Origin of the sequence: Bacillus cereus group sp. MYBK14-1 (assembly GCF_051916885.1) — a bacterium.
Lineage (GTDB): Bacteria > Bacillota > Bacilli > Bacillales > Bacillaceae_G > Bacillus_A > Bacillus_A cereus.
In genome coordinates, this window is record NZ_JBQAHM010000007.1 from 1 (window position 1) to 57,258 (window position 57,258).

The window sequence follows — 57,258 nt, forward strand, 5'->3', positions numbered from 1 at the left end:
TTTAAAAAATCGTTGATATATTGAGAGTTGTGATAGATATATTTAAAAAATCGTTGATATATGTAGAGTTACGATAGATATATTTGAAAAATCGTTGATATATGTAGAGTTGTGACAGATATATTCAAAAAATCATTCATATTATAAGGATGTCACCTTTTTTCTTAAAATCTATATTGTATTTTATAAACAAACTAGTTAAAATTTAGAAAAATAGAAGGGGATAGACGTATGAAACAACAAATAAAAATCGCAGAACTTCTAAAACGAATTGAAACTTCAAAACAGCAAGATATTGAGCTAGGTACTTATGAAATATATGTGTTTAGTGAAAGTGAATTAGAAAAAGGACAAATCGGTTACCGATACGATAAACATAAAAATTCATTAATAAGTGAAGAAAACGGAAAGTGGCAAGAAGGATGGATTACAATTGGATATGAAACGGATATGGGCGATCCAGTTTTCGTAAATATAGATGATGACGCTTATCCGGTTTATACTGCAGAACGTGGTACAGAAAAATGGCAGCCAGTTTATATTGGAAATATGGATGAGATTATAGGGCAATTATAAGAAAAACTTTGAATCCGGTGCAAAGTGATGGGAGAGAAGTATGAAGTATATAAAAATAATGAGCATGATTGCATTCATTGGAATATATATGGCCGGTTGTTCACAAGAGCAGCCGAAAAAAGAAACTACATCTTCTATACAAGAGAAAAACAAAGATACCAAAGAAGACGCACCGGTAGAAAAACAGCAAGAACAAGAAATAAACGAAGAATTGCAAGCAATTCAAACGAATGAGCAAGTAGAACATAAGCAAGAGGAAGTATCATCTGAGGAAAAGAAAGAAGAAACTACGCCAGTACAGCCAACTGAGCAACCAGTGCAAAATAATGAACAAAAAGTAGGGAGTAATGAAAAACAAGAGAAGTTTCTCGTCGTTATTGATCCAGGGCATCAACAAAAAGCGAATTTAAATTTAGAGCCAATTGGACCAGGGGCAACAACGCAAAAATATAAAGTGACAGACGGTACAACAGGTGTTGTGACGAAAAAGAGAGAGGCTGTACTTGTATTAGAAATGGCTTTTTTATTAAAAGAAAAGCTTGAAGCAAAAGGGATACAAGTATTAATGACGAGAACATCACAAGACGTTGATATAAGTAATAAAGAACGGGCGACATTCGCAAATAATCATAAGGCGAATTTATTTTTACGTCTTCATGCAGATGGTTCTGAAAATCCAAACGAAAGTGGATTTGCTGTATTGACGCCTGCAGAAGGAAGTCCGTATACGAAAGAGATTTATGCGGAAAGTCTTCAAATCTCTCAAATGATTATAAATAAAATGAGGGAGAACCAGCAAGTAAAAGTAAATGGAATTAAATTTCGGGATGATCTTTCTGGATTTAATTGGGCAAAGGTTCCTGGTGTGTTATTAGAACTTGGGTTTATGTCAAACCATGAAGAAGATAAAAAATTATCTGACCCGCAGTATGTAAATTCTTTATTGCAAAGTGTAACGGATAGTATAGATGCATATCGGAAGAGTAAAGCTTAAGCGCAGTCTTACATGAAAGGCTGCGTTTTTCCATATGAAACACTCGTAAATTAGAATATTGTGGATAAATATGACATGCTTAATTTTACCTGCACTTTTTGCCGAATGCTGATACAATAAAGGATGTTACTATTTAGTAGAAAGAGTGGTAAGCATGTTAGATTGGATGAAAAAGCTGTTTAACAAAGAGGAAGAACAAACAGCGATGAATAAAGAAGTACCAAAGCAAATTGAAAGTCAGCCGAAAATTCCTCGTGTAAACCACTACACTGAAGCAAGAGAAGCACAAATGGCAAGTAGGAATGCAGGTAAATGCCGTTTTCCTTTAGTACCGGATAATGGGTTCGATGAAGAGGATGAAAGCGAAGTAAATCGCTTCGAAGAACAACCTGTTCAAGGAGTAACATATGAAGAACCTACTGCCCAAAGAGGAATAAAGGTGGAAAGAAGCAGACGACCGTATGTGGAAAAGGTAGTTTCTACATATGAAGAGCCGGAAGTGCAATATGAACCGGTGCGGGAGTCTGTCGTTAAAAAGGTATCTGCACCTTCGCAAGAGAGTAACCGTAGACCATTTCGTCCAACAGAAATGATTTCGCCAATTTATGGATATAATCGTCCTTCAGTAGAGAAAAAGGAAGAAAAGCAGGAGGAAGTAAAGGAAAGAGAAGACCTTGAAATATCTGTAGAGGGTAAATCAGTCGTTGATGCATGGTTAGAGAAAAAAGGATATAAATTATCTGATTTCTCAGAAGGACAAGCACCAACTTCTTCTAGTCATAGAGCTGCTAACCAGCAAGGAGAGCAACAATATGAAGAGAATAAAAAGGAAGAAAAGTCAGTAGTTGATCAATGGCTAGAGAAAAACGGTTATGAAATCGAACGCCAAGTGCCTTTAGTAGAAGAAAAAGAAGTGATTCAAGAAATGAGTACACCGCAGGAAGTTTCAGCGGATGAATTACTTCATAAAACAGTAGCTGAGCAGATGGAAAGTGCTAAGCTAGAAAAAGATGTAGTGGTGTTAAACGAAAACAATCTACAAGAAGAATTAGTAGCTTCTAAAGTAGAGCACGAGGATACAATATTATCAGAAGAAATTAAACGTAACACAGAAATAAAACAACCTACTATTGAAGTAGAAAAGCAAGCTCCAGAAGAATCAGTGATTGTCAAAGCAGAAGAAAAACTTGAAGAAACAATCATTGTGGAAATACCAGAAGAAGTGTCAAAAGTAGAAGTAATTGCAGAAACGGAAGAGCTTGAAGAAGTAGTTATGGAAACAGAGGCACCTGAAGAAGTGGAAGTAATTGCGGAAGTAGAAGAGTCAGAAGAAGCTGAAGTAATTGCGAAAGCAGAAGAGTTAGAAGAAGTGGAAGTAATTGCGGAAGCAGAAGAAGTAGAAGTGATTGCAGAAACAGAAGAGTCAGAAGAAGTGGAAGTAATTGCGGAAGCGAAAGAGTCAGAAGAAGTGGAAGTAATTGCAGAAACGGAAGAGTCAGAAGAAGTGGAAGTAATTGCGGAAGCAGAAGAGTCAGAAGAAGCTGAAGTAATTACAGAAACAGAAGAGTCAGAAGAAGTGGAAGTAATTGCGGAAGCAGAAGAGTCAGAAGAAGTGGAAGTAATTGCGGAAGCAGAAGAGTCAGAAGAAGCTGAAGTAATTGCGGAAGCAGAAGAGTTAGAAGAAGTGGAAGTAATTGCGGAAGCAGAAGAAACAGAAGTGATTGCAGAAACAAAAGCGTCTGTAGTAGAGACATTTGTAGCACTTGAGGAAATTCAGCAAGAAGATGAAGCAATTGAACAAAAGAGTGAATTCATACATGTTGCTGAGGCTGATGAACAAACGAAGAAAGATGTTCAAAGCTTTGCGAATGTTTTAATTGCAGAAACAGAGGAAAATAGACGAGTTGTAGAAGAAGCACAGGTCGCAGAAGAGCAACGAGTTGTAGAAGAAGCGCCAGTCGTAGAAGAGCAACGAGTTGTAGAAGAAACACCAATCGCAGAAGAGCAACCAGTTGTACAAAAAGAAGAACCAAAACGTGAGAAAAAGCGCCATGTACCATTTAATGTTGTTATGTTGAAACAAGATAGAACACGATTAATGGAAAGACATGCAGCTAGAGCAAATGCAATGCAGCCTTCTGCTAATGTACGAGTAGAGAATAAGCCAGTACAACAAGAGGTAGCAGAACCACAAGTGGAAGAACGCCCAGTGCAGCAAGTAGTAGCAGAACCACAAGTGGAAGAACGCCCAGTGCAGCAAGTAGTAGCAGAACCACAAGTGGAAGAAAACCCAATGCAGCAGGTGGTAGTAGAACCACAAGTGGAAGAACGTCCAGTGCAGCAGGTGGTAGTAGAACCACAAGTGGAAGAGCGCCCAGTACAGCAGGTGGTAGTAGAACCACAAGTGGAAGAGCGCCCAGTGCAGCAGGTGGTAGTAGAACCACAAGTGGAAGAGCGCCCAGTGCAGCAAGTAGCAGAACCACAAGTGGAAGAACGCCCAGTGCAGCAAGTAGTAGCAGAACCACAAGTGGAAGAGCAACCAATGCAGCAAGTAGTGGTAGAGCAAGTACAAAAGCCAATTTCAAGTACGGAAGTACAAGAGAAAGCATATGTTATAAATCAAAGAGAGAACGATATGCGAAATGTATTGCATACACCACCGACATATACTGTTCCACCATTAGCGCTGTTGTCGATTCCACAGCAATCAGCGTTAGATAATACAGAATGGTTAGAGGAGCAGAAAGAATTATTAGATACAACGTTTAATAATTTTCATGTTGGCGCACATGTTATTAATGTATCACAAGGTCCAGCAGTAACTCGTTTTGAAGTACAACCAGACCCAGGTGTGAAAGTAAATAAAATTACAAATTTAAGTGATGATATTAAGTTAAGTTTAGCTGCGAAAGATATTCGTATTGAAGCACCGATTCCAGGGAAGAGTGCAATTGGAATTGAAGTTCCAAATAAAGAAAGTAAGCCAGTATTTCTTCGCGAAATTTTAAGAAGTCCTGTATTCACAAAGAGTGAATCACCGCTTACTGTTGCGCTTGGACTTGATATTTCAGGGGATCCAATTGTAACGGATATTCGAAAAATGCCGCACGGACTTATTGCGGGTGCAACGGGTTCAGGTAAAAGTGTGTGTATTAACGCCATTTTAACGAGTATTTTATATAAAGCGAAACCACATGAAGTGAAGTTAATGTTAATTGATCCGAAGATGGTTGAGCTTGCACCATATAATTCTGTTCCGCATCTTGTAGCACCTGTTATTACGGATGTAAAAGCAGCGACAGCTGCATTAAAATGGGCAGTTGAGGAAATGGAACGCCGTTATGAATTGTTTGCACACGCAGGTGCTCGTGATTTAACTCGCTACAATACGATTGTAAGTGAGCGAGAAATTCCAGGAGAGACATTACCTTATATCGTTATTGTCATTGACGAGTTAGCCGATTTAATGATGGTAGCACCTGGTGATGTTGAGGAAGCGATTTGTCGTATTGCGCAAAAAGCACGTGCTTGTGGTATTCATTTATTAGTAGCGACGCAGCGTCCATCTGTAGATGTTATTACAGGTTTAATTAAGTCAAACATTCCAACGCGTATTGCGTTTACTGTATCATCTCAAGTTGATTCGCGTACGATTATTGATATTGGGGGCGCGGAGAAATTACTTGGCCGTGGTGATATGTTATTCTTAGGGAACGGTACATCTAAACCAGTTCGTGTACAAGGTGTATATGTATCGGATGATGAGATTGAAAAAACAGTTGATCATGTGAAAAAGCAAATGAAGCCGAATTACTTATTTAAGCAAGAGGATTTATTAGCGAAAACAGAACAAGCTGAGTCGGAAGACGAATTGTTCCTTGATGCATGTCAATTTGTTGTAGAACAAGGGGGAGCGTCCACATCTTCTGTACAGCGAAAATTCCGCATCGGTTATAATCGCGCGGCACGTCTCATTGAAGAGATGGAATCGCAAGGAATTATTTCTGAAGGTAGAGGAACGAAACCGAGAGATGTCCTTATTTCTGAGGATGAATTTGCCGCTATGCAGGAAACAAATGTATAGTAAACGGTTTTGCTGTATACTAAGAGAAAATGTTGGATAGTAAAGTAGGGAGTAAAGCGACATGAAAGAAATTGAATTAAAATTAAAAGGTGAAATAAATAGACTAACAAATAAAACATTTAAATTTGACGAACGTGTTGGAGAAGGTTGGTTCTCTGCCGTTTACTTTTTAAAGACTAGAGAAATCATCGAAGAATTTCGCCCGAAAAGTGTTGTAACGATGCAATTTTTCCAAAAGGAAAATGCAGTTCTTTGCGGAACGGATGAAGTAATTGCATTGCTACAAACATTCGCTAAAAATCCTGAGGAACTTGAGATTAACTCTTTAAAAGATGGCGATAAAATTAGTCCATTTGAAACAGTGTTAACAATTCATGGTCCTTATGAAAATTTCGGATTTTTAGAAGGTGTCATTGATGGGATTTTAGCTCGTCGTACATCGGTTGCGACAAACGTATATAACGTTGTCCAAGCTGCGCGTAGCGTAGATAAAGAAAAACCAGTTATTTTCATGGGAGACCGTGATGATCATTATACACAACAAGCTGGTGACGGTTATGCAGCATACATCGGAGGTATGAGCGCACAAGCGACGCATGCGATGAATGAATGGTGGGGCAAAAGTGGTATGGGGACGATGCCTCACGCATTAATTCAAATGTTTAATGGTGATGTTGTGGAAGCGGCAAAAGCATATCATAAGAAATTCCCAGAAGATGAATTAGTTGTATTAATTGATTACAACAATGATGTCATTACAGATGCACTTCGCGTAGCGCGTGAATTTGGATCAACATTAAAAGGTGTACGTGTAGATACGTCCCGCACGATGATTGATCAATACTTTATTCGCCACCCAGAAGTACTTGGAACATTCGATCCACGTGGTGTAAACCCATCGCTTGTATTCGCACTTCGTAAAGCACTTGATGAAGAAGGATTCCAGCATGTAGACATCGTTGTAACTGGTGGATTTGATGAGAAGCGTATTCGTGAATTTGAAGCTCAAAACGTACCTGTTGACATATACGGGGTAGGAAGTAGCTTATTAAAAATGAATATTGGCTTTACTGGTGATAATGTAGAACTAAATGGGAAACCAGAAGCAAAAGCTGGTCGTAAATATCGTCCAAACCCACGTTTAGAGCGTGTTCAATTAGAAAAAAGAGAAGAGATGTAAAAGAGAGAAAAACTGATAGGTGATTGACCCTATCAGTTTTTCTGTTATCATAGTATAGCGGCTTCTTTTTTGCTATAATGGACTTATTATGGACATATAAAGAAGTACGTACGAGTTTATCCTGATAAGTGAAGGGAAAGAATAACTTCACTACATCAAAAATGTATGATGATTACCAAAATAAGAAAAGATTCATATACTGTCTTATAGATAGGCCGTTGTATTAGTTCGAAATGTTGGAGGTTCTTTAAGATGACAGTTTACCATTTTGTAGGAATTAAAGGAACAGGAATGAGTTCATTAGCGCAAATTCTTCATGATATGAAGCATACTGTTCAAGGGTCTGATTATGAAAAGCGTTTCTTTACACAAACAGCGTTGGAAAAGCGTAGTATCTCGATCCTTCCTTTTGATAAGAATAATGTAGAAGAAGGACAAGTGATTATTGCAGGAAATGCATTTCCTGATACGCATGAAGAAATCGTAGCAGCAAAAGAATTAAACATCCCAGTCCATCGTTACCATCATTTCTTAGGTGACCTGATGAGCCAATACACAAGTGTTGCTGTAACTGGTGCACACGGAAAAACATCAACAACAGGTTTGTTAGCCCATGTAATGCAAGGTGCACACCCAACATCTTACCTTATTGGAGATGGAACAGGGCATGGGGTAGAAAATAGTAAGTATTTTGTATTTGAAGCTTGTGAGTATCGTCGTCATTTCTTGTCTTATAATCCAGACTATGCAATTATGACAAATATTGATTTTGATCATCCAGATTATTTTGCAGACATCAATGATGTATTCAGTGCATTCCAAGAGATGGCATTGCAAGTGAAAAAAGGCATTATTGCATGTGGAGATGATGAAGAACTTCAAAAAATTCAAGCGAAAGTACCTGTTATTTTCTATGGATTTGGAGAAGATAATGATTTCCAAGCACGCAACATTCAAAAGAGAACAGATGGTACGATATTTGATGTATTCGTTCGTAATACGTACTATGATACGTTCAAAATTACAGGATACGGCAATCACAGCGTATTAAATGCGTTAGCAGTAATCGCGCTTTGCCATTATGAAAATGTTGATGTAGAAGCAGTAAAACATCAATTAACAACTTTTGAAGGCGTAAAACGTCGCTTTAATGAAAAGCCGATGGGAGAGCAAGTAATCATCGATGACTACGCACACCATCCGACAGAGATTAATGCAACGATTGAAGCTGCTCGTCAAAAACATCCAGAGCGTGAAATTGTCGCTGTATTCCAGCCACATACATTCTCACGTACAGAAAAGTTCTTAGATGAGTTCGCAGAAAGCCTAAGCAAAGCTGACCAAGTATACCTATGTGATATTTTCGGATCAGCACGTGAAAACAAAGGTGAATTAACAATCGAAGATCTGCAAAAGCGTATTGACGGTGCAGAATTAATTACAGATACAACAACGGATGTATTAAAGAAACATAAAAACGGCGTTCTAATTTTCATGGGCGCAGGTGACATCCAAAAATTCGAAGCGGCTTACGTAAAAGAAGTTCAAGTTGCAGAGAAATAATAGAAAAGACGCATAGCTTGGCTGTGCGTCTTTTTTATGTTGTCGTGGTTGTGCTTTAATGTTGAAACGTCGATATATATGGAGTTGTGTTCGATATATTTCAAAAATCGTTGATATATTGGTACGCGTTTTGAAATATAAATGTTAGAATAATAAGAAAACTAAAAAGGGGACTAAAAAACATGTTCACACTCCGAGTAGATGACGAAATCGAACTACAATTACTAGAAAAACATCATAAAGAGGAATTATATCAATTATTAGATCAAAACCGTAATCATTTACGGAAATGGCTCCCTTGGGTAGATGGGACAAAATCTGCTGATGCTTATGATGAGATTTGTCCGATGTGGTTAAAGAAGTTTGCAGAGGGAGACGGTTTTGAAAGTGGCATACGTTATAAAGGGAAGCTTGTTGGGATGGTAGGCATTCATCCAGTGAGCTGGGGGAAGAAAGCGGCGAGCCTTGGATATTATCTGGCAGAAGATGCTGGCGGGAAAGGCATTATGACGCGTAGCGTAAAGGCTGTACTTCACTATGCATTTGAGAATTTAAAATTAAATAAAATGGAAATTAGATGCGGTGTTGAAAATGTGAAAAGCCGCGCGATCCCAGAACGTTTAGGATTTAAGTTAGACGGTGTTTTAAGAGATGAAGAATGGCTATACGATCACTTCCACGATATCGCTGTATATAGTTTATTAGCTTCAGAGTGGAAGGAGATTCGATGAACGAGAAGATTCATATTGTTCCGTATGAAAGTAAATTTCAAGACGAAGTAGTAAATCTTATCGTTCATATTCAGCAAAAAGAGTACAATGTCCCCATTACGAAAGAAGAGCAGCCAGACCTGCTTGAAATAGAAACATTTTATCAAAGGAATCATGGAAACTTTTGGGTAGCAAATTATGATGGTAAAGTAGTTGGAACAGTAGCTTTATTAGATATTGGGAATCATCAAGTAGCGTTAAGAAAAATGTGCGTAAAAAAAGAATTTCGCGGAAAAGAGTGGGGTGCATCACATAAGTTGCTCCAAACAGCAATTTCATGGGCTGAGAATAAAAAGCTGAAAGATATTTACTTAGGAACGACAGTGAAATTTTTAGCGGCGCATCGCTTTTATGAAAAGAATGGTTTTCAAAGTGTGAGTATAGACGAGTTGCCGAAAAACTTTCCGGTGCTACAGGTAGATAAGAAATTTTATAGGTACATTGTGTAAAAGGTCATTTAGAAATGGCCTTTTTCTATGAACTAAAATGGAAATAGTGGTATAATTTGGATTAGGGGGGTGTAGGTATGAACTTTCCAATTCAAAGAAGTAAGTCAGTAGTCATTTTCGTTTGCCTTACGTTAGTTTTTATGTTTATATATCCAATTGTCATGCTTTTCACTAATAAAGCGCATTGGATGTCAGCGTTGATTGGGATGGGTTTATGCTTCATTGTAAATGTACCACTCGTTTGGGAAGTATTTATTAAAAAACATAAAGTAGAAAATGGCGTATTAAAGTACGGTATTTTAAATGATGATATTGTATTAAAAGATGTGAGAATTATACGTCAGGTCGGAAAGTCTCTTGAAATTACGACGAATGCATATAAAGTACATATGGTTGCGATGCCGCAAGATATGAATGAATTTTTGGCGCTTATCGAAAAAGAAAATCCACATGTGAAAATAGAAATGGTGGGTAAGAAATGAAATATGTAAAACCTTTGTTTTGCTTAGAAATATTACTGGTGCTTGCTATTTGCACTAGAGTATATATGAAATGGGATTTGCCCTTATATATGCCAATATTAATAAGTACTATTGCAGTGGCGCTTTTATATTATTTTCATTTTCAGCAAACAAAAAGTGAGAAAAGTAGCACTATGTAGTTAGGGGGATTAGAAATGAAAAAAGCCCTTATGTTATTTTTACTTCTGTTAACTGCATCCTTTCTTTTAATAGGGTGTAGTGCGAAGAAGGAAAAGGCTGATATGAACTTAGAAAAGGCACAAAAAGTTGAAATTGAATCACTTACTGATTCAAGTGAGAAAAAAGTAATTACCGATAAGAAAAAAATTGAAAAGCTGTTTGAAGTCATGAAAATGGATAAGTGGAAAATGCAATCGGCTCCTTTAGATACTCCGCAAGGGAAAACATTTACAATGTATCAAGAGGATACACCGAAATTATTGGATTCGAGTAAAGATAAAAAAGAGTTACATGAAATTGGTACGATGACAGTATATAAAGATGTCCCTTATGTCGAAGTTGAAATGAAAAATAAGAAAATGAGTTTTAAAGTGCCAGAAGATGTGGCGAAAGAGTTATTAAAGTATTAATAATAAAAACGCTCGGAAAAATCCCGAGCGTTTTTATTATTATTTTAAGTTCTCTGGATTTAAAGCTTCTAATTCAGCTACAACGAAGCGTCCGTCTTTACGGATGAGTACGTCGTCGAAGTAAATTTCGCCGCCGCCGTATTCAGGGCGTTGGATGCATACTAAATCCCAGTGAATGTTCGAGTTGTTACCGTTCCATGCATCGTCGTAAGCTTGTCCAGGAGTGAAGTGGAAGCTGCCATCGATTTTTTCATCGAATAGGATGTCTCCCATTGGATGTAAGATGTATGGGTTTACGCCGATTGCGAACTCACCAACGTAGCGTGCGCCTTCGTCTGTATCGAAGATTTTGTTAATGCGTTCTGAATCGTTTGCAGTTGCTTCAACGATTTGGCCGTTCTCGAACTTAAGTTGTACATTTTCAAATGTATAACCGTTGTAAGGAGATGGTGTGTTGTAAGAAACTGTACCGTTAACAGAATCACGAACTGGTGCAGAGTATACTTCACCGTCTGGAATGTTTAAATGACCGGAGCATTTAATTGCTGGAATGTCTTTAATAGAGAATGTTAAGTCAGTTCCAGGACCAGTTAAACGAACTTTATCTGTTTTATTCATTAATGTAACAAGGCTGTCCATCGCCTTATCCATTTTACCGTAGTCTAAGTTACATACTTCAAAGTAGAAGTCTTCGAAAGCTTCTGTACTCATTTTAGCAAGCTGTGCCATAGAAGCATTTGGGTAGCGAAGAACAACCCAGCGTGTTTTTGGAACGCGAATGTCTCTATGAACTTTTTTACCAACTGTTTGGCCATGAACTTTCATACGCTCACTTGGAACGTCAGCTTGTTCATTAATATTATCGCCAGAGCGAAGGCCGATATAAGCGTCCATGTCTTTCATTACGCTTGCTTCATATGCAGCGATTTGTTCGAAATGTTCTTCAGTAGCACCCATTAATAAAGAGCGATCTACTTGATGATCTTTTAAAGAGACGAATGGGAAACCACCAGCTGCATATGCTTCTTTTACAAGTGCAGTTACAAGTTCTTTTTGTAAGCCAAAGTTTTCAATTAATACTTTTTCACCTTTTTGTAAGCGGATAGAGTAGTTAATTAAATTGTATGCTAACTTTTCAATACGTGGATCTTTCATATGTAAAGCCTCCCTACTAATTATGTATCCTCTCCTATTGTAACCTACTTAGTGGAATTTGTTGAATGATTTATGTTACAGTTAACGAATAAGTATGAAAATTCTAATGATGAGATAGGGATTAGAATGAAACGGAAAATGATTGTATAATAGGGGAAAGTATGAAAAAGATAAAGGAAGTGATGAAATGCAAGTTCTTTTATATGTAAGTGCGGCTATTATCGCGGTTGCTTTCGCAGTATTAGTAGTGTATGTATGTAGAACGTTGTTATCGGTTCAGAAGACGTTAGAAAACGTTGCAAGCACGTTAGAAGGTTTAGAAAAACAAATGCAAGGAATTAGCGTAGAGACAGAGCAATTATTACATAAAACGAATGCGTTAGCTGATGATATTCAACAGAAGTCACAGTCATTAAATAAAGTGGTAGCGGGTGTAGATGGGATTGGAACGACAATCCAATCTTTAAATACGAAGCTTCGTAATGTATCAGACTCTGTAACGGACGAAATTGAAAATAACGCTGATAAAGTAGCGCAAGTTGTACAGTGGAGCAGTGCGGCGATTGAAGTATACAATCATTACCGTGCGTCGAGACAAGAGAAGAAGGATGAAAAAGAAGAGCGTAAATTAGAAAGAATTGAGAAAAAAGCTGAAAAGAAAGAGAAACGCTCTAGATTTCGTATGAGAGGTGAATCGTGATGAATATGACAAAACTTGAAACAATTGAAGAGCTTGAAGTCTTAGTAGAAAAGAACGAGCCGTATGTTCTTTTTAAACACAGTACGACATGCCCAATTAGTCACGGTGCATACACAGAATTTCAAGCGTATTGCAGCGAAGAAAGAGAAGTACCAGCGTATTACTTATACGTACAAGATGCGAGAGATGTGTCAAATCGTGTTGCAGAACAATACAGTATTAGACATGAATCACCGCAAGTGTTATACATAAAAGATGGGATGGTAGTATGGAATACATCTCATTGGAATATTAAAAAAGATGCTTTAGAAGAGAATATAAAGTAAAAAGAAGCAAGCTAAAGGTGCTTGCTTCTTTTTTTTTGTTTTTGTTGAAATATATTTAGTGGTACACTATTAATAGTTCAAACTAAATAACTAGATTGTTGAAAGTAGGTTTTAAGTAATGAAGAAAATGGCATTATCCTTCGCAGTCGTAAGTTTATTACTGGGAGCTTGTAGTAACAATAGTAATACGATTAGTAAGAAGGATGAAGTTATACAAAAAGATACAAAAGAAAAAAGTATGATTCCGAGAACTGCTGTTTCTAAAGATTATTATAGAACTGTTATTCCTTTAAAAGAACAAAAGGTTATTAATACAGCTAATATAAAAACAAATTCTAAATTAGATTTAGCAGAGTATGAAAATGGTTTAATAAATATTGCAACGCAGCAATTTGATACAGAGAGTCACGTACTGCAATTAAACCAGTATATTCCAGAGAAACTAATTGATGAACTAGTTGCGAAAGTAGAAGCGCCAGTTTTGACAAATATTATAGAACAAGATTATTTCGGAAAACAGAATTCAAATGAATTAAGTTTATCTGGTGTTATGATTGGCTTAGCTATGTCTTCAAGTGTATCGAATGAAGAGGCTATGTCTAAAGGGACTGAAGTTGCTAAACAACTTATTGAAGCTATTAACAAAAATGATAAATATAACAAATCTCCAATTACGTTTGCTATCTTTAAGCAAGAAAGTACAAGTTCTTTAAAAAATGGTACGTATATTGCTAGTGCTACTGTTCAAAAGAATGATACGAACCTTGGAAATTGGAGTACGATCGATGAAAAGTCGTATTCATATCCTTCTGATGAATTTACACAAGCACATGGAGAAGATAATACAAAAATAAATAACTTTGCTAAGGAAATAAAAGGTTTTTCTAATGGAGATTTTATTCCAGTCAATGCTAAAGTTTCTTATAAGAAAGATCAAATGGATACATTAAATATGAATATTGTTATTAAATATAACGGTAAAACAGAATTAATGGCTCTTACCCAATTGGCTGCTCAAGGCATGTTAGACAAATTGCCTAAAGATGCGAAAGTACAATTACAGATCAAGTCCGAGAGTAAAATTGAGGCCGTTATTATAAAAGAGAAAAACAGTGATAAACCGTTTGTTTCCTTCTTGTAAAAAAAGACAGTATGTAAACTGTCTTTTTTTATTTTAAATGAAAATATATAATGTTTTTTGATAGTAATTCCTTGCTGTATATCGTGTGACAATCGTATATGTATCAGCTATAATAAATTATCTTAAAAAAGTAACATATAGGAATTTGAAAGAGGTGGCTTTCTTATGGCATCACAACAATTAGGTCGTTTACGTTCTGAAATTGATCAACTTAATTTACAAATATTAGAGTTACTAAACGAAAGAGGTCGTCTCGTACAAGAAGTTGGTAATTTAAAAGAAGTACAAGGTGTGAAACGTTTTGATCCTGTACGTGAAAGAAATATGCTGGATTTAATTGCAGAGAATAATAATGGTCCATTTGAAACTTCGACTTTACAACATATTTTCAAACAAATTTTTCAAGCTGGTTTAGAATTACAAGAAGACGATCATCGTAAAGCATTACTTGTTTCTCGTAAGAAAAAAACAGAAGATACGATTGTTGAAATTAATGGTGAAAAAATTGGTGACGGAAATCAGCATTTTATTATGGGACCGTGTGCAGTGGAAAGTTATGAACAAGTACGTCAAGTTGCTGAAGCAATGAAAGGGCAAGGTCTGAAATTAATGCGTGGTGGTGCGTTTAAACCACGTACTTCACCGTATGATTTTCAAGGTCTTGGATTAGAGGGATTACAAATTTTGCGCCAGGTAGCAGATGAATATGATTTGGCTGTTATTAGTGAAATTTTAAATCCGAATGATATTGAGATGTCATTAGATTACGTTGATGTTATTCAAATTGGCGCTCGCAATATGCAAAACTTTGATTTGCTAAGGGCAGCTGGTGCTGTGAATAAACCAGTATTATTAAAACGTGGTCTATCAGCAACGATTGAAGAATTCATTAATGCGGCAGAATATATTATGGCAAAGGGAAATGGGAACATTATTTTATGTGAACGAGGTATTCGCACGTATGAAAGAGCGACGCGTAATACGCTTGATATTTCCGCTGTGCCGATTTTAAAGAAAGAAACACATTTACCTGTCGTTGTCGATGTAACGCATTCTACAGGGCGACGTGACCTTCTCTTACCAACTGCAAAAGCAGCGATGGCAATTGGTGCAGACGCAATTATGGCTGAAGTACATCCCGATCCAGCTGTAGCTTTATCTGATGCAGCGCAACAAATGAATATACCGCAGTTCAATGATTTTATGAATGAATTAAAATCATTTGGAAGTAAATTATAAAAACTTTTAATGAGCTGTTCCAAAAAGGCATTTTGGAACAGCTTTCTCCTATTGTATAGCGACTGTCATTGTCGATTTTTGTTGGTAAGTTGATATATTTAAAAAATCGCTGATATAATTAGAGTTGCGGTCGATATATTTGGAAAATCGCTGATATATTTCGAGTTACAGTCGATATATTCGAAAAATCGCCGATATAAATTTCATTTACTATCGTACTGCTTAAAATAAGATTTCTACTAAGGAAACATCTATTTTTTTACAAAAAATGCCCTTTTTTCATAAAAAATACGAAAATACGAGAAAAGAAGCGAATTTTTTCGAAACTTTTGCGGGAAAATATTGTATGAGCCTGCGTTTTTATCGTATCATTAGTAAAAGGAAGAACTCGGGACGATTGGTGGCATCTGCAAATAGAGTTGATGTCTTTTTTTCATTCAAGTAACCGATACATAAAAATAGATAACAAAAATAGAAGGAGTGTGCGATGAGATGAACGTAACAATATATGATGTAGCGCGTGAAGCGAACGTTTCAATGGCTACCGTATCACGCGTTGTGAACGGTAACCCAAATGTAAAGCCTACAACAAGAAAGAAAGTATTAGAAGCAATTGATCGTTTAGGATACCGCCCAAATGCGGTAGCACGTGGACTAGCAAGTAAGAAGACAACTACAGTAGGTGTTATTATTCCTGATATCTCAAATACGTTTTATGCAGAACTAGCTCGTGGAATTGAAGATATCGCAACAATGTACAAATATAACATCATTTTAAGTAACTCTGACCAAAACAAAGAGAAAGAGTTCCATTTATTAAATACGATGCTTGGAAAACAAGTGGACGGAATTGTTTTCATGGGTGAAGATATTACAGACATTCACATTGAAGAATTTAAAAAATCTCCAGTACCAATTGTATTAGCAGCATCATTTGATGAGCAAAATGAAACGCCATCAGTAAATATTGATTATACACAAGCAGCTTATGATGCAATGAAGCACTTTATCGAGCAAGGACATAAACGTATCGGTTTCGTCTCTGGTCCTTTCATTGATAAAGCGGGAAGCGCGAAGAAGTTACAAGGTTATAAAAAAGCTTTAGAAGAAGCAGGTATTTCATATGATGAAAATCTTGTAATCGATGGAGATTACACATATGACTCAGGTATCGAAGCATTCGAAAAGCTTTGGAGCAATGATGAAAAGCCAACAGCAATCTTCGTATCTTCTGATGAAATGGCACTAGGTGTAATCCATGCAGCACAAGACGCTGGATTAAACGTACCAACTGACGTAGAAGTACTTGGTTTCGATAATACACGCCTTGCATTAATGGTTCGTCCGCAGCTTTCAACAGTTGTTCAACCGATGTATGATATCGGTGCAGTAGCAATGCGTCTATTAACAAAGTATATGAACAAAGAAAAAGTGGAAGATCACACTGTTATCTTACCTCACCGTATCCAATTTAGAGATTCAACGAAGTAAGTATAAAAAAGCTCACAGCGATTGCTGTGAGCTTTTATTCGTATTCAGGATAGTATTTTTGTACGACTGCATTTACCATTTCGTCTTTCTTAACGTGTAAAAATCTTGCATACAATTCTTTTCCAGTTTCAAATGGGGTATCGTCTAATTCAAACACATGCAATAGTTTTCGAAACGTCCATGTTATTTGCTGGCCGTACTTATTATCGTACGTATGCTCAGATTGTATAGCGATTTGTTCGCCTAGTGCATGAGCTTCTTCCAAACTGTTTGCTTTAACAAGAATAATACTTTCTTCAAAAAGTGTATCGTGATTCTCTTCATAATACTCATCAATTTTCGTAGAATCAGGCTCACTAGAATGAACAGACTCAAACAATAATTTTACAGCGTACATATTATGCTGCATGGTTCACTTTATAAATAATACTTGCGACAAGCGAAGCAGGTATTGTAAATACGTTACTTTGATAATGGTAATGTACTTGGGATTCTTCATAAGACATGTTGTCATATAGTTCGTTTTGTGAGACACTCATTTTTTTCTGTTTTTCTTTGAGCATTTTAATGTAGTTGTACTGTATTGGGACGAGAATGATGAAATAAGCTAATACGATTAGTGAAATCCAAATCATTATGAACACTCCCTTATAAAGAATATTTCTATATAACAATTATATCAATAAAAAGAAAAAATAACCATTTTTTGTTGGAGCTAATTTTCTTCTAAAAATGCAAACAGTTCCTTTTGGTTTTTTAAATTGTGATCAATACATGTTCGAGCAACATATTTCAATCCTTGTAATAATGCATCTACGTGAAAAGTATCATAATGAATTATATTTCCCTCTACCATCGTTTCGTCTTTTTGCAAGTTAATTGATATTTTTAGTACAGTTATATTACTTTGTAAATTTACAACTTCGATGTAAAAAAACTGTTTGTCTAAGTCAATCGTAACATAATCGAATCGTTCGGATAGCTCTAATTTATATGTAGTAGTATATTCCAAATGAAAGCCTCCTTATTGTATAAGTGTATGTTATAATGCCTTCGCTATAGATGGGGCTATTCCTTGTTATATGTCACATAAGTGCAAATTTAACTATTATAGGGCAATGTCATGTATAATAGAAAGAAAAGGCTTGTGAGGGGGGAAAAGAGATGATCGTTCTTTGGATAATTACGCTTTGTATGACTGCTATTTTTGCATATATGACGTTAAAACAAAATGGTTTAAAGCGATTTGTTCCAGGAAGTATTCTTGCAGGAATTGCCCTTATCACGTATGTAATTTCTATTTTTATTGAAAGTGTATCAGTAGATATGAGCACAAGTTTAATGTTTATTGGTATTACACTATTTGCAGGTAGCATTATGGTACTTATGGTTGCTGGTATTATTTTATTTATTCATATGAATTCGGAAACGTTATAGCATATAGAAAAGGCATGTCCCGAGGGGACATGCCTTTTTATCCGTTCAATTATGCTCTATCTTTAGAAGAGTTTTGCTGTTTTAGTAAGTCGCGAATTTCGCCAAGAAGTTCTTCTTCTTTTGTTGGTTCTGGAATTTCTTCCTCTTTTTCTTCTTCTTTTTTAGATGTTAGTTTGTTGAAAACTTTAACAAACATAAAGATAGAAGCTGCGATAATTAAGAAGTCAAAAATTGTTTGGATGAAGTTACCATACATAACAGCAGATTTACCGTATCCAAAGTGTAAACTTGTAAAGTCAACGCCACCTAATACCATACCAAGTAATGGTGTGATGATATCTTTTACTAAAGAACTAACGATTTTACCGAATGCAGCACCGATTACAACCCCGACAGCTAAATCAACGACATTCCCTTTGAAAGCGAATTTTTTAAACTCGTTCCACATGTGTTAATCCCATCCTTTCCACGATTCATTATGAAATTTATAATTCCTATCAACATATTCTATAGAAATTTACGAGAGAAATAAAGAGGGAATGGGAATGAAAGTAAATTCTGAAAAATGTATCCGTTTTAATTTTTGTTTACATCATCTAGTAAAGATTGTAGCATTTGCTGCGTTTTTAATCCTTCTAATCCATCTACAACAGGCTTTGTATCGCCTTGTACACACTTAATAAAATGATGAACAGCATCTTCAAAACCACGTTGTTTTAACGTCGTATCCCATGATGGGGAACCACTTTGTGAAACTGAGTTTTCCTGTTCAATTTCAAATGTATTCATATTTTTTACGCGAATGATTTTCCCTGGCGTTACAAGTTCAATTTGTTCTAAATTTGTACCGGCATGGCGATGCATTGCAGTAGAAAGTAACAGTCCACTTGGAGTTGTATATGTATGATGTCCGTAAAGAAGTTCATTCTTTTCATTGATTTGCATCATATTGTGAACGGCGTTAAGGTCATCATTAGCTAACCAGCGAGCGGTATCTACAATGTGTAAATAATCATCTAACATAGTGAAGTCGTACGTATATGGCCCGACTTTATTTGTACGATGCTTTTCAATTCGAATCCATGAAATATCATTAGCCTGTTCTTTGGCAGCGACATACATAGGAACGAATCTGCGATTAAATCCGACCATTAATTTTCGGTTATACTTCTCGCTTAACTCGACTAGTTGCTCAGCTTGTTCCACTGTAGCTGCTAGCGGTTTATCAACATAAACGTCGATCCCTTTTTTTAGAAGTTCAGAAACGATTTCATAATGCGATGCAGTTGAACTATGAACGAAGATTGCATCGCATTCCGAAGCTAACATTTCAATAGAATGAAAGTCTTGAATTCGGTATTGCTGGCAAACTTGTTTTCTTTTCTCTGCGTTAGGTGTAAACGCCCCTACAAAATTCCAATCAGTTTCTTTTGTAAGTGTTGGAAGATAGGCCTTTTGCGCAATACTTCCAAGTCCAATCATCCCAATTTTAGGTTTGTTCATGTTTATTCCCACCCTATTAATATTAATGTAACGGCTTAAATGTAGCATAGGGTGGGGGAGGAAGGCAAAAATTAGCTTTTTACTTACGGCCTTCTAACAAAATCTTCTCTATCTCCTCAAAGTGATGAGCGCGAGCATGCTCTAGCGGGGTAACACCATCATTGTCTGGAATATTTACATCTGCACCGTGCTCAATAAGAAGGCGAATGACTTGTTGCTGTGTTTCGTTTCCGTTACTTAGTACGATGGCTTCCATTAAAGCTGTCCATCCCAGGTTATTTACATGATTTACATCAATATTTGTTCGAGTGAGGAGTTCTTTTATGACGTCAATATAGCCATGTTCTGAAGCTGGGATAAGAGCTGTTCCGCCGTAACGATTTGTAATCGTAGGATCTGCACCAGCATCAATTGTTAGTTTTAAAATGTCTAAGTAACCTTCCGCACCGGCGTATAGAAAGGGATTATTTTTCATGTCATCTTGAATATTTACGTCAGCACCGGCTTTGATAAGCTCCTTTGCGGTTTTTACATCATTTTTGTATGTAGCAATCATAAGCGGAGTGCGTCCTTGACTATCCGTCGCATTTATATTTGCGCCTTGTTTTAGTAAAGATATAACAGTATTCGTTTCATTTTTTTCAGTAGCTGCTAGTAGTGCAGTCTCCATGTTTGCCATCTCCTTTTTTACTTCTTGTTCTTGCGAGCATCCTTGTAAAAAAATTACGCAACATATCATACTGAATGTTTTTTTGAACATGGAATTTCAACCTCCTAATTTCAACTGTAAAATAGGAACATTAAATTTTTATAAACTGACGCTAAAATTACTATAAAATCGCTTGAGTAATTGAACATATATTTTTATGCTTATAAATAATAAGGTTTGATAAAGTGAAACTTTAATCAGTGGGGGTTTTGTTCATCCCCCACTGATTATTAGTTGAACCAATCGGGCTTTTATGGGCAGTTGATCCCCCACTTAACTTCTTTGCTTTCTCTGAATTTTGAGGTCGGGATCTTACTGCCCGTTAATGCGGGGTAAAGTGAGGATTTAAGATATGTCTATTAAAATAAGGTTTTTATTTTCTTATATTGCTGTTATCCTCGTTTCCATTACGCTTATATTAGTCGCGGGATTTTTAATCGTTTTTTCGATAACAGGTGACTTGGAAGCAGTGAAAAATTTCTATAAAAGTTCTTATATTCAAAAGCCGCTTACACCAGAAGAAGAGAATGCCTATCTTGAGTTGAAGTCAGCAGCTAAACAGCATCAATCTCAATTGTTAGATGAGTCGTTTGTCTCAGCAATAGAAAAAGAGGGTGTGAAAATAGTAGTAAGAAAAGGAGAAACACTTTCATATGCTTCAAACGTATTTGAAAGTGTATCTTTAAAAGAAGCCCTTCCGAAATTTGAATCAGCAAATATTAATAGTCGTGGTACAACGGAACTAGGCGATACATTTTATCGATATGTAAAGTTTGATTTTTATTTTCCTCAGGAAGAAGAGGGAAGTATATTTGTATTAAAAAAGCAAAGTTCATTTGTAGATCTTACACAAAAATTATTTCCAATCTTATTTGTATCTCTCTTACTACTAGCCATTTTACTCATTGGATTATTAAGTTACCTCGTTTCAAGAAGTGTAATAAAACCAATTTTTGTATTGAAAGGCGCAACGGAGAAAATTAAAGAAGGAAATTTAGATTTTCAAATACCAGTTACATCACACGATGAAATAGGGCAATTAAATCAAGGATTTGAGGAAATGAGGAAGAGATTAAAAGAATCGATAGAGATGCAAACACAGTATGAAGAAAATCGAAAAGAGCTTATTTCAAACATCTCTCATGATTTAAAAACACCGATTACATCAATTATCGGATATGTAGAAGGAATAAAGGACGGAGTAGCAAATACGCCAGAAAAAATGGATAAGTATTTAACAACTATCCATACGAAGGCAAAACATATGGACACACTCATTGATGAACTCTTTTTGTTTTCGAAGCTCGATTTGAATCGAGTTCCCTTTCAGTTTGAAACGGTTGAATTAAATATGTTTATGCAAGAGTTAATCGAAGAGATGCAAATGGATTTAAGTAAAGAAGGTATAGAAGTTAACTTGCAATTACATGCATCACCACTATATGTAACGGCTGATTGCGAAAAGATAAATAGAGTTATATCAAATTTAATTCATAATAGTGTGAAATACATGGATAAAGAAGAGAAGAAAATTACTGTAACAGTATCGAGTAATAATAATAAAGTTATTGTGAAAGTGATGGACAATGGATCAGGTATAGAATCTGATACGCTACCTTATATCTTTGAACGTTTTTATCGTGCAGAACAATCGCGGAATTCTAGCACAGGTGGAAGTGGACTTGGTTTAGCAATAGCGAAGCAAATTGTTGAAGAACATGGCGGGAAAATTTGGGCGGAAAGCGAGCTTGGTAAAGGCACAAGCATTTTCTTCTCATTGGAAAAAGTAGAGGAATGTGGTGAGTAAATTGAAAAGAATTTTACTAATAGAAGATGAAGTAAGTATTGCAGAATTACAGCGAGATTATTTAGAAATTAATGATTTCCAAGTTGATGTAGAGCATTCAGGAGAAATAGGTTTACAAACAGCCTTGCAAGAAGACTATGATTTAATTATTTTAGATATTATGCTTCCGAAAATGAACGGATTCGAAATTTGTAAACAAATACGTGCTGTAAAAGATATTCCGATTCTACTTGTTTCAGCAAAAAAAGAAGATATAGATAAAATTCGCGGACTCGGATTAGGAGCGGATGATTATATAACGAAACCGTTTAGTCCGAGTGAATTAGTCGCAAGAGTAAAAGCGCATATTGCCCGTTATGAAAGATTATTAGGAAATGTAAGTAAGCAACGTGATACGTTATATATTCACGGAATTTCTATCGATCAACGAGCGAGAAAAGTTTTTATAAACAATGAAGAAGTGGCATTTACAACGAAGGAATTTGATTTATTAACATTCTTTGTAACACATCCAAACCAAGTATTAAATAAAGAACAGTTATTTGAACGCATTTGGGGACTAGACTCAGCTGGTGATTTAGCTACTGTTGTTGTTCACATTAGAAAACTACGTGAAAAAATTGAAAGAGATCCTGCTCACCCGCAATATATTGAAACAGTATGGGGAGCTGGTTATCGTTTTAACGTGTAATATACCTGCCGAGTAATTGGCAGGTTTTTTGTATGTTATTCGAATGAAAAGGAAGAAATAGGTAATTTGTGTTAAAATGTAAAGAGAAACAAAACAGAGGAGAGCATAGGGAGCGAGCTATATGTTGGGGGATATATTAAAAGATAATAAATCAAATAAGACTTTAAAGATTGGAACTAATATCGTACTTATCTTATTGATTATTGGTGCAATACAAATGTTTTATGATGAAGATTCTACGAATGATCATTTCGGTTGGTTCTTTTTTGCGATCTTTTGGGTAATTAAAAGCATTTCTAGCTCTAAGGTAAGTTTAAAAGATAGAGATAAAAAGTCGGTATTACTTGATGTGGGTTTAGTTGTTATTTCTTTTGTTTTTTTAGTTGTTTTTAGTGTGAAATATTTCATTTGAAAAAAGCTCATAGTCGTATAGAGGCTATGATATTTTTGTCAGTGTTTAGTTTTTATTGATAATAATGGTAATAACGATTTATAAAATGTTTGAGTAGTAGAAGTAAACTGAGCAGCTTCTTCTAAAAAAGGATAATGGTTGCTGTTTTCGAATGGAATGAAGATAGAATTACGTATCCCATCATGTATCTCGATAGAATATTGAATTGGGCACTGTACATCATATCTTCCGCATATAATAAGTGTCTTTGTTTGGATGGAAGGTAAATTCTCTCTTAAATCAAATGAAGGATATTCATTGGCGAAAGCATTCATCCGGCTAATGGACATTGTTTTATTGATTGGTTTACAAAAATAAGAGTTGTAGTTTTCTGGTTTATACAATGATAATTTTGTTCTCTTAGTAGATAGTTCTTTCCGTTCTTCATTTGTAAGGTGAGGGCTTTTTAAGTTTTCGATGAGTTTTTGCATATAATGAAACTGTGGATGTGCTGGGTGATAAATGCAGAATGGTGTTTCGGTATAGTTACTTGCTGCAGCTCCTGCTACGACTAATGATTGTAAGGAATGTGGATATGTAATTGCATATAAAAGTCCAAGCATACCACCTGTTGAATGGCCAGCGAAATGCCATGTTGGAAGTTGTAATGCTTCTCGTATGGCTTCCAAGTCGTGGATTGTTTCAATCATGCTTAATTCTTTTTCTGAATTGGCTTTTAACGAGTTACCAGCGTCTCGTAAATTAATGAGAAATACACGATGCGTAGCAGTAAAAACATCCGCAAAGTAATCACCAGTTTCATTAAATTGTGAATAGTGATGTGTAATACAAAGCGATTCGCCATCTCCTTTTGTAAAGAGTTCAAATGTACCACGTTTCGTGTGGATCATTTGTCGTTTCCACATAATATCACTACCTTTTCTCATAAAAGTTGGGCCAGGCTGTTATGAAATGAAAATATATCGGCGCATTTCGAAATATATCAGCGATTATTAAAATATATCGACTTACCGACAGAAACCGACAATAAATAAAAGGAGGCTATTCAAAAACGAGCCTCCTTTTCGTTTAGTACAAAGATTTTGTCATATTATTCCGAATAATTTCAAGGGATTTCGCTACAGTTAATGCATTCTTTTCTTCAATTTCTGGTTTACGGGGGATAGGTTTATACATGTTGTCTGGATCTTCCCATGTGAGGGGAAGTTCTGTTTCTGCTTGTCCTTTCCAAGCTTCAATCCATTCTGGAGGGAGATAACCTGAGATGTTTTGGATGTTGTTCATTTCGAGCCAAATGAGTGCCCAAGCTCTTGGAACGACGCGCCAGTGATCATAGCCACCGCCACCGACAGCGATCCAGCGACCGTCGCAATATTCATTAGCAATTTCACGAGCGAGCTTCGGTATTTCGCGGTAAATATTCATTGTCGCACAAAGATGCGTAAGTGGGTCATAATAATGTGCGTCAGCACCATTTTGCGTTAAAATAATATCCGGTTTAAAGTACGCTGCAACTTCTTTTACAACAGTTCGATATGATTCTAAGAACGATTCATCTTCTGTAAAAGCATCGAGTGGAACGTTAAAAGAATAACTATAGCCATTACCTTGTCCGCGTTCATTTACAGCGCCAGTTCCAGGAAATAAATAGCGACCAGTTTCATGCAGTGAAATGGTGCATACGTTAGGGTCATCATAAAACGACCACTGTACGCCATCACCGTGATGAGCATCTGTATCAATATATAAGACGCGTAAACCGTATTTCTTTTGAATATATTTCATTGCGATAGAACTGTCGTTATAAATACAAAAGCCAGATGCTTTGCCGCGAAAGCCGTGATGTAAGCCGCCACCTAAATTGAGAGCGTGCTTTACTTTCCCAGAAAGAACAGCATCGACAGCTGTTAATGTACCACCAACGAGCAATGCGCTTGCTTCGTGCATATTTGGGAACATCGGTGTATCTTCTGTTCCGAGTCCATATGTCATTGCAATTGATTTTTCTAACTTTCCTTCTCCAGCACGTTTTACCGCATTTATGTACTCCTCTGTATGAACGTAGGCGATTTCTTCATCTGTAGCCGTCCGTGGTGAGATGATTTGAGAGGGAGAGATGAAACCGCCCTTTTGTAATAAATCATACGTAAGTGTGACGCGCAGTTGGTTAAAAGGATGATCAGGGCTAAATGAATAGCCCCGGAAGTCATCCGAATAAATAAACGCGCTACTCATGCCTGCATCCCCATGATGTTTGGCCATAATACGCGGTAGCCTTCTGCTTCAAGTGCATCAATCACTTTTAGAGGATTCATCGTTTGAATGCGGAAAACGAGTACTTTATCATTCTCATCTTTTGCTGGATAGACGAGAACGCTCACGATATTTATTTGTAAATCACTAAAAATAGCAACGACTTTTCCAAGAATACCAGGTTCGTTTTTTACTTGAATTTCAATTTGCGAACTTGGTTGATGTGCTCCTGTTAATTTTACTAACGTGTGTAATACTGTAGATTCAGAAATGATTCCAACTAACTTCCCGGCCTTTGTAACAGGAAGACAGCCAATTTTATTTTCAAAAAATAAAGTAGCAATTTCCTCAACAAAATCGAGAGGATGGCAAGTCATAACAGGATGTTTCATAATAAGTTCGAGCGGTTGCTGTAGCATATCGAGTGAAACTTGTTCATCTAGAATAGACGGACTTGCATCTCTTACATCCCGATCAGAAATAATGCCTACGACGTGATTATTTTGATCGACAATTGGAATGTGCCGAATGCCTTTCGTGCGTATCGTTCGGATTGCTGTTTCGATTGTATCGTTTGGATGTAATGTAACTACATTTTGATTCATAATTTCTTCTACAATCATTCCAGTTGCCCCCTTTATTAATACATAAAACGATTGTGAAAACGTAGACGATCAAAAGCTTGAATAGAATCCGTATCAACGCGTTTACCGATGCGGACCATTAAACAGTTGGCAGGATGTGAACAAATTTCAGGATCGTCTGTAGCCATCCATTGTAACCCGCCAGCATTCATCATCTTCTCCATTACTTTTCGGTATTCCCACACATTCAATCCTGTTTGTTTCAAATCCCAGTGCCAATAATATTCAGTCGTCAATATAATGTAATCTTCCATATAATCGTCCATCATAGAAACCTCTAGTAAGTTCTTTCCGACAGAACTCCCGCGGAAGGCTGGGACTACTTCAATTGCCCCAAGCTCAATTAAGTTTTCCATTTTTCCTTCTGACCATCGTTCAAGTGGATCAGGATACAAGTATGTAACATATCCAACAATTGTTTGGTCATGTCTAGCAATAATGAGACGAGCTTCTGGTAATTTAGAAATTTCGACAATTGCTTTATATTGTTGCTCGGCAGGACGAAACGCAATTAAGTCTGGATGAAACTCATACATTTCTAAGTTATGTGTAGAGACAGGACCTTCAATAATTAAAGTGCCTTTCGCTGTTTTTAAGTTTCTAGCATTATATATTTTTTTATGAATCAATGTATTGCTCACCACCTTGAGGGTTTGTGAATCTATTAATATCGTACTTTATAATATATGCGATGTGAATCGAAATTTGTCATTAAAAATTTGTCTAAAAATCAACAAATATACTGAAAATTTTAAATAATGTCATTATAATAGATAATAGAATACATAGGAGGGGGATGTAAAGTATGAAAGTAGAAACGCTTCCTGTCATTAAAGGAGAAAATAATTTGCCGAATTATGATGAGGCATACGCGAATTTTAACTGGGAAGAGGTTAATAAAAACTTTACTTGGAATGAAACAGGCCGAGTAAATATGGCGTATGAGGCAATTGATAAGCATGCGAAATCCGATCGAAAGAATAAAGTAGCTCTTTATTATCAAGATGGATCGCGAAAAGAGAAATATACATTTAAGGAAATGAAGGATTTTTCTAATAAAGCAGGAAACGTCCTTAAGAATTATGGCGATGTAGAAAAAGGCGATCGCGTTTTTATTTTTATGCCACGTTCTCCAGAGTTATATTTCGCACTTTTAGGTGCAGTGAAATTAGGAGCAATTGTTGGACCGCTATTTGAAGCATTTATGGAAGGCGCAGTTCGCGATCGCTTAGAAGATAGCGAAGCAAAGGTGTTAATTACAACGCCTGAATTATTAGAGCGCGTACCATTAAATGATTTACCGGCTTTAAAAACAGTTTTCCTTATTGGAGATAATGTAGAAGAAGGCGGTAAAACGGTAGCGTTCAATCCGTTATTTGAACAAGCTTCAAAAGAATTACATATTGAATGGTTAGGCCGTGAAGACGGTTTGATTCTACATTACACGTCTGGTTCTACTGGTAAGCCAAAAGGTGTGCTTCATGCGCAAAACGCAATGGTTCAGCACTATCAAACGGCGAAGTGGGTATTAGATTTAAAAGAAGACGATGTATATTGGTGTACTGCTGACCCGGGCTGGGTAACTGGAACAGCTTACGGTATTTTCGCACCGTGGTTAGTTGGAGCGTCAAATGTTATTTTAGGTGGACGCTTTAGTCCAGAAGCTTGGTATGAAGCACTGCAAGATTACGGTGTGACGGTTTGGTACAGCGCACCAACAGCATTCCGTATGTTAATGGGAGCTGGACAAGACGCAATTAAAAAATATGACTTATCACAAGTTCGTCACGTATTAAGCGTTGGTGAGCCGTTAAATCCAGAAGTAATTCGCTGGGGTATGAATGCATTTGGACTTCGTATTCATGATACGTGGTGGATGACAGAAACAGGTGGACAAGTAATTTGTAACTACCCTTGTATGGAAATCCGTCCAGGTTCAATGGGTAAACCAATTCCAGGTGTGAAAGCAGCGATTGTTGATAATGAAGGAAATGAAGTGCCTCCTTACACAATGGGTAACTTAGCAATTGCGAAAGGTTGGCCATCTATGATGCGCGGGATCTGGAATAACCAGCAAAAATATGAATCTTATTTCATGCCGGGAGATTGGTACGTATCAGGTGACTCTGCTTATATGGATGAAGATGGATACTTCTGGTTCCAAGGACGTATCGACGATGTAATTATGACGTCAGGTGAGCGCGTTGGTCCGTTTGAAGTAGAAAGTAAATTAATCGAGCATGCTGCTGTTGCAGAAGCTGGTGTAATTGGTATTCCTGATCCGGTGCGCGGCGAAATTATTAAAGCATTTATCGCACTTCGAGCAGGATACGAACCATCTGATGAATTAAAAGAAGAAATTCGTCAATTTGTAAAGAAAGGCCTAGCAGCTCATGCAGCGCCACGACAAATTGAATTTAGAGATAAATTACCGAAAACGAGAAGTGGTAAAATTATGCGACGCGTATTAAAAGCGTGGGAGCTGAATTTACCAACAGGTGACTTATCAACGATGGAAGATTAAGAGGGAAAGGTCTGAACGAAAAATGTTCAGGCCTTTCTTTTTTATGATATCATGAACTTGTATATATAAGTTAAAGGGGATAGTATGATGAAAACAGAAAAGGAAAAGATGATACTAGGAGAAATGTACATACCGGCTGATCCAGTTTTAGTACAAGAAAGAGAGCAAGCACGTATATTAACGAGAAAATTAAATGATACGCCAGAAGAGCAATTAAAAGAGCGTAGCGAAATCGTAAAAGAATTATTCGGAACGACAGGAGATAATATTCATCTTGAATCTTCTTTTAGATGTGATTACGGCTATAACATTCATGTCGGTGAAAATTTTTACGCGAACTTTGACTGTACGATTTTAGACGTATGCCCGGTAACAATCGGAGTGAACTGTATGTTAGCTCCAGGTGTTCACATTTATACAGCAACGCACCCACTTGATCCGGTAGAGCGTATAAGCGGATCAGAATACGGAAAACCAGTTACAATTGGCGATAACGTATGGATTGGCGGAAGAGCAATTATTAATCCAGGTGTAACAATTGGAGACAATGCGGTGATCGCATCTGGTGCTGTCGTAACGAAAGATGTGCCTAATAATGTAGTAGTTGGCGGGAATCCTGCAAAGATTATAAAAAAACTAAAATAATATTTGAACGAAGTGCCTTCCTCGTCTGTATACATTTATGAAAGAATAGATGAGGGAGGCTTTTATATGTCTAATAAATTACTTCTTACTTTTGCTGTAATTGGAATTATAGTTGTATTTTCTTGTGGTCTTTTCTTACCGATACCAATTGGATATAGAGTATCAATGCTGACAGCTGGAGTTATAATGGGTGTTCTGTTTTCAATCATTATTCCATTTGATAGAAAACATATAGTACGGAAAAATGGATATAAAATTGATTTTACAAAAACAAAAGTGTATTTTCGCTGGAATGTATTTGACACTATTTCTGTCTGCCTTGCGTTGTATGCATGCATATGTGTGCAAGCGTTAAATACTTTAGTTGCAATGGGATTTACGATTCAAAACCCATATGTTCAATTTTTTACAAATCAATCACAATTGTGGGTTTTCATTGCAATTGCATATTTAATTTCCCGCATTTCATTAACGTTAAAAGGGATAAAGGAGATCAAAAATCATGGCGCAGATTGGGATTGAGGAGGAGCTCATGCTTGCGTATCAAAGTGGAGATAAGCAGGCTGGGGAAAAACTATATGTTTTAATCAAACCAGCGCTATACATATTTTTATATCGATTTAATCGAGATGAACAATTAAGTATCGACCTTGTACAAGATACGTTTTTGACGCTAGAGCGTAAGAAACATATGTATGAACCTGAGAAAGGTAAAATAAAAACGTATTTATTCCAAATCGGTTACCGTCTTATGATTAATAAATTAAATAGAAGAAAAAAGTGGCGTACACTTTTGCCGTTTTTAGTGCCGATTCAGGAAAACGAGTTTTCTCACGAAGATCGGCTCACAGTAAGAGAAGCAATTTTGAAAGTTCCGGAAGAACAGCGGGCTGTCCTCATTCTTTCTTATTATCATGATATGCAGCAAAAAGAAATTGCAGAAATATTAAACATTCCGATTGGAACAGTGAAATCGAGACTTCATAACGGAATAAAGAAATTGAAACAGTTGCTGGAGGTGGACGAAATTGAGCGAAAATCCCTTTAAAAGTGAATATAAGTTAAAGCAACATTTAGATAGTGATCATGTAGAAATACCAGACTTTCCAAAAACGGTAAGTCGCTTCGATCGATTAATCGGATTTCTTGGTTCTCCAGCGAAAGATCCTGTAGAGGCGACGATTGGGAATGATTTATCAGTTGTGTTTCACGTATCGTTATTAGTTGGTATTCCAATTCTTTCCCTTATTACGATACTCTTTATGGCGTTGTAAAGGATTGACAAGGAGAGAAATCCGGCCCTTATTTGACACGCCTATATAAATGATGGTATAAAGAAAAGTATATGAATAATTGAGCGTGGAAAGGGAGAAGTAGTGATCATTTCCCTGTTTTAGAGAGCTGATGGCCGGTGAAAATCAGCACATAGATGATCGCGAATTACGCCCCTAGAGCATCTTTTTTCGATTGAATTGTATTCAAAAGGGAAGAGACGGTGCTAAGCCGTTATGTAAATAAGGTGGTAGGCTTTTTTTGGTCTACAACTAGGGTGGTAACGCGATAATCAAAATCGTCCCTTATTTGAAGGGGCGATTTTTTTATGTTTTTAACCTTCACGCCAGTAATGAACTTAAAGGAGAGTATGTAGGATATGGGTATTTTACAAGATCTTGAATTTCGCGGTCTAATTAATCAGCAAACAGACGCTGAGGGCCTTGAGCAATTATTAGAAAAAGAAAGCGTTAAATTATACTGTGGTTTCGACCCGACAGCGGATAGCTTACACATCGGTCATATGTTACCAGTATTAATGTTACGTCGTTTCCAATTAGCTGGTCACCAACCAATCGCACTTGTTGGCGGTGGTACTGGTATGATCGGTGATCCAAGTGGTAAAAAAGCAGAGCGTACATTAAATACGAAAGATACAGTTGCTTACTACACAGAAAGCATTAAAAACCAACTTTCAAACTTCTTAGAGTTTGAAAACGTGGACAACCCAGCAACGATGGCTAACAACTACGACTGGCTTGGTAGCTTAGATGTAATTTCATTCTTACGCGATATCGGTAAAAACTTCGGTTTAAACTATATGTTAGCAAAAGATACAGTAGCATCTCGTTTAGAAACTGGTATTTCATTCACTGAGTTCAGTTACATGATTTTACAATCATACGACTTCTTAAACTTATACCAACAACATAATTGCCGTCTGCAAATCGGTGGTAGTGACCAATGGGGTAACATTACAGCTGGTCTTGAATTAATCCGTAAATCAGAAGAAGATGCGAAAGCATTCGGTTTAACAATTCCACTAGTTACTAAATCTGATGGTACGAAGTTTGGTAAAACAGAAGGCGGCGCAATTTGGTTAGACCCAGAGAAAACAACTCCTTACGAGTTCTACCAATTCTGGATTAACACAGATGACCGCGACGTTGTTAAATACTTAAAATACTTCACATTCTTATCTCATGAAGAAATTCTTGAGCTTGAAAAACAAGTAGCTGAAGCGCCAGAAAAACGTGCAGCACAAAAGGCATTAGGTTCTGAAATGACAAAACTTGTTCACGGCGAAGAAGCATTAGAGCAAGCGATTAAAATTTCAGCTGCATTATTCAGCGGTTCTGTAGCAGAACTAACTGCAAGCGAAATCGAGCAAGGATTCAAAGACGTACCATCTGTAGAACGTACTGCAGAAGATACAGTATTAATCGACTTACTTGTAGAAAGCAAAATCTCTCCATCAAAACGTCAAGCACGTGAAGATGTAACGAACGGCGCAATCTACGTAAACGGTGAGCGTACACAAGCGTTAGACTACGTTGTAACAGAAAACGACCGCATCGAAGGTAAATTCACAATCATTCGCCGCGGTAAGAAGAAATATTTCTTAATTCGTTACTAATAAATAAAAAGCTTTGAGGAAATTCCTCAAAGCTTTTTTGTTTTAATCTCCTTTTCGAGTTCATACGGAAATCACATGTAAGCGGTATGATAAATGTATAATAACTAGAAAGGAGTGGTAAAACAAAATGTCACTAGAAGCGCTCATTATTTTTTCTTTGCTAAATGCGGGTCAGCTTGCAGAGAATTCTAAGGTGGATGTACATAAAGAGCAGAAAGATGCTTATGTATATGTTCAGAAAGAGGAAAATAAATAATTTTAATATATATAAATAAGAGCTACTCGAAGTAACTGTTTTGGCGTCTTCGGTAGCTTTTTGAATTATGAATAAATAGGAATTAATTCTCGCTTAAAATCTTCGTACATTTCAAAGGCAATTTTCATGATTTCTTTGAGTTCATCGTAACTGTGGAAATATAATACGAGTACTTTTTCCGTGTCATTTGATAACAATCTTATAAATATGTCCCAAGGGTCTCCAACTCTAACTTCATCATTATGCCATGCTTCCCAAATCAATTCAGCAACACCATATTTTAAGCTGATGTTAAATCTAAAGGCGTAGCTATCTTTGTTTTTTACTTCACCTACAATAAAAAAGTCTGCTTTTTTATTGTAACGAGCTTTATAGCCAAGAGACTCGAATACTTCAAATACTTTTTCATTTTCATAGTTTTCAAATGTAGTTTCACTATTAGAAAATTTTTCTGATAAAGCTTTATATCTTTCTACAAAGTTAATTTTCTCAAGTACCTCTTTTATTTCAAGTTCTAAATCATATGCCATCAATTATTCCTCCCTAAATCTAATCCTAATAGCATATTTACCTTTCATTTCTTTCAAATACGTCTCAAAATTTTCCCTGAATTTGTTTCTTTTTTCGTACGTGAAATTGAAGTCTTTACAAATGTATAATTTGCTTGATACAGTTCATTTTGAAGTATCTTAGTTATAATATTTTCAACAGTAAAATCAAATATTCTTTTTCCATGATATTTGATTCGAAACAAAGGAGCAAGCTAGCGTAAACGTTAGTTTAAATATTAATCAGGTGTTTTTCTTTGTGTGATTTTTATCTCCATCGCCATGCAATCGTGGTATCTTCAATGTGGATTGCTGGAATGCCGATTCCTAAATATTTCCCTTCGTTTTCATCGAAAACGGACCAATTTTCATCGTCTAGAAATTCAGGGTCAATACTTTCAAAGCCAAAAGTACTGTCTTCGTCTACCATTTCACGAAAATATTCTTGATAGGGTTTACTATTATCATTTAAATGTATTGTTCCAGACATCCATGGTGTTTCTGCAAAAATGTCTCTAATTTCACCTATTTCAGTATCTTTAAAGTATAATTTCATATTTGCACCTTCTTATTCATGAATTTTGAAATAGTCTTTTGGTATTTCGCCTTTTATCAAATACTCATTATCTCTTTTTGTCCACTTTAGAGCGAGTTTTTCCAATGAGGTGTTGTTAGTCTATCCTGCGCAATTAAACGTTCGAAATCGAATAGAACGGTATAAATTTTAGTTAAATGAAGAAATCCGGCTCTTGTGAGTCGGATTTTCTTTTTTTATATTTAAAATAATATTGTTTTTCTTGAATATGAAATTATGAATAGATAGGAATTAATTCTTGTGGCTCCACTTTTACTATTCATGTTAAAAGTCTAAATCTTTTTCATTACCATCATAATCTACTAGTAATGATCCTTCGTCTAAGGTATCCATTAACCATTCCACCAAACCATTCCATGATCTAGAAACGCTGTGAGTCTCCCTATCCCATTGTATTACCGTTGCATCGTATCCATTGCTTGATTCTAAGTCTATACATATCGAGTCACCATAGTTTAAATCTGCGATGATTAAATACGTGTCTGGCATCTTTGTCGGTCTTCGTTCTTTTTTAAACGAATCATTTAGATAGGAGCCACCACGCTGTTTTGGGCCCCCAGCAGCTGTATGAATTTCTGACAGGACTGTTCCAGGTATAAATAATTCTCCACCATTACACACTTGGAGAAAATCTTTATATATATCAGGAATTTGAATGTTAAGTTCATTTTGAAGGCTTGTTATATCTTCTAAGCTGATTCCATTATTTAGGTTGTGAATACCATCTACATATTTATTAACTTCCTCAAAAAATGGTTGTAAATGATTGTTTTTTGAATAATATTTTCTTAGCATAAAACCATCTCCCTCTATTCATGTTTCCAAGGCGCAACGTCTCCAAAGTCAGTCATACTATCATTCTTAGGAGTATAGTAGCCATTTGTAGGATTGTGATAATTCCCACGATGGGCGTCAAGATGTTCGTTTACATCCATATTCCTTCCCTTTAAAAATTGAATGTTATCTGGTTCACCAGCAAAATCAGGATATTCATTAGCAGATTTCATATGTTGTCCCTCGTAGCCTTTCACTTTTCCTGTTTGTAATAACTCTAGTTTTTCTGCAGGGGTCCAATCTCTCGTTCCTTTTCCAGTTTTTTTAATTAATTCTTTCTCTTGTCTCCATGCGTGGCGAACAGCTTTCTGGCGAAGAGCTGAAAATTGTTTATCTGTTAACCATTTTCCGTTTACATTATATTGTTTTTTTTCATCAACAATCCGTATTTTTTCTGTATTCTTAACACTATTACCAACCTCGCTAGAAGACTGGGATTTTTGAAGGTTGTTAGCATCGGCTTTCTCCTTTATTCTACCACTAGTCCCATTAGAAGAAGAGTGGAACTTTTGAAGAGTATCCTTACCATTTTGAATTGCATTACGCCCAACAAATACACCATGTCCAACAAGACTAACTCCAGCCGTTGTAGCAGCTGCATCAAACGTAATAGCAATTGGTGATGCTAATCCACCAGTTCCTACTGTTGCGACTAGAGTTAAAAAATTAGAGCCGCCTATGACGGTAAGGCCTTCTAGAATTTCTATAATGGAAGCCGCCCCTGCTATAACATTTCCCGTGAACCTTCCCGCTTGATAAGTTAACTTGCTTTCTAATTCATCATTATCAGGTGATTCTAGTCCAATAACGCTTTCGAAAGCCGCGCTGCCAGCGCCTTGAAAAAATTCTTTCATAAATTCCCAAGTACTGATAGCTGTTTTTTCATACCATGGTCTATTGGCTTCTTGTTCTCGTAAAGCAATTGCTTTTTCAATTTGTGCTTTACTTGCTGTAATTGCTTGAATAGGACCCGTCCACTCCATATTCAACCCTTGCGTACTAAATGTACCACTTGCAGGACTAAAACCTTTTCCACTTTGAACTTCCGCCAAACCTGTCGCAATGCTAGCGGCTAGTTGGAGTGCAGTATCATAATTATTACTAGAAGTATAATTAAATTCATATAGATGTTCTAATTTTTCTTGCAGTTTTTGCCTCATGACAGTAAAAAGATTTACCATAGCGTCCATACCTGGGATCGGCATAGTTTGGTTGAGCGCTTCTGTACTTGCTATCATTCGGTCAATTTCCCGAATTTGTTCTAATATCTCTTGTTCAATTATATCTGTAGAAGCGACCTGTGATTGAAATTGATTTGGAAAAGCATTATTCTGACGGATTAATTCTTCGCATAAGTAAATGATTCCTTGTGCTAACGGATGAAAAGTTTGTAAGAAATATGCTTTTGCACTGCTATATGTTTGTCCTTGTAGAACAGTATCCAATGCAAAAGCATCAATAGAATGAATAATTTGTTCCATACCTTGAATAGTAGCGGTACAGAAAGCGTTCATACTTTCTGTTTGAGTTTGTACTTCACCGAGATACATATTTAAAGACATGAACTTTCCCTCCCCCTTACAAAAAAATAATACCAATTTAAGGAAGAGGTTGTAAATGTAATGTTCTAATTATTCTGAAAACAAAACTTGTTCATTAAGTTTTTTAATCTCATTCGGATGCTCGGGTGATGAAGAGGTTTTTTAGTTGAATGTAAATAGAAAAAGGGAAGGTATAGATTATGTGCAAATAAATACGTTGTAAAAATCATGTTAACAAAAGGAGAGTACAGCAAAGAAAAATGAGTTATGGGATAGAATGTAGTGTTTTTAAGTGTTAGAAGAAGGGGGGAGGTTTTTATTAATGTGGATAAAAAATGGATGAAATTCTAGAGAGAGGGTTAAGTTTTATTTTGTTACATTGTTTTGTTTTTATACATATAATCGGCTATATTCAATAAAAAAAGCCCAGGCCCCTTGATAAACAAGGTTCCTAAGGCTTTTAATAATACTCTTTGCAGAGTACCGAGATTAACGAGAGTAGAACTCCTTAGTATTAAAAACCCTTATATTATCAAGGTTTCGAGGCATGATTTTAAAAATCCCCCCCAAAAGTTCCCCCAGCTGTAAGTAAACTTGTACTAAATGCAGCGACTGACTCTTCTTCTAATTCCTTAAATGAATGACCATATATATCAAAAATCATTTGCGGTGTATTACCTAAACGATCAGCAATAACTTTTACTGGTATCCGCTGGCTAATTAATAATGTTGCATGTGTGTGTCTTAAACCATGTGGAGTGATTTTTTTCAAAGTTGTATGTTTTAATATGCGTTGAAAACTATACATTAAAGGGTTATCTGTTATAGGTGTTCCAGATTGATAAGATATGAAAACAAAATCATCATCGTTTAAGTGCAGGCCGAAAGAGAGCTTTGTTTTTTTACACCATGTTCTATATGCCTTCAATTGATTAATGAGAGTATCATCAATTAAAATCGTACGGAAGCTATTTTTAGTTTTGGGTGTGCGTGTTCCCTTGTTATCACGAGTGCGTTCTACAGTTAGAGTTTTTTCTTCGAAATTAATGTTTTTCCACTGTAAACCGAGTGCCTCACCTTTTCTTAATCCAGTGAAAGCAAGTAACAAAATTATGCTATAGTTTGTAATGTTCTCGTGCTTTTTAGCAGCTGCTATGAATTCATTTAACTCTTCAGCTGTGAAGAAGTTTTCTACTGTCTTTTCTTCATTTGGTATTGTAATTTTATTAAATCTATTACGAGGAATAAGTTCATCATCCACAGCTGCATTGATTGCGATTTTAAAAAGTCTGTGAAAAAGTTGAACGGTACTAGGTTTATATTTCTTTAATAGTTCATTAATATAAACACGCTTGTAAGTTGACTTATCTAATTCAGCTAATTTATATTTACCGAGCAGTGGCTTCATTTGATACTTAATAGCATTTTCTCGTTGTGAACATGAAGAGATTTTCCATTCATTTTTATGAGTTTCGTACCATATATCTAACCATTCTGAAATAGTTAAATTGGAGTTTTTAACCTGTTTAACTTCGCCATTTAAGATACTTGTCTTAACTTCAAGTAGCCCTCGGTAAGCTTCATTTTCAGATTTATAACCCTGTTTGTATTTTTCTCGCCTTTTCCCCAATGAATCGTAGTATCTATGCCTAAAACACCATAGTTTTATACCTTTGGCATTGAAATAATAGTATAATTCAGGATCTTTCTTTGTTTTATTTAGTTTCATTATTTATCTACCCTTTCGTGCGTGAGCAAACGCTATTAAAAGGGAAAGGATACTTATAATTATTTAATTATGAAGTTTTCAATAAACTTTAAGATATCTTTTTTATTCTCACTAGTTAAGGTTTTTTTGTCATAGCAAATGTCTACGTCCATCTGCAGTAGATAATGTAGATCAAATAGATGTTCATTTTTAGTAAGAATCTGACTTTCTACTCCGTCTTCTTCATCCATAATATTTATGAATTTAGGCACAAATGAAGTTAACGGTATTGTCTTTGAAGAATTAAAAGGATCATCAAAAATGTTACCAGGTATTTTATGAATTGCTTCTTTTATCTGCTCTTCTTTTTCTTCATTTGTTAAAGTTTCATCATTTTCGATAGTTGGATAACTAATATAACCAGCTAGATAAGACAGATAATTAAAATGAATATCTAATCCTTCAGCTATTTTCTCTAATATTTCTGCTGATGGTTTTTTATGACTACCTGTCTCTAATTGTGATAAATAAGGATGCGATATACCTGTTAATTCTGCTGCTTTTCTTAATGAAAGCTTTTTGTCCGTACGAATCTTTTTTATATATTCACCTAATTCGATCTTAATCACCTTCTTTTATTTATTTGTCTAAATTTTACTTTAGGGTGGTATTTATGTCAAACAAATTTAAAATAATGGTTGACGACACCAAACGATAGATTGTATACTATGACCAAGCAAAGAAAAAGTTGGTGAGAAAAAATGATTGAAATAAAATTGAAAGATGAAATAACAACTAGGCTTTTAATTGCTAAAACAGGTAAAAGCTTAAGAAGTTTTTCTAAAGAAAATGGTTTCTCTCATGCTTATTTAAGTCAAATTCTAAAAGGGGATCGTAATCCATCACCAGTAGTAGCGACAAAAATTTCTAATGGTTTGAATCTCAAAATAGAAGATATTTTTTTTATCAAAGTGGTTGGTGACAGCAAACAAAATAGAAGGGAGATTCAATATGGAATTAGCAACAATCAATGTTGATGTTGACCAAAAACAGTTGCGTGATTACATCCAAAAGAAAATTGATGAGAGTATCCATCAAACATTTTTTACAATTGATATTAATAAAATGGCTGAATTAACGTGCATTTCTAAATCCAGCCTCGAACTTGATATACTTCAAGATCCGAGAGTCAAACAATTCGAACGTCGTAAACCTGGTGGAAAAAGATACTGGTTTTATGAGCCGACGATGGAAGCAATTAAACAAATTATGGATTGTTGGTAAAAGTAGAAAATTAAATAAAAAGCGTGAGCAAACGTGAAAATTAGAAGTTTTATCAAATTTAAAGATAAGTGATTTTTTTGATATTCAAAGGGTTGAGGTGAATACGTGTGAGCGAAGTATCAGTTAATAAGTTAATTTCAACTGCTGAAATACGTGAAGACAAGTTACATATCATCTTAGAAAAAGCGGAGAATGGTGATCCAAGAGCGATCAAAGTTTTAAGAGAAATTAACCGAATATTAAAGCAAGTGTGATAGACCATTTTAAAAACATTATTAAGAGAAAGGAGGTGCTCATTTTTGAAAGTTACCATGCCGCACTATATAACAAGAATTGATGAAATGTTACCTGGTGCAAAGGTTATACAACTTACAGGATATACAAATAGAAATAAAGATTATCAGAAAGCTAAAAGTCCAATAGGCTCATGGCAAAGCAGTTCTTCTTTAAATGAGGAACAAATAAGCAATTGGATAGAAAAAGGCGGCTGGATAGGTGTAAGGATACCAAAGGGTTTTTATTTGGTAGATATTGATAACACACAAGAAGGAGAGTTGTTGAAAGAACTTCTTGAGGGTGAAAATATAAAACATCATGCGATTAAAACCCCTAATGGATTGCAGTTTATTTTTAAGGGAGAAACGGATAGAACACTTAATCAAGGTCAATATCAGAAATATGTTAACCGTTTAGGTTTAACACAAGATACACGGGCTGCTGAAAAAGGTTACATAGTTTTTCCGACTGAAAATACTGAAGGTCGTTATGTACTATCTCAAAGTATGGGTGGGTTAGACGAGTTACCATATTGTTTATATAAAGTTTGGAATGCTCAAAAAACACCTTCAACTATGGGGTATCCATATGAAAATAGTGGTTCACGTGATGGAGATTTTTATGATTTGGCAAGAAGGTTATTAACGTGCGGTGTAAGTAAAAAAGACGTATTAGAAAGCCTACAATTAGCTTATGAATATTTTGTACCGTACAAGAATGACTTTCCTTTCAATTCTATAAAGGAAAAGGTTGAATCAGCTTCAAAAAAAGTGGGTGAAAAAAAAGATAAAGTATCTAACGATATTATGGAATTTGAAATGCATGTAGATGGTATAAGCGAGGATAAAGTTATTCCTAAGCCTTTTAAAGTAGGGAATAAAGGTACACTTTTTGAGACCAGAGAGGATAAGGATGGAAATGAGATAACCAAACTCGTATCTCGAAAAACGCCATATATTACAAAGGAATTCCATAACATAGAGCGTCCACAAGTACTTTATGAAATTGAATGGAAGGAAAGCAATAGAACTGTAAGAGAAGTTGTGCCAGCTTCTACTATTGCTGTTAGAAAAGAATTATTAGAACTAAGTGATAAAGGATTTTCTGTGAATGATAATAACGTAAAAAAAATCATTACTTATTTTGACCAATATCTATTGATTAATAATATAGAACAAAATTATGCGGTAGAGCGTTTAGGACATATAAAGGATACTTTTATCCATCCTTTAGTTACTAAAGATATTGAGATTATGGCGATAGATCATGGTGAGAAACAACTACTTGAAGCCTTTGAAGTAAAAGGGACAGGTGATACTTGGAAAAAAGAAATATTTGAACGAATTAAGCAGCAACCTAAGGCAGTATTTTTTGTACTTTCTAGTTTTGCGAGTGTCATTATTAAAGATTTACGCTTGCAACCTTTCATTGTTGATTTAAGCGGAACCACTTCACAGGGGAAGACTACTACATTAAAAGTAGCCGCAAGTGTTTGGGGTAATGGGAGTTTAATGAGTGAATGGAATGCCACAAAAGTATCTATCGAGAGAAAATCAGCATATTTAAACAGTTTTCCATTATTACTAGACGATACACGAAAAGCCGATGAACGTATTTTAAAAGATGTTATTTATTCTTTCAGTGGAGGACGTTCAAAGGGAAGAGGAAGTTTAAAAGGTAGTCAGCGGGAGTTTACTTGGCACAATATTTTACTAAGTACAGGTGAAGTTTCTCTAAATGAGTACGCTAAAAATCAAGGTGGAGCAGCTGCAAGGATTATTCCATTAATTGACGAGCCATTAAAGAAAGATCATAGCAATATTATGGGACTTTATGAAGCGATGGAAAACAATTATGGAGCGATAGGAATAGAGTTCTTAAAAGTTTGGTTGAAATATAAGAAGGAGCTTACTCCAGAGTATCACAAGTTTAGAAAACACTATGTAGATAAAGCAAAAGGTAATGAAGTATTAACCCGATTAGCTGGATATTATGCAGCAGTTCATTTTACAGGCAGTGTATTGAAAAACAAAATGGACTTTGATATTGATCTAAAAGCCATTTCCTCATTATTTGATGATATAGCAGAAGAAAATAAATCCATTGATAAGCCACTTCAATTTTTAGAAGAGATACTTACGGATTTGGATAGTAGTAGACAAAACATATTTTATGATTATATGCCTAAAATTATTAAAGCGATTTATAAAGATAAACAAAGGCAGTTGTTTTTGACTCCAGCTTATACTACCGATTTCTTAGGTGTTGAAGAAAAGCAAGTAAGACGTGAATGGTTAAAGAGAGGTATGACAATTCCAGTTGAAAAAGGAAGTAAAGTAGTTGATTACAAACTTGTAAGCCATAAGGGTAAGAAATTTAATGGTATACCGTTAAATATGGAACTTGTAGGAGAACTAGGTTTTGACTTTTATGAATCTAATATGGATTTTTCAGATTAGTAGTAATAAGGGTAATAGGGAATTAGCTTATTTAAAATTTCTTATTACTGTTCAAAACCCTTATAAAACAAGGAGGGAATCAGTGAAAGTAATAAGAGTAATAAAAGTAATAAGGATTTTGATATATACATGTATTTAAAAAAAGAAAAGTTCAGTTTTATATGTAAGTATTTTGATTTCAAAAATGTATTACTTTTATTACCGATAAGTCAAATCCCTTGTGGGAGTAAGGGGGAATAAGGTAATACGTCCAAAAACTTATTATTACTCGTACTACTGATTTTTTTATAGAAAAGGAAATGAAGCTTAGAGCCGTAAGCATTCCAAGGTATTAACAAAAAGTAATAAGCACGTATTACTAAAAAAATGGAGGTAAGTCAATGGCAACTAAAAAAGCTCCAATCGTATTAGCGATTGAACGTGATGAAAAAGGAAATCTTAGTACATGGTGTCAATACTGTAGAAAGTTTCATCATCACGGAACAGGTGAAGGACACAGGGATGCACATTGTTTTGAGGAGGATAGTCCTTATATTCGTACAGGCTATGTCCTTAAGAAGATGAAGCTATCGGGTAAAGAGGTTGTTAGGATGGGAAACCCCTATGAATGAAATATTAGAACGATTGAAGGAACAATTAGAAATTCATCGTGATGATGAAAAGGTAATGGTAGATCGTTTAGACCTTAGGGAGCTTATACAAGAATACGAAATAGAAACAGGTAGAAAGAAAAGATGGCCAGATGAAAGGTGGTGAGTAAATGGCGAGTTTTTTCAATAAAATCTTTAACCGTAAAAAGACACCGCAAAGAACAGAAAGAGCAGATGTAATGAGTGGTGGAGCTGCAATATTCACACCTTTTAGTGGTAATGCTTATGAAAGTGATATTTACAGATCAGCAGTTGATAGCATAGCAAGAAATGCCGCAAAACTAAAGGGAACTCATGTAATGACATCATCAGACCATCGTAAAAAGGGTGACTATAATTTAAATCGGATTTTACAAGTAAGACCAAACCCTTATATGACGGCTTATGACCTTATTTATAAGTTGGTTACTCATTACTATCTTTACAATAATGCCTTTGCTTTTTTAGAGAAGGACGACAAAGGTAATTTAGTTGCTATTTATCCATTATCGCCACAAAGTGTGGAATACCTAACTGATCCAACAGGTGAAATGTATTGCCGTTTCTTATTTGCTAATAGCCAACAAGTCACATTGCATTTTGCAGAGGTATTTATAGTAAGACGTTTCTTTAATTCTAATGATCTATTAGGTGATACCAATACAGCAATTTTACCAACTTTAGATTTAGCACATACGCAAAATGAAGGATTGGGAAATTCTATAAAATCGAATGCAACTATTAGAGGTATCTTGAAATACAATCAAGTTTTATCACCAGAGAAGCTTAAAGAGGAAAAAGAAGCTTTCACCAACGATTACTTATCTATTGGTAATAACGGTGGAATAGCAGCGATTGATAATAAATATGATTATATTCCACTAGAAACAAAGCCGATGACTATTGATGATAAGCAGCTCGAGGCGGTAAAAAAGAAAATTTATGAGTATTTGGGTATTAGTGAAACTATTGTGAATAGCACTTATTCAGAGGAAGAGTGGGCGGCATTTTATGAAAGTGTTTTAGAGCCTTTAGCGATTCAATTCTCTTTAGAATTGACGGACAAGCTTTTCACAGAGCGTGAGCAGTCTTTCGGAAACTCTATCATTTTTGAGGCGAATAGGTTGCAATTTGCTAGTAATGAAACGAAAACGAACATCATTAAGGAATTAATGCCGTTAGGCTTATTCACAATAAATCAGGCATTAGAAATTTTGAATTTACCACCAGTAGAGGATGGAGACAAGCGACTTCAAACCTTGAATGTGGTCAATGCCGATAAAGCTGATCAGTACCAGCTTGAGGAAGGAGGGACAAAATGAGCAACCTTGAACAGATTATCAGTCAGTTAGAAAAAGAAATCTATGGAGACAAGGAGGTAACAGAAAATGAAGGAGTTACGAATAGCGGAACTAAGAGCAGCCGATCCGGTAGGTGACAGCAGCCTTATTCTAAACGGTAGACCGATTGTGTACGATCAACCTACCACTATAAAAGCACCATTTGGGGAATATATCGAGATTATTCAAAGAGGCGCATTAGAAAAAGCTGATTTATCGGATATTCGCTTATTGTATAACCACGATATGAGCAAAATTCCTTTAGCAAGAACACCTAAAACAATGTCCTTTGCGTTAGATTCGGCAGGATTAACAATGAGGGCGGAGTTACCAGAAACCGAAGAGGGAAAAAGCGTTTATACGGCAGTAAGGCGCCAAGACCTATCGGGAATGTCCTTTGCTTTCAAAGTACCAGAAGGCGGCAGCCGATTTGATGCAAAGACAAACACAAGGACAATAACCAAAATTGAAAAAGTCTATGAGTTTAGTATTTGTCCATTTCCTGCATATCCTCAAACGAGTGTGGAGGCAAGGGCAGCGATTGAAAGCTCATGGAATATGTTGAAATCAGCAGAAAGACAAGCATTAAAAATAAAAATTAATCAATTATTAATGAGGAGAGTGTAAGAATATGAAATTCACTACAGTAGCAGAGGCGTTTAACTATTATCGTAATCATTCTTTAGCAGAAATGGAATCAAGAGCAGCACAAATTAAAGGAACAGTGGATACAGATCCAACTGCAGATATTACATCTATCAATATTGAGATTGAAGGGTTGCAACAAGCGATGAATAACAGTAAGGAAAAACAAACACAAGCACAAAACCAAAATCAAACACCACCAGCAAATGGAACGGCACAACGTAGCCAATTTAATCCGATTACTGGAATGAACTTTAACCAAGGGCAACAGGTACCAACAGAGAACATTTTTGAAAGTACAGAGTACCGAAATGCATTTTATAAAACAATGCTAGGACAAAAACTTACAGATATTGAAACAAGAACCTTTAACCGAGCTATGGAAATTCAAGAGGCGGAACACCGAGCAGATGCATTTAATACTACAACTAATAGTGCAGCTGTATTGCCTACAACTACGTTAAATGAGGTTATCAGCAAGGCACGTACAATGGGTGGTTTGATCTCACACGTTCGAAACTTTAATATCCCAACTAATATTAGTGTACCAATTGGAACGCCAACGAATAAGGCTCAATGGCATGTGGAAGGTGCTCCAGTAGAAAGTGAAAAACTTTCCACAGCAGCCGTTAGTTTTGCAGGATATGAAATCATTAAAGTGTTCTCAATCAGTGCAGCAGCTAAGAAAATGACAGTACAAGCATTTGAAGCTTATATGATTGATGAACTTACTAATTGTGTAATGGAAGCTATTGCAGATGCATTAGTAAATGGTACAGGAGCAGGGCAAGGAACTGGACTACTTAAGGGAATTACATGGAACGCAACTAACAGCTTTACGTTTGCCAAAGCAGGCGCACCAAAATACACAGACTTTACAAAAATGCTAGCAATGTTAAAACGTGGATATGCAGCAGGCGCAAAATTTGCTATGAGTAACGCTACACTTTATAACCATGTTTATAGCTTGGTAGATGGAAATGGTAGACCGATCTTTATTGCAGACCCTAAGAATGAAAGTATTGGATATGTGTTAGGTAAAGAGGTAGTTATTGATGACAACCTAACAGATGGCACTATTATTCTAGGTAACTTAAATTATATGGGATATAACATGCCGCAGGGAATCATGATTGAAGTATCAAGAGAAAGCAGCTTTAAGAGTGGGCTGATTGATTACCGAGCTATGGCGATTGCAGATACAAAGCCATTAGTAGGCGAAGCGTTTATTAAATTATCTGAAGCAACAGCATAAAAAACCATGAAGGGGTATCAGTTATGACGCTGGTATCCCTTATTTAAAAGGAGTGATTACATTGTTAATAGATATACAGGAAGCAAGGGATGCAGTAAGGGTAGATGGTGCAGACAATGATCCTATTCTTATTTCCTTATTAGAATCTATTCCCTCATATCTTGAGGTAACAACAGGTAGGACATGGGAGGATGCAACAGTACATCCATTAGCACAGACAGTAACCAAGTTTATTTTACAGTTATGGTATGACCCACAAGGGCAGGATAGTGAGCGATTGAAGAGAATGATTGATAATCTATTAACTTCATTAACTGTATTAGGTAGGACTATAAACAATGGCTAAGATTTATGCAAAAGCTTTTTACAACGGTGTAGCATGGCGTAAATGTAAGGATGGATTTATGCAAAGTAAGAACTATTTATGTGAAAGATGCAGTGATATAGCAGTTATATGTCATCACAAACAATATATTACGCCACAAAACATTAATAATCCGAACATAACATTAAATTGGGATAATTTAGAGGCTCTATGTCAAACATGCCATAACCAAGAACATCATAGCGGTGATATATGTGCCAACGGATTAACATTCGATAGCAAAGGAAATTTGATTCAAAAATAAAACACCCCCCATCAAATTGAGAAAAAAGCATGGCTTGAGGACCGAGGGGGAGGCTTTCTTTTCCCCTCTATGACTTTTTGTATTAAGGGAGGGATAAAAACAACAAAAAAATTTTGAACAATGAAGGTGATTATATGAGTACTTCTAAGAGAATTACAGCAATTTCTAGTGATATGAAAAAACTTAAAACAATATTAAAGCAGATCCCTAAAGATCGTTTACCGGTAGCCCAAAGTTTATATAATGAGCTTGTTTTTATACAAAATACTTTAGATACGCTAAAAGCTCAAGTAGAAGAAGAAGGACCAACAGCAATGTTTAAACAGGGTAGGCAAGAATTTTTAAGAGAACATCCAGCATTAAAAGCCTATAACACAACTGTACAACGCTACAGCCTTTTATATAAGCAATTAGTAGACCTATTACCACCAACAAATGTAATACAAAAAGAAGATGAACTAATTGATTTTATTAAGAGGTGATAATGTGAATTGTATATTAGAGTATTGGAATGCAATTGAAGCAGGAGAAGTAATGGTATCTAAGCGAGTTTATAGGCAATATAAACGATTAGTTGAGGATATAGCAAACCCAGATAAATATGTCTTTGATGAAGACAAGGCAAACAAACCTATTGAATTTATAGAACGTTTTTGCAAACACAGTAAGGGAGAATGGGCTGGCAAGCCGATTGAGTTAGAACTATTTCAAAAAGCGTATATAGCTGCTTTGTTCGGATTTGTGGATAGGGAAACAGGTTTGAGGCGTTATCGTGAAAGTTTATTCTATGTATCACGAAAAAACGGAAAAACAACGATGTTAGCAGGGTTAGCGGCTTATATGCTTATTGCAGATGGAGAAGGTGGAGCGGAAGTTTACAGTATAGCTAGTAAGCGAGATCAAGCTCGTATATTGTTTGATGAAACACATAGTATGATTCAACAAAGTCCTAATTTATCAAAGCATATTAAGAAACGAAAAAGTGATCTGTATTTTCCGCTTACTATGTCCAAACTTATGCCATTGGCGAAAAACAGTAATACATTAGATGGGCTTAATAGTAGCATGGTTATTATTGATGAATTACATTCAATTTTAGACCGAAATTTATATGAAGTTATGAAGCAAAGTCAATCAGCACGTCAACAACCTATGCTAGTTATGATTACAACGGCTGGGACAGTTCGAGAGAATATATTTGATGATATGTATTCTTATGCCTGCAATGTGGTAGATGGAAAATTTGAAGATGATAGCTTTTTACCGATTCTTTACGAATTAGATTCAAAAGAAGAATGGACAAACCCTGCAGCATGGCAAAAGGCAAACCCATCTTTAGGATCAATTAAGAAACTAGATGATTTAGAAAGAAAAGTGGAAAAGGCAAAGAATAACCCTAGCGATCTAAGCGGCTTACTCACAAAAGATTTTAATGTTAGAGATACAATCAAGAGCGCATGGCTTACATTTGATGACATAAACAATGAGGAAACATTCGATATAGAACAGTTTAGAAATTGCTATGCTATTGGTGGAGCAGATTTAAGTGTTACAACAGATTTATCTTGTGCAACCCTTTTATTTGTGGATAAAGAAACTCAAAAACGTTTCATTCATCAAATGTATTGGCTGCCACGTGATAGCTTTGAAAAAAGAGTTCAAACGGATAAGATTCCATATGATAAATGGTTAGAACAAGGGCTATTACGTCTTTGCAACGGAAATAGCATAAATTATGGAGATATAACAGCATGGTTTGTGGAAATGCTCAATAATTACGGCATAACACCTCTATGGATTTATTATGACAGTTATTCAGCTAAATATTGGGTGGAAGAAATGGAGCAACATGGTTTTAAAATGGTTAGATGTATTCAAGGAGCTAAAACTTTAAGTCTTCCTATGCAGCAGATGGGAGCCGATTTGCAAGCAAAAAAGATTAATTATAATAATTCACCTATTCTCAAGTGGTGTTTAACTAATACAGGTGTTGAAACTGATCGTAATGGTAATATTGTACCGGTGAAAAATCAAGCTGCTAAGATGCGAATAGATGGAACGGCAAGCATGTTAGACGCTTATGTTGGCTTATTTGAGCATCATGATGAATTTTTAAGAGCTCTATAGGGAAATGGAGAGATATAATTTGGCTACAACTCAAAAAAAGGATAAAAAAATAACAATCATGACATTCACAACTGTGAAAGATGAATTAGGACAAGTGGAAGAAATAAAAGGGCCGTTAGAAGGCGGTGAAAATATTTGGGCTTATTATCGACAAGCATCAGCTAATGAGTTTTTAGGTGCAGCCGTAACAAATTACAAGGTCGAGGCTATTTTTAGAATTGGATGGAGAAATGATTTACACCCAAGCATGAGCATTATGTTTAAAGGTAAAGAGTACGGAATAACTCGTATTGATGATTTTGAAGGGTATAAACAAGATTTAACAATTTACGCTTATGCACTTAATTAGGAGGTATGGAATATGAAAACTGAAAACTTAGAAAAACAATTAAACAAGGCTTTAGATGATTTTAGAGAGAATACTTTATTTAAACTTGAGACATTTGAACAAGCACACGAAAACGAATATTTAACAAAGGATGATTTAGAAGAGATCAATAGACAAGTCTTCTATTGTCTGCATGACTTTAAAAAAGTAATCGTAGAATACCTAAAAGGGAATAACTCGAACTGAGACGATAAAAAAAGTGAACGAGTATGAAAAATATTCGTTCACTTTTTTTATTCTTTATAAATGTAGTTCATAATCCCCGTCAAAACTGTTTAGTCTTCCAAATAGTTCCTCGTATGGACTATGTTTTTTTGAAAAGCCATTTTTTAATGCAAAGTGGTAACCTTCTTCAGTTATAACTTCTTGTAATATTAATCGTTCAAAGCCTTTTTCTTTAGCGAATGTTTTAAACCATTCAAGAGCAATACTGCCCTTACCTTGATTACTTGGGGTAATGTTTATAGCAGTAATCGCCAAGTATGGATCGGGGAAAAATTCACTTCTAAGGTTAATGGTGACTTTAGATTTTTTAGAAGAAATATCTAGAGAATACTTAGAAAGACCCTCTATGAACATTATTTCATCTTGTACTAATTCGTCTAATAACCTTTTTAATTCTTGAAAGTCTTGTACATGAAGAGGGATCTTGGTGAATGTTTCTTTCAAAATAAGTAACTCCTTTTACTTTTATAAGAATAAAGATCATTATATCTGAAATTGTAAGAGTGTGTGGGGAAATTAGCATTTGCTCACGCTTTTTTTATTTCAAAAGTCCCCCCAAAAACCTCCCCCAACAAATTAATTTTATTTAAGTTATTTTACAAAGCATAAGAATAGAAAAAAACCCTAGAAATGACGTTATAATAACGTTTCTAGGGTTTTTAATACTGTTATCTACTAAGCGATTGAATTAACGAGAGTAGAACTCTACGATTAATGCTTCGTTGATTTCAGCTGGTAACTCAGCACGCTCAGCGTGACGAGTGTAAGTAGCTTCTAATTTGTCAGCATCGAAAGTTAAGTATTCTGGTACGAAGTTGTTAACTTCGATCGCTTCTTTAACAACAACAAGGCTGTTAGATTTTTCGCGAACGCTGATAGTTTGACCAGGTTTTACACGGTAAGATGGGATATCTACGCGAGCGCCATCAACCATGATGTGACCGTGGTTTACTAATTGGCGAGCTGCACGACGAGTGCGAGCTAAGCCCATACGGTAAACTAAGTTGTCAAGACGAGCTTCAAGAAGGATCATGAAGTTTTCGCCGTGCTTACCAGGCATTTTACCTGCTTGGTCAAATGTGCGACGGAATTGACGCTCAGTCATGCCGTACATGTGACGAAGTTTTTGTTTCTCTTGTAATTGTAAACCGTATTCTGAAAGTTTCTTACGTTGGTTAGGACCGTGAGGACCTGGTGCGTAAGGGCGTTTTTCTAATTCTTTTCCTGTGCCGCTTAGAGAGATTCCAAGACGACGAGACAGTTTCCAAGCTGGACCTGTATAACGAGCCATAGTTGACTCCTCCTTTAAAAATGTTTTTATTTACGTAAAATAAAAACAGACGTAATCGATATTTACGGGCATTTTGTTTTCATGTACCTTCGCTCCAGCAGCAGGGAGTTACGAGATACACCTCCGTAGAGGAACAAAATACAAACGATAAACTCACATTACAAGGCTGCCTTTTTATTTTACACAAACGCTATTATATCTTTTACCCAGAGTTTCGTCAAGCGAGTACGTTTTAGTTTTATGCATATAAATTTTGGAAATTAATATAAGGAGGAATTTAAAACAATATAGAAGAAGACATAGAAACACAAATAAAACGCTTACATAAAATGAAGTAAAACGTTCATCAAATTTTTAAGGATGGATATGCGGCAATAAAAACATAAGGGGGATGTTTTTATGAAAAAGAAGCATATGGAGACAGCGTTAATTCATCACGGTTATACACCTGAGGAAAATAAAGGAAGTTTAACACCACCTTTATTTCAAACTTCTACATTTACATTTGAGACTGCGCAGCAAGGAGAGGCGAGTTTTGCGGGAGTGGATCCATCTTATATTTACTCACGGCTTGGAAATCCAACTGTGAAATTATTTGAAGAACGTATGGCGGTGTTAGAAGGAGGAGAAGAGGCACTTGCCTTCGGATCTGGTATGGCAGCTATTTCAGCGACTTTAATCGGTTTTTTAAAGGCTGGAGATCATATTATTTGTTCAAATGGATTATACGGATGCACGTACGGTTTTTTAGAAGTGTTAGAAGAAAAATTTATGATTACGCATTCGTTTTGTGATATGGAGACAGAGGTTGATATTGAAAATAAAATTCGCCCAAATACAAAGCTTATTTTCGTTGAAACACCGATTAATCCGACAATGAAATTAATTGATTTAAAACAAGTGATTCGGGTTGCAAAGCGAAATGGCTTACTTGTTATTGTTGATAATACATTTTGTTCACCTTATTTACAAAGACCGCTTGAGCTTGGCTGTGACGCTGTTGTGCATAGTGCGACAAAATATATTGGTGGTCACGGTGACGTTGTAGCAGGCGTAACAATTTGTAAAACGAAAGCATTAGCTGAAAAGATTCGCCCGATGCGAAAGGATATCGGCGGTATTATGGCACCGTTTGATGCGTGGTTATTATTACGCGGGTTAAAGACGTTAGCAGTAAGAATGGATCGTCATTGTGATAATGCAGAAAAAATTGTATCGTTCCTAAGAAAACATGATGCGGTAGAAGGTGTTTGGTATCCAGAAGGGGAGTTAGCATCTCGTCAAATGAAACGCGGGGGCGGTGTTATTTCTTTTTCAGTAAAAGGCGGAAAAGAAGAGACGCAAGCGTTTATTAATGATCTTCACTTTATTACAATTGCGGTGAGTTTAGGAGATACAGAAACGTTAATTCAGCATCCAGCAACGATGACGCACGCTGCGATTCCAGCTGAACTAAGAAAAGAAATGGGCATTTTCGATAATTTAATACGCTTATCAGTCGGTTTAGAATCGTGGGAGGATATCGTTTCTGATTTAGAGCAGGCATTAAAGAAAATATCTACTGTAAATCAATGAAAAAAGAGTGAGCTATCGGTTTTGTACAGGGCGTACTAAATCGATAACTCGCTCTTTTCTTTTTACATATGTTTTAGGAGTGTTTCCACAAACTTTTCTAAATAGCGCTGATCTACTTCATCAAAACGATTCTTTTCAGGACTATCAATGTCAAGTACACCAATGACAGCTCCTTCTTTCACAATCGGTACAACGATTTCTGAATTAGAAGCACTATCGCAAGCGATGTGACCTGGGAATTGGTGAACGTCTGCTACAAGCTGTGTTGTTTTCGTTTCAGCTGCTACGCCGCAAACGCCTCGTCCAAATGGAATGCGTACGCAAGCAGGCATTCCTTGGAACGGTCCAAGGACAAGCTGATTTCCTTCTGTTACGTAAAAGCCAACCCAATTAACGCGATCTAAAAATTGGTTTAATAATGCGGACGCATTTGATAAGTTTGCGACTACGTTTGATTCGCCAGTTAATAACGCATCCAGTTGTTTAATTACTGTCTCATATTGCTGCACGCGAGATCCTGCATAACTTTCTTTAGTAAACATGGAAACAGCTCCTTTTTTATCGAGATGTGTAAAATATTAGCAAAATACGATGTATTTCACATGACTTTGTCGATAGAAAATTAAAGGAATTTGTCTTAAAAGTCAAGAAATTTAAACTATAGCTGTTCAGTGAGGGGAAGTGAGCGCATGAAGCAGACGAAACAAAAAGTAATTGATGCGGCAATATCGTTGTTTAATACGAAAGGGTATGATGGAACATCGGTGCGAGACATTGCAAAGCGAGCGGATGTGAATGTAGCGAATATTTCATATTATTTTGCTGGGAAGCAAGGTTTATTAGAACAGCTTATTACTGATTTTTTAGAAGGATATATTCATGTGATTGAAATGTCGTTTGAACAGAGAGAGTATTTGTCGGCTAAAGATGTGATGGTGCAAATGGTGCGCGGGATTTTACGATATCAATTTGAAAATAGAGAACTAACACGTTTCTTCTACCGAGAGCTTTCGCTTGATACGACATTAATTCGTGAAGTGATGACCGTTTATTTTTCTAAAGAAAGATATTATATAGAACAAATGATTAGACAAGGACAAATGAAAAAAGAATTTCAGAAAGTATCATTTACAATGTTTATGACGCAATTAAAAGGTATGATAAATATGCCGTTTTTATATCCACAATATATATCAGAAGTACTGCATTCTTTCCCGTCTGAGACATTTTTCATAGAAATGTACACGAAAGAGATTGAGCAATGGATGGAACAAGCATTATGTAAGGCGAATATGTACCATGAATGGCCAAGAGCTGTTCATATGTGAAGAATCCCCACCTAACGAACTGAGGTGGGGATTTTTATGTTTACTTTTCTTTGCCATAAATTGTTACATAATAGCGCTATAATTGTTAATGCAGCTCCAGCGATTTCAATTTTATCGACTGTATAACCTCGAAAGATAGAACCGATCAGTGCAAGGATAGGAACTAAATTCATAAATAATATGCCGTTAATAGATGAAATATAGCGATTTCCCATATTCCAGCAAAATACAGCGATAACGCCTGCGATAATCGACATATAAAAGAGCTCAAAACGAACGCTCACAACTGTACGCAGTGACGGCATAGTAACTATATTTGTGTACGTTAAGAAAGTAACAATAACGATGAGTGAAATGGAGCCAAATAAACAAGTTAATGTCGTGTACCTAAGTGGTGACCAAGATTGAAAACGAGCACCCCCGTTTGTATAAATGACCCAGCAAGTAACGCCGCATAGCATCAATATGTTTGTTGATAAGTGGCTTGCAGCTCCAAATAATAAGTGAATATTTCCTTTTGAAATGACAAGCATAACACCAAGTAATGCAACAAACATACAAAGGAATGTATAGTTTTGTGGGCGGCGATTTTTCGTTATCCATTGCAGTGATAAGGCAATCAGTGGCATAAGGGATTGAATCATAGCTGCATGGATTGCTCCGGAAGGTCCGGCAAGTTGTTGTCCGTAGAAAACGAGAAAACCATACCCCGCGAAACCGACTGTCCCGTAAAAGAATAGAGAAAGTGTTCTTTTTTCTAAGCGGAGTGAAGTCTTTCCTTCAGTAATTAATAGCAAAATAAGAAAAATAATAGCTGCTGATCCATAGCGAATCGTTGTGAAGAAGAATGGATCGATAAATTGCAGAGCATTTGCCATTACAGGAAACATAAATCCCCAGGCAGTGACAGCGAGTAAGCATAGAAAGGATCCGAGTAGCATTTGTTTTTTGTTCAAGAGTATCTTTCCCCTTTACATTTCGTTATAGTAAGTTGATGAAATAAGTATAAAGAGTAATTGTTTATAGGAGGAAATATCGATTTCTTATAACGGTTATAACTTTTTGTTAGAGGTGTGTACGATGGATTTGGAGGCAGTACGATCGTTTATTGAAGTGAAGCATACGCGAAGTTTATCAAAGGCAAGTAAGATTTTACATATATCGCAACCAGCGCTTAGTAAACAAATTCAAAAGTTAGAAGCGGATTTAGAGGTTACGTTACTTAAGCGTTCTGCGCAAGGAGTAGAGTTAACGGAGGCAGGAGAGTTATTTATAAAAAGAATGTTACCGATTTTGGAGCAAATAAATGAAGTGAAAACAGAAATGAGGGGGTATCAAGAGAACCGGAAGTTTTCAATTGGTATACTACCGAGTTTAGCGGAGCATTACATATCAGAATGTAAAGATATATTAGGTGGTGAGTTCGAAGTGGAATGGCAAATCGGGCATACGGAAGTATTAAGAGATTTATTTAAAGCGCGGGAGATTGACGCGATGTTCATCGATTCAGTAGTAGAAGGTGCTACGTATATAAAAGAAGTGCAACAAGAGAAAATTGTTTGTGCCGTTTCAAATAATCATCCGTACAAAGAGAAGATAGTCATTCAAATAGAAGAGCTACACAATGAAAAATTAATTGTATATCCAGAAATATGTGATGTAAGGAAAATGATTATGAACATGTTTCATGAAATAGGTGTAAAACCAACTATAGCTGTGGAAACATCTTACGCAGAACCGATGCTTGCAATGGTAAAAGCTGGCCTTGGTATCACGTTACTTCCAGAAAGGGCAGTGGAGCAGTCTGTAAGGCAAGGAAATGTACATGTAATTTTTGTTGAACCACCACTCATGCGGAAAATTTATTTCGTATCCCATACGAAAGATTGTTTGTTATTACAATCATTTGAGGATAGGTAGTGAGGTAGGCGGAATATTGAGAAAGATTACAATCACATTGAAAGAAACATGAAATTTTAAAAAAAACTAGGTCAAAAACAAACCATTACATGGTATGATTAGTACATTGTTAGTTGTTAAATATAGGGGAATTCCCTTTTTATACATAATGCCTTCCATTTCATAAACGGAACGGACAAAAAAAGAGATATAACTAGGAGGCTTTTTTGCATGGATTCTATCCTGACGATCGTTATCATTGTAGTAAGCTCTATTCTAGTGCTGCTCATGATAGAGCTTGTGATAAGAAATCGTTCATATAAAGATATTGAAGCACTGGAGCAGTGGAAACAAGAGATAAAAGATAAACCTGTGGCAGATGAACTAAAACGGGTAAAAGATTTAAACATGACGGGTCAAACAGAAGAACTGTTTGGTAAATGGCGTGAAGAATGGGATGAAATTGTATCAACAACCCTTCCGAAAGCTGACAAAGATTTAGCGCAAGCGCGAAAATTCGCCTCGCAATTCTCCTTCCGAAAAGCAAAGCATGCGATGAACGAATCCATAAGTGGTTTAGATGACGCTGATAATCGTATTACTGACATTTTAAATGAATTACAGCAATTGTTAGAAAGCCATGAGAAAAATAGCTCGGAAATTGAAGGGTTACGTGATACATATCGTAGTATGAAAAAGAGTGTTCTTGCTCATAGACATATGTATGGAGCAGCAGAGCAGAAAATCGAAGAGATGCTAGACGCTGAATCTGAGAAATTTAAAACCTTTGAAGAAGCAACAAACAATGGCGACTATTTAAAAGCGAGAGAAATTGTTATTAGTTTGGAAGAAGGTTTAGCAGATTTAGAAATCATTATTCACCAAATTCCAGATTTATTGGTAGAGTGTCAAGCGACGTTACCAGTTCAGCTGGAAGATTTATTACACGGACATAATGATATGGTAAGACAAGGTTATGTATTAGATTATTTGGAAGTCCCTAAAGAAGTTCGCGATATGACGAAACAACTACAAACATGTTTAATGGATATACAGGAGCTTCATATAACAGAAGCGGCTGAAAAAGTAGAAAATTTAAAAACACGTTTAGATGGCTTCTACGATCAATTGGAACAAGAAGTACATGCGAGACATTATGTGGAGCAAAAAACACTTTCTGTTTACGATGACTTAGAAGAAATGCGTATCGAAACGATTGAAACGAAAACAGAAACACAACTTGTAAAACAAAGCTATCAGTTACAAGATAAAGACATTGAGTCTCAAAAAGTAATTGAAAAGCAAATGCACATTTTAACGAAACGTTTTGAAATGCTACAATTACGCGTTGCAGAACAAGATATTGCCTTCTCTATTATTCGTGAGGAACTAGAAGAGGTTTATGAGCAATGTGAAACGTTAAAAGTACTTCATGCAGAATATAAAGAAATGCTGCAAGCGATGCGCAAAGAAGAATTTGAAGCACGTGAGAAGTTACAAGAAATGCGAAATACTATTTTCGAAACGAAACGCTTTATGCAAAAGTCGAATTTGCCAGGTCTTCCAGAGAGTATTATGGAAGATTTAAAAAGAGGGCAAATGGCAATGCAAGCTGTATATGAACAATTAGAAGTGAAGCCGTTAAATATGAACGCTGTAAATAGCAGTTTAGAAGAAGCATACACAACTGTGAACGGTGTGGCTGAAATGACAGAAGAGTTAATTGGACAAGCATATTTAGTGGAAAAATTAATTCAGTACGGTAACCGTTACCGTAGTCATGATGAAAACCTAGCAGAAAGTTTAAATTATGCTGAGAAATTATTCCGTGAATATCAATATGATGCAGCTTTAGAACAAGCGGCTTCAGTATTAGAGCAACTTGAACCTGGCGTTGTTCAAAAAATAGCTGAATATGTAGACAATGAACAAACCCTTTCATAAAAGGGTTTGTTTTTTTGTGTAATTTTGCAGACGATGTTGCTATAATGAATAGCGGAATACAGCAAGGTTATTCGTTTCAAAATAAAGTGAAACTGTAATCAGTAGGAGGATTCATCCCCATTGATTACTAGCCTTCACCAATCGGGCATTTACGGACAGCCCGACTCCTA

Annotated in this window: 66 protein-coding genes and 1 other annotated feature; of the genes, 45 read left to right on the forward strand and 21 right to left on the reverse strand. The window is 36.0% G+C overall.

Annotated elements, in window-relative coordinates:
• The first annotated feature begins 231 nt into the window (after window positions 1-231).
• The 10 genes from ACTFR3_RS18285 (at window position 232) to ACTFR3_RS18330 (ending at window position 10,727) form a co-directional block, all read left to right on the forward strand.
• Complete coding sequence (locus tag ACTFR3_RS18285; RefSeq protein WP_000813166.1) at window positions 232-576, forward strand: hypothetical protein; 345 nt, start codon at window positions 232-234, stop codon at window positions 574-576.
• Between the two features lie 40 nt (window positions 577-616).
• Entirely contained in the window at window positions 617-1,570 is a 954-nt protein-coding gene (locus ACTFR3_RS18290) for an N-acetylmuramoyl-L-alanine amidase (RefSeq protein ID WP_025689970.1), read from the forward strand.
• A gap of 154 nt (window positions 1,571-1,724) precedes the next feature.
• The gene (locus ACTFR3_RS18295) at window positions 1,725-5,654 is read left to right on the forward strand and encodes a DNA translocase FtsK (protein ID WP_440044648.1); all 3,930 of its coding nucleotides are present in this window, start codon (window positions 1,725-1,727) and stop codon (window positions 5,652-5,654) included.
• Window positions 5,655-5,715: 61 nt separating this feature from the next.
• A complete protein-coding gene (locus ACTFR3_RS18300) occupies window positions 5,716-6,834 on the forward strand; it encodes a nicotinate phosphoribosyltransferase (RefSeq protein WP_000658370.1) in 1,119 nt (372 codons plus the stop codon).
• A gap of 252 nt (window positions 6,835-7,086) precedes the next feature.
• Window positions 7,087-8,397, forward strand: a complete 1,311-nt coding sequence (murC, locus tag ACTFR3_RS18305) for a UDP-N-acetylmuramate--L-alanine ligase (protein WP_000219468.1) — start codon at window positions 7,087-7,089, stop codon at window positions 8,395-8,397.
• 182 nt (window positions 8,398-8,579) lie between these two features.
• Window positions 8,580-9,128 (forward strand): GNAT family N-acetyltransferase, encoded by a 549-nt coding sequence (locus ACTFR3_RS18310; RefSeq protein WP_440044649.1) that lies wholly within the window; start codon window positions 8,580-8,582, stop codon window positions 9,126-9,128.
• On the forward strand, window positions 9,125-9,616 hold the full coding sequence (locus ACTFR3_RS18315) for a GNAT family N-acetyltransferase (RefSeq protein WP_440044650.1): 492 nt from the start codon (window positions 9,125-9,127) through the stop codon (window positions 9,614-9,616). The genes ACTFR3_RS18310 and ACTFR3_RS18315 overlap by 4 nt, the downstream gene beginning before the upstream one ends.
• Before the next feature lie 77 nt (window positions 9,617-9,693).
• Window positions 9,694-10,098: a PH domain-containing protein gene (locus tag ACTFR3_RS18320; RefSeq protein ID WP_001010641.1), complete on the forward strand. Its 405-nt coding sequence runs from the start codon at window positions 9,694-9,696 to the stop codon at window positions 10,096-10,098.
• Window positions 10,095-10,277 carry a hypothetical protein gene (locus ACTFR3_RS18325; RefSeq protein WP_088322576.1) on the forward strand — a complete coding sequence of 61 codons (183 nt, stop codon included), beginning with the start codon at window positions 10,095-10,097 and terminating at the stop codon, window positions 10,275-10,277. The genes ACTFR3_RS18320 and ACTFR3_RS18325 overlap by 4 nt, the downstream gene beginning before the upstream one ends.
• Window positions 10,278-10,292: 15 nt before the next feature.
• A complete protein-coding gene (locus ACTFR3_RS18330; protein ID WP_000709855.1) occupies window positions 10,293-10,727 on the forward strand; it encodes a hypothetical protein in 435 nt (144 codons plus the stop codon).
• A gap of 39 nt (window positions 10,728-10,766) precedes the next feature.
• On the opposite strand, the gene ACTFR3_RS18335 is transcribed toward ACTFR3_RS18330, so the two are convergent.
• Window positions 10,767-11,882, reverse strand: coding sequence for an aminopeptidase (locus ACTFR3_RS18335; protein ID WP_000654727.1), 1,116 nt, complete (start codon window positions 11,880-11,882; stop codon window positions 10,767-10,769).
• Window positions 11,883-12,069: 187 nt separating this feature from the next.
• Here ACTFR3_RS18335 and ACTFR3_RS18340 point away from each other — a divergent pair, with 187 nt between their 5' ends.
• From ACTFR3_RS18340 to ccpA, 5 genes are all read left to right on the forward strand, one after another.
• Window positions 12,070-12,582 (forward strand): DUF948 domain-containing protein, encoded by a 513-nt coding sequence (locus ACTFR3_RS18340; RefSeq protein ID WP_440044652.1) that lies wholly within the window; start codon window positions 12,070-12,072, stop codon window positions 12,580-12,582.
• Entirely contained in the window at window positions 12,582-12,908 is a 327-nt protein-coding gene (gene ytxJ / locus ACTFR3_RS18345) for a bacillithiol system redox-active protein YtxJ (protein ID WP_001057469.1), read from the forward strand. Before ACTFR3_RS18340 ends, ytxJ begins: the two co-directional genes overlap by 1 nt.
• A 118-nt stretch (window positions 12,909-13,026) precedes the next feature.
• On the forward strand, window positions 13,027-14,049 hold the full coding sequence (locus ACTFR3_RS18350; protein WP_000738025.1) for a CamS family sex pheromone protein: 1,023 nt from the start codon (window positions 13,027-13,029) through the stop codon (window positions 14,047-14,049).
• 165 nt (window positions 14,050-14,214) lie between these two features.
• Complete coding sequence (locus ACTFR3_RS18355; protein ID WP_000168209.1) at window positions 14,215-15,288, forward strand: bifunctional 3-deoxy-7-phosphoheptulonate synthase/chorismate mutase; 1,074 nt, start codon at window positions 14,215-14,217, stop codon at window positions 15,286-15,288.
• A gap of 492 nt (window positions 15,289-15,780) precedes the next feature.
• Window positions 15,781-16,779 (forward strand): catabolite control protein A, encoded by a 999-nt coding sequence (ccpA, locus tag ACTFR3_RS18360; RefSeq protein WP_001103297.1) that lies wholly within the window; start codon window positions 15,781-15,783, stop codon window positions 16,777-16,779.
• A 34-nt stretch (window positions 16,780-16,813) separates the two neighbouring features.
• On the opposite strand, the gene ACTFR3_RS18365 is transcribed toward ccpA, so the two are convergent.
• The 3 genes from ACTFR3_RS18365 to dhp61 form a co-directional block, all read right to left on the reverse strand.
• Window positions 16,814-17,176 (reverse strand): DUF4288 domain-containing protein, encoded by a 363-nt coding sequence (locus ACTFR3_RS18365; protein ID WP_002164415.1) that lies wholly within the window; start codon window positions 17,174-17,176, stop codon window positions 16,814-16,816.
• A gap of 1 nt (window position 17,177) precedes the next feature.
• On the reverse strand, window positions 17,178-17,414 hold the full coding sequence (locus ACTFR3_RS18370; RefSeq protein WP_000637903.1) for a DUF3949 domain-containing protein: 237 nt from the start codon (window positions 17,412-17,414) through the stop codon (window positions 17,178-17,180).
• 80 nt (window positions 17,415-17,494) lie between these two features.
• Window positions 17,495-17,791, reverse strand: coding sequence for a protein Dhp61 (gene dhp61 / locus ACTFR3_RS18375; protein ID WP_000456864.1), 297 nt, complete (start codon window positions 17,789-17,791; stop codon window positions 17,495-17,497).
• A gap of 152 nt (window positions 17,792-17,943) precedes the next feature.
• Here dhp61 and ACTFR3_RS18380 point away from each other — a divergent pair, with 152 nt between their 5' ends.
• Window positions 17,944-18,216, forward strand: coding sequence for a DUF3917 domain-containing protein (locus tag ACTFR3_RS18380; protein WP_000636589.1), 273 nt, complete (start codon window positions 17,944-17,946; stop codon window positions 18,214-18,216).
• A gap of 49 nt (window positions 18,217-18,265) precedes the next feature.
• Here the strand turns inward: ACTFR3_RS18380 and mscL are convergent, their stop codons facing one another.
• The 3 genes from mscL to ACTFR3_RS18395 form a co-directional block, all read right to left on the reverse strand.
• Window positions 18,266-18,664 carry a large conductance mechanosensitive channel protein MscL gene (mscL, locus tag ACTFR3_RS18385; protein ID WP_000267011.1) on the reverse strand — a complete coding sequence of 133 codons (399 nt, stop codon included), beginning with the start codon at window positions 18,662-18,664 and terminating at the stop codon, window positions 18,266-18,268.
• A gap of 128 nt (window positions 18,665-18,792) precedes the next feature.
• Window positions 18,793-19,719 (reverse strand): Gfo/Idh/MocA family protein, encoded by a 927-nt coding sequence (locus tag ACTFR3_RS18390; RefSeq protein ID WP_001039694.1) that lies wholly within the window; start codon window positions 19,717-19,719, stop codon window positions 18,793-18,795.
• A 79-nt stretch (window positions 19,720-19,798) separates the two neighbouring features.
• Window positions 19,799-20,479, reverse strand: coding sequence for an ankyrin repeat domain-containing protein (locus ACTFR3_RS18395; RefSeq protein WP_440044653.1), 681 nt, complete (start codon window positions 20,477-20,479; stop codon window positions 19,799-19,801).
• 301 nt (window positions 20,480-20,780) lie between these two features.
• On the opposite strand from ACTFR3_RS18395, the gene ACTFR3_RS18400 reads away from it, so the two are divergent.
• The 3 genes from ACTFR3_RS18400 to ACTFR3_RS18410 all read left to right on the forward strand — a co-directional run bounded on the left by ACTFR3_RS18400 (window position 20,781) and on the right by ACTFR3_RS18410 (window position 23,338).
• Window positions 20,781-22,235, forward strand: a complete 1,455-nt coding sequence (locus tag ACTFR3_RS18400; protein ID WP_440044654.1) for an ATP-binding protein — start codon at window positions 20,781-20,783, stop codon at window positions 22,233-22,235.
• 1 nt (window position 22,236) lies between these two features.
• Complete coding sequence (locus ACTFR3_RS18405) at window positions 22,237-22,926, forward strand: response regulator transcription factor (RefSeq protein ID WP_001986686.1); 690 nt, start codon at window positions 22,237-22,239, stop codon at window positions 22,924-22,926.
• A 121-nt stretch (window positions 22,927-23,047) separates the two neighbouring features.
• The gene (locus tag ACTFR3_RS18410; protein WP_000900162.1) at window positions 23,048-23,338 is read left to right on the forward strand and encodes a hypothetical protein; all 291 of its coding nucleotides are present in this window, start codon (window positions 23,048-23,050) and stop codon (window positions 23,336-23,338) included.
• A gap of 38 nt (window positions 23,339-23,376) precedes the next feature.
• On the opposite strand, the gene ACTFR3_RS18415 is transcribed toward ACTFR3_RS18410, so the two are convergent.
• The 4 genes from ACTFR3_RS18415 to acuA form a co-directional block, all read right to left on the reverse strand.
• Entirely contained in the window at window positions 23,377-24,264 is an 888-nt protein-coding gene (locus ACTFR3_RS18415; RefSeq protein ID WP_002041890.1) for an alpha/beta fold hydrolase, read from the reverse strand.
• A gap of 142 nt (window positions 24,265-24,406) precedes the next feature.
• A complete protein-coding gene (gene acuC, locus ACTFR3_RS18420) occupies window positions 24,407-25,573 on the reverse strand; it encodes an acetoin utilization protein AcuC (protein ID WP_017674370.1) in 1,167 nt (388 codons plus the stop codon).
• A complete protein-coding gene (locus tag ACTFR3_RS18425; RefSeq protein ID WP_000634583.1) occupies window positions 25,570-26,214 on the reverse strand; it encodes an acetoin utilization AcuB family protein in 645 nt (214 codons plus the stop codon). Before ACTFR3_RS18425 ends, acuC begins: the two co-directional genes overlap by 4 nt.
• A gap of 17 nt (window positions 26,215-26,231) precedes the next feature.
• Window positions 26,232-26,864 carry an acetoin utilization protein acetyltransferase AcuA gene (gene acuA, locus ACTFR3_RS18430; protein WP_000581388.1) on the reverse strand — a complete coding sequence of 211 codons (633 nt, stop codon included), beginning with the start codon at window positions 26,862-26,864 and terminating at the stop codon, window positions 26,232-26,234.
• Between the two features lie 176 nt (window positions 26,865-27,040).
• On the opposite strand from acuA, the gene acsA reads away from it, so the two are divergent.
• The 7 genes from acsA (at window position 27,041) to ACTFR3_RS18465 (ending at window position 32,568) form a co-directional block, all read left to right on the forward strand.
• Window positions 27,041-28,759 carry an acetate--CoA ligase gene (gene acsA / locus ACTFR3_RS18435; RefSeq protein ID WP_000862041.1) on the forward strand — a complete coding sequence of 573 codons (1,719 nt, stop codon included), beginning with the start codon at window positions 27,041-27,043 and terminating at the stop codon, window positions 28,757-28,759.
• An 84-nt stretch (window positions 28,760-28,843) separates the two neighbouring features.
• A complete protein-coding gene (locus ACTFR3_RS18440; RefSeq protein ID WP_002026426.1) occupies window positions 28,844-29,404 on the forward strand; it encodes a maltose acetyltransferase domain-containing protein in 561 nt (186 codons plus the stop codon).
• Window positions 29,405-29,470: 66 nt separating this feature from the next.
• Window positions 29,471-29,926, forward strand: coding sequence for a hypothetical protein (locus ACTFR3_RS18445; RefSeq protein WP_000066456.1), 456 nt, complete (start codon window positions 29,471-29,473; stop codon window positions 29,924-29,926).
• Entirely contained in the window at window positions 29,907-30,452 is a 546-nt protein-coding gene (locus ACTFR3_RS18450; RefSeq protein WP_000057181.1) for an RNA polymerase sigma factor, read from the forward strand. The genes ACTFR3_RS18445 and ACTFR3_RS18450 overlap by 20 nt, the downstream gene beginning before the upstream one ends.
• Window positions 30,433-30,678 (forward strand): hypothetical protein, encoded by a 246-nt coding sequence (locus ACTFR3_RS18455; protein ID WP_001293779.1) that lies wholly within the window; start codon window positions 30,433-30,435, stop codon window positions 30,676-30,678. Before ACTFR3_RS18450 ends, ACTFR3_RS18455 begins: the two co-directional genes overlap by 20 nt.
• Window positions 30,679-30,755: 77 nt before the next feature.
• Window positions 30,756-30,985 (forward strand) — a binding site (T-box leader).
• Window positions 30,986-31,055: 70 nt separating this feature from the next.
• The gene (gene tyrS / locus ACTFR3_RS18460; RefSeq protein WP_000512092.1) at window positions 31,056-32,312 is read left to right on the forward strand and encodes a tyrosine--tRNA ligase; all 1,257 of its coding nucleotides are present in this window, start codon (window positions 31,056-31,058) and stop codon (window positions 32,310-32,312) included.
• A 127-nt stretch (window positions 32,313-32,439) separates the two neighbouring features.
• Window positions 32,440-32,568, forward strand: coding sequence for a hypothetical protein (locus ACTFR3_RS18465; protein WP_000050944.1), 129 nt, complete (start codon window positions 32,440-32,442; stop codon window positions 32,566-32,568).
• A gap of 65 nt (window positions 32,569-32,633) precedes the next feature.
• On the opposite strand, the gene ACTFR3_RS18470 is transcribed toward ACTFR3_RS18465, so the two are convergent.
• From ACTFR3_RS18470 to ACTFR3_RS18495, 6 genes are all read right to left on the reverse strand, one after another.
• Window positions 32,634-33,098 (reverse strand): hypothetical protein, encoded by a 465-nt coding sequence (locus ACTFR3_RS18470; protein ID WP_440044655.1) that lies wholly within the window; start codon window positions 33,096-33,098, stop codon window positions 32,634-32,636.
• Between the two features lie 286 nt (window positions 33,099-33,384).
• Window positions 33,385-33,672, reverse strand: coding sequence for a hypothetical protein (locus ACTFR3_RS18475; protein ID WP_416809600.1), 288 nt, complete (start codon window positions 33,670-33,672; stop codon window positions 33,385-33,387).
• Window positions 33,673-33,975: 303 nt separating this feature from the next.
• Window positions 33,976-34,506 carry an SMI1/KNR4 family protein gene (locus ACTFR3_RS18480; RefSeq protein ID WP_076875959.1) on the reverse strand — a complete coding sequence of 177 codons (531 nt, stop codon included), beginning with the start codon at window positions 34,504-34,506 and terminating at the stop codon, window positions 33,976-33,978.
• A gap of 14 nt (window positions 34,507-34,520) precedes the next feature.
• A complete protein-coding gene (locus ACTFR3_RS18485) occupies window positions 34,521-36,107 on the reverse strand; it encodes a T7SS effector LXG polymorphic toxin (protein ID WP_440044656.1) in 1,587 nt (528 codons plus the stop codon).
• 532 nt (window positions 36,108-36,639) lie between these two features.
• Complete coding sequence (locus ACTFR3_RS18490; protein ID WP_440044657.1) at window positions 36,640-37,815, reverse strand: tyrosine-type recombinase/integrase; 1,176 nt, start codon at window positions 37,813-37,815, stop codon at window positions 36,640-36,642.
• Window positions 37,816-37,874: 59 nt separating this feature from the next.
• Complete coding sequence (locus tag ACTFR3_RS18495; protein WP_349302731.1) at window positions 37,875-38,423, reverse strand: helix-turn-helix domain-containing protein; 549 nt, start codon at window positions 38,421-38,423, stop codon at window positions 37,875-37,877.
• Between the two features lie 132 nt (window positions 38,424-38,555).
• Here ACTFR3_RS18495 and ACTFR3_RS18500 point away from each other — a divergent pair, with 132 nt between their 5' ends.
• From ACTFR3_RS18500 to ACTFR3_RS18570, 15 genes are all read left to right on the forward strand, one after another.
• Window positions 38,556-38,831 carry a helix-turn-helix domain-containing protein gene (locus ACTFR3_RS18500; RefSeq protein WP_440044658.1) on the forward strand — a complete coding sequence of 92 codons (276 nt, stop codon included), beginning with the start codon at window positions 38,556-38,558 and terminating at the stop codon, window positions 38,829-38,831.
• On the forward strand, window positions 38,806-39,078 hold the full coding sequence (locus ACTFR3_RS18505; protein WP_440044659.1) for a hypothetical protein: 273 nt from the start codon (window positions 38,806-38,808) through the stop codon (window positions 39,076-39,078). The genes ACTFR3_RS18500 and ACTFR3_RS18505 overlap by 26 nt, the downstream gene beginning before the upstream one ends.
• Window positions 39,079-39,185: 107 nt before the next feature.
• Window positions 39,186-39,332 (forward strand): hypothetical protein, encoded by a 147-nt coding sequence (locus ACTFR3_RS18510; RefSeq protein ID WP_440044698.1) that lies wholly within the window; start codon window positions 39,186-39,188, stop codon window positions 39,330-39,332.
• Window positions 39,333-39,377: 45 nt separating this feature from the next.
• Entirely contained in the window at window positions 39,378-41,813 is a 2,436-nt protein-coding gene (locus tag ACTFR3_RS18515; protein ID WP_440044660.1) for a DUF927 domain-containing protein, read from the forward strand.
• A gap of 380 nt (window positions 41,814-42,193) precedes the next feature.
• Window positions 42,194-42,424, forward strand: coding sequence for a hypothetical protein (locus ACTFR3_RS18520; protein WP_440044661.1), 231 nt, complete (start codon window positions 42,194-42,196; stop codon window positions 42,422-42,424).
• On the forward strand, window positions 42,417-42,569 hold the full coding sequence (locus ACTFR3_RS18525) for a hypothetical protein (RefSeq protein ID WP_440044662.1): 153 nt from the start codon (window positions 42,417-42,419) through the stop codon (window positions 42,567-42,569). Before ACTFR3_RS18520 ends, ACTFR3_RS18525 begins: the two co-directional genes overlap by 8 nt.
• A 4-nt stretch (window positions 42,570-42,573) precedes the next feature.
• Entirely contained in the window at window positions 42,574-43,764 is a 1,191-nt protein-coding gene (locus ACTFR3_RS18530) for a phage portal protein (protein ID WP_440044663.1), read from the forward strand.
• A 66-nt stretch (window positions 43,765-43,830) separates the two neighbouring features.
• A complete protein-coding gene (locus ACTFR3_RS18535) occupies window positions 43,831-44,409 on the forward strand; it encodes an HK97 family phage prohead protease (protein WP_440044664.1) in 579 nt (192 codons plus the stop codon).
• A gap of 4 nt (window positions 44,410-44,413) precedes the next feature.
• Complete coding sequence (locus tag ACTFR3_RS18540) at window positions 44,414-45,682, forward strand: phage major capsid protein (protein ID WP_440044665.1); 1,269 nt, start codon at window positions 44,414-44,416, stop codon at window positions 45,680-45,682.
• Window positions 45,683-45,743: 61 nt separating this feature from the next.
• Window positions 45,744-46,028, forward strand: coding sequence for a head-tail connector protein (locus ACTFR3_RS18545; RefSeq protein ID WP_440044667.1), 285 nt, complete (start codon window positions 45,744-45,746; stop codon window positions 46,026-46,028).
• Window positions 46,021-46,311, forward strand: a complete 291-nt coding sequence (locus ACTFR3_RS18550; RefSeq protein ID WP_440044668.1) for an HNH endonuclease — start codon at window positions 46,021-46,023, stop codon at window positions 46,309-46,311. Before ACTFR3_RS18545 ends, ACTFR3_RS18550 begins: the two co-directional genes overlap by 8 nt.
• A gap of 134 nt (window positions 46,312-46,445) precedes the next feature.
• Entirely contained in the window at window positions 46,446-46,793 is a 348-nt protein-coding gene (locus ACTFR3_RS18555) for a hypothetical protein (protein ID WP_440044669.1), read from the forward strand.
• 4 nt (window positions 46,794-46,797) lie between these two features.
• Window positions 46,798-48,438, forward strand: a complete 1,641-nt coding sequence (locus tag ACTFR3_RS18560) for a terminase large subunit (RefSeq protein WP_440044671.1) — start codon at window positions 46,798-46,800, stop codon at window positions 48,436-48,438.
• 19 nt (window positions 48,439-48,457) lie between these two features.
• On the forward strand, window positions 48,458-48,787 hold the full coding sequence (locus ACTFR3_RS18565) for a phage head closure protein (RefSeq protein ID WP_440044673.1): 330 nt from the start codon (window positions 48,458-48,460) through the stop codon (window positions 48,785-48,787).
• A gap of 12 nt (window positions 48,788-48,799) precedes the next feature.
• Complete coding sequence (locus ACTFR3_RS18570; RefSeq protein WP_440044674.1) at window positions 48,800-49,012, forward strand: hypothetical protein; 213 nt, start codon at window positions 48,800-48,802, stop codon at window positions 49,010-49,012.
• Window positions 49,013-49,066: 54 nt separating this feature from the next.
• On the opposite strand, the gene ACTFR3_RS18575 is transcribed toward ACTFR3_RS18570, so the two are convergent.
• Together ACTFR3_RS18575 and rpsD are read right to left on the reverse strand one after the other, a co-directional pair.
• The gene (locus ACTFR3_RS18575) at window positions 49,067-49,495 is read right to left on the reverse strand and encodes an N-acetyltransferase (RefSeq protein WP_440044676.1); all 429 of its coding nucleotides are present in this window, start codon (window positions 49,493-49,495) and stop codon (window positions 49,067-49,069) included.
• 244 nt (window positions 49,496-49,739) lie between these two features.
• Window positions 49,740-50,342 (reverse strand): 30S ribosomal protein S4, encoded by a 603-nt coding sequence (gene rpsD, locus ACTFR3_RS18580; RefSeq protein ID WP_000135315.1) that lies wholly within the window; start codon window positions 50,340-50,342, stop codon window positions 49,740-49,742.
• Between the two features lie 399 nt (window positions 50,343-50,741).
• On the opposite strand from rpsD, the gene megL reads away from it, so the two are divergent.
• Window positions 50,742-51,917: a methionine gamma-lyase gene (gene megL / locus ACTFR3_RS18585; RefSeq protein WP_440044677.1), complete on the forward strand. Its 1,176-nt coding sequence runs from the start codon at window positions 50,742-50,744 to the stop codon at window positions 51,915-51,917.
• 62 nt (window positions 51,918-51,979) lie between these two features.
• Here the strand turns inward: megL and ACTFR3_RS18590 are convergent, their stop codons facing one another.
• Entirely contained in the window at window positions 51,980-52,459 is a 480-nt protein-coding gene (locus ACTFR3_RS18590; protein ID WP_000494340.1) for a GAF domain-containing protein, read from the reverse strand.
• 147 nt (window positions 52,460-52,606) lie between these two features.
• On the opposite strand from ACTFR3_RS18590, the gene refZ reads away from it, so the two are divergent.
• Window positions 52,607-53,245 carry a forespore capture DNA-binding protein RefZ gene (refZ, locus tag ACTFR3_RS18595; RefSeq protein ID WP_000814918.1) on the forward strand — a complete coding sequence of 213 codons (639 nt, stop codon included), beginning with the start codon at window positions 52,607-52,609 and terminating at the stop codon, window positions 53,243-53,245.
• Between the two features lie 11 nt (window positions 53,246-53,256).
• On the opposite strand, the gene ACTFR3_RS18600 is transcribed toward refZ, so the two are convergent.
• The gene (locus tag ACTFR3_RS18600) at window positions 53,257-54,201 is read right to left on the reverse strand and encodes a DMT family transporter (protein WP_001036052.1); all 945 of its coding nucleotides are present in this window, start codon (window positions 54,199-54,201) and stop codon (window positions 53,257-53,259) included.
• Window positions 54,202-54,325: 124 nt separating this feature from the next.
• Between ACTFR3_RS18600 and ACTFR3_RS18605 the strand changes: the two genes are divergently transcribed.
• Window positions 54,326-55,165, forward strand: a complete 840-nt coding sequence (locus ACTFR3_RS18605; protein ID WP_440044678.1) for a LysR family transcriptional regulator — start codon at window positions 54,326-54,328, stop codon at window positions 55,163-55,165.
• 210 nt (window positions 55,166-55,375) lie between these two features.
• On the forward strand, window positions 55,376-57,088 hold the full coding sequence (ezrA, locus tag ACTFR3_RS18610; protein ID WP_000377303.1) for a septation ring formation regulator EzrA: 1,713 nt from the start codon (window positions 55,376-55,378) through the stop codon (window positions 57,086-57,088).
• Window positions 57,089-57,258 lie beyond the last annotated feature (170 nt).

Coding starts and splice junctions, on each gene's coding strand:
- ACTFR3_RS18445 (WP_000066456.1), top strand. CDS start 29,471: ATGTCTAATAAATTACTTCTTACTTTTGCTGTAATTGGAATTATAGTT.
- ACTFR3_RS18570 (WP_440044674.1), top strand. CDS start 48,800: ATGAAAACTGAAAACTTAGAAAAACAATTAAACAAGGCTTTAGATGAT.
- ACTFR3_RS18380 (WP_000636589.1), top strand. CDS start 17,944: ATGATCGTTCTTTGGATAATTACGCTTTGTATGACTGCTATTTTTGCA.
- ACTFR3_RS18370 (WP_000637903.1), bottom strand. CDS start 17,414: ATGATTTGGATTTCACTAATCGTATTAGCTTATTTCATCATTCTCGTC.
- ACTFR3_RS18505 (WP_440044659.1), top strand. CDS start 38,806: ATGGAATTAGCAACAATCAATGTTGATGTTGACCAAAAACAGTTGCGT.
- acuC (WP_017674370.1), bottom strand. CDS start 25,573: ATGAGTAGCGCGTTTATTTATTCGGATGACTTCCGGGGCTATTCATTT.
- ACTFR3_RS18590 (WP_000494340.1), bottom strand. CDS start 52,459: ATGTTTACTAAAGAAAGTTATGCAGGATCTCGCGTGCAGCAATATGAG.
- ACTFR3_RS18535 (WP_440044664.1), top strand. CDS start 43,831: ATGAAGGAGTTACGAATAGCGGAACTAAGAGCAGCCGATCCGGTAGGT.
- ACTFR3_RS18395 (WP_440044653.1), bottom strand. CDS start 20,479: ATGTTCAAAAAAACATTCAGTATGATATGTTGCGTAATTTTTTTACAA.
- ACTFR3_RS18525 (WP_440044662.1), top strand. CDS start 42,417: ATGAATGAAATATTAGAACGATTGAAGGAACAATTAGAAATTCATCGT.
- ACTFR3_RS18415 (WP_002041890.1), bottom strand. CDS start 24,264: ATGAGAAAAGGTAGTGATATTATGTGGAAACGACAAATGATCCACACG.
- ACTFR3_RS18555 (WP_440044669.1), top strand. CDS start 46,446: ATGAGTACTTCTAAGAGAATTACAGCAATTTCTAGTGATATGAAAAAA.
- murC (WP_000219468.1), top strand. CDS start 7,087: ATGACAGTTTACCATTTTGTAGGAATTAAAGGAACAGGAATGAGTTCA.
- ACTFR3_RS18540 (WP_440044665.1), top strand. CDS start 44,414: ATGAAATTCACTACAGTAGCAGAGGCGTTTAACTATTATCGTAATCAT.
- ACTFR3_RS18605 (WP_440044678.1), top strand. CDS start 54,326: ATGGATTTGGAGGCAGTACGATCGTTTATTGAAGTGAAGCATACGCGA.
- ACTFR3_RS18340 (WP_440044652.1), top strand. CDS start 12,070: ATGCAAGTTCTTTTATATGTAAGTGCGGCTATTATCGCGGTTGCTTTC.
- rpsD (WP_000135315.1), bottom strand. CDS start 50,342: ATGGCTCGTTATACAGGTCCAGCTTGGAAACTGTCTCGTCGTCTTGGA.
- ACTFR3_RS18350 (WP_000738025.1), top strand. CDS start 13,027: ATGAAGAAAATGGCATTATCCTTCGCAGTCGTAAGTTTATTACTGGGA.
- ACTFR3_RS18310 (WP_440044649.1), top strand. CDS start 8,580: ATGTTCACACTCCGAGTAGATGACGAAATCGAACTACAATTACTAGAA.
- ACTFR3_RS18550 (WP_440044668.1), top strand. CDS start 46,021: ATGGCTAAGATTTATGCAAAAGCTTTTTACAACGGTGTAGCATGGCGT.
- ACTFR3_RS18325 (WP_088322576.1), top strand. CDS start 10,095: ATGAAATATGTAAAACCTTTGTTTTGCTTAGAAATATTACTGGTGCTT.
- ACTFR3_RS18465 (WP_000050944.1), top strand. CDS start 32,440: ATGTCACTAGAAGCGCTCATTATTTTTTCTTTGCTAAATGCGGGTCAG.
- ytxJ (WP_001057469.1), top strand. CDS start 12,582: ATGAATATGACAAAACTTGAAACAATTGAAGAGCTTGAAGTCTTAGTA.
- ACTFR3_RS18450 (WP_000057181.1), top strand. CDS start 29,907: ATGGCGCAGATTGGGATTGAGGAGGAGCTCATGCTTGCGTATCAAAGT.
- ccpA (WP_001103297.1), top strand. CDS start 15,781: ATGAACGTAACAATATATGATGTAGCGCGTGAAGCGAACGTTTCAATG.
- ACTFR3_RS18475 (WP_416809600.1), bottom strand. CDS start 33,672: ATGAAATTATACTTTAAAGATACTGAAATAGGTGAAATTAGAGACATT.
- ACTFR3_RS18355 (WP_000168209.1), top strand. CDS start 14,215: ATGGCATCACAACAATTAGGTCGTTTACGTTCTGAAATTGATCAACTT.
- ACTFR3_RS18440 (WP_002026426.1), top strand. CDS start 28,844: ATGATGAAAACAGAAAAGGAAAAGATGATACTAGGAGAAATGTACATA.
- ACTFR3_RS18295 (WP_440044648.1), top strand. CDS start 1,725: ATGTTAGATTGGATGAAAAAGCTGTTTAACAAAGAGGAAGAACAAACA.
- ACTFR3_RS18485 (WP_440044656.1), bottom strand. CDS start 36,107: ATGTCTTTAAATATGTATCTCGGTGAAGTACAAACTCAAACAGAAAGT.
- ACTFR3_RS18520 (WP_440044661.1), top strand. CDS start 42,194: ATGGCAACTAAAAAAGCTCCAATCGTATTAGCGATTGAACGTGATGAA.
- ACTFR3_RS18490 (WP_440044657.1), bottom strand. CDS start 37,815: ATGAAACTAAATAAAACAAAGAAAGATCCTGAATTATACTATTATTTC.
- ACTFR3_RS18425 (WP_000634583.1), bottom strand. CDS start 26,214: ATGATTGTAGAAGAAATTATGAATCAAAATGTAGTTACATTACATCCA.
- ACTFR3_RS18285 (WP_000813166.1), top strand. CDS start 232: ATGAAACAACAAATAAAAATCGCAGAACTTCTAAAACGAATTGAAACT.
- mscL (WP_000267011.1), bottom strand. CDS start 18,664: ATGTGGAACGAGTTTAAAAAATTCGCTTTCAAAGGGAATGTCGTTGAT.
- ACTFR3_RS18330 (WP_000709855.1), top strand. CDS start 10,293: ATGAAAAAAGCCCTTATGTTATTTTTACTTCTGTTAACTGCATCCTTT.
- ACTFR3_RS18480 (WP_076875959.1), bottom strand. CDS start 34,506: ATGCTAAGAAAATATTATTCAAAAAACAATCATTTACAACCATTTTTT.
- ACTFR3_RS18300 (WP_000658370.1), top strand. CDS start 5,716: ATGAAAGAAATTGAATTAAAATTAAAAGGTGAAATAAATAGACTAACA.
- ACTFR3_RS18365 (WP_002164415.1), bottom strand. CDS start 17,176: ATGTACGCTGTAAAATTATTGTTTGAGTCTGTTCATTCTAGTGAGCCT.
- ACTFR3_RS18315 (WP_440044650.1), top strand. CDS start 9,125: ATGAACGAGAAGATTCATATTGTTCCGTATGAAAGTAAATTTCAAGAC.
- ACTFR3_RS18320 (WP_001010641.1), top strand. CDS start 9,694: ATGAACTTTCCAATTCAAAGAAGTAAGTCAGTAGTCATTTTCGTTTGC.
- ACTFR3_RS18500 (WP_440044658.1), top strand. CDS start 38,556: ATGATTGAAATAAAATTGAAAGATGAAATAACAACTAGGCTTTTAATT.
- ACTFR3_RS18390 (WP_001039694.1), bottom strand. CDS start 19,719: ATGAACAAACCTAAAATTGGGATGATTGGACTTGGAAGTATTGCGCAA.
- ACTFR3_RS18530 (WP_440044663.1), top strand. CDS start 42,574: ATGGCGAGTTTTTTCAATAAAATCTTTAACCGTAAAAAGACACCGCAA.
- ACTFR3_RS18400 (WP_440044654.1), top strand. CDS start 20,781: ATGTCTATTAAAATAAGGTTTTTATTTTCTTATATTGCTGTTATCCTC.
- ACTFR3_RS18410 (WP_000900162.1), top strand. CDS start 23,048: ATGTTGGGGGATATATTAAAAGATAATAAATCAAATAAGACTTTAAAG.
- tyrS (WP_000512092.1), top strand. CDS start 31,056: ATGGGTATTTTACAAGATCTTGAATTTCGCGGTCTAATTAATCAGCAA.
- ACTFR3_RS18335 (WP_000654727.1), bottom strand. CDS start 11,882: ATGAAAGATCCACGTATTGAAAAGTTAGCATACAATTTAATTAACTAC.
- ezrA (WP_000377303.1), top strand. CDS start 55,376: ATGGATTCTATCCTGACGATCGTTATCATTGTAGTAAGCTCTATTCTA.
- refZ (WP_000814918.1), top strand. CDS start 52,607: ATGAAGCAGACGAAACAAAAAGTAATTGATGCGGCAATATCGTTGTTT.
- acsA (WP_000862041.1), top strand. CDS start 27,041: ATGAAAGTAGAAACGCTTCCTGTCATTAAAGGAGAAAATAATTTGCCG.
- ACTFR3_RS18470 (WP_440044655.1), bottom strand. CDS start 33,098: ATGGCATATGATTTAGAACTTGAAATAAAAGAGGTACTTGAGAAAATT.
- ACTFR3_RS18290 (WP_025689970.1), top strand. CDS start 617: ATGAAGTATATAAAAATAATGAGCATGATTGCATTCATTGGAATATAT.
- megL (WP_440044677.1), top strand. CDS start 50,742: ATGAAAAAGAAGCATATGGAGACAGCGTTAATTCATCACGGTTATACA.